The organism is Microbispora oryzae (assembly GCF_017896165.1).
GTDB lineage: Bacteria > Actinomycetota > Actinomycetes > Streptosporangiales > Streptosporangiaceae > Microbispora > Microbispora oryzae.
Genome location: NZ_JAFCNB010000002.1, coordinates 397,745 through 455,415, shown reverse-complemented (window position 1 = coordinate 455,415; position 57,671 = coordinate 397,745). Strand labels below are relative to the sequence as shown.

Here is a 57,671-nt window from a genome sequence, read left to right as displayed (position 1 = left end):
GGGCGTGCTCGTGACGGGCACGGCGCGGGCTCCTCTCACGGGAGAGTGCTCGCGCTGCCTGGATCCGTTGACCTCGCAGGTCGAGGTCGACTTCCAGGAGCTTTACTTCTACTCGGCGGAGGACGCCGGCGAGGACGATCTGCTCCTCGACGGCGAACTGCTCGATCTGGAGCCGGTATTCCGTGACGCGGTGGTGCTCGCGCTGCCGCTGAGCCCGGTGTGTGGTGATGACTGCGCCGGTCTCTGCACGGAGTGCGGGGTCAAGCTGGCGGACGCCGGCCCGGACCACCGGCACGACACGGTCGACGCACGCTGGGCGGCGCTGCAGGGTTTGGTTGTGGACAAGGAAGACGATCAGGAGGGTTGACGTGGCCGTCCCCAAGCGGAAGATGTCGCGGAGCAACACCCGCGCCCGCAGGTCCCAGTGGAAGGCGGCGGCGGTGGCACTCGTGAGCTGCCCGCAGTGCCGCTCGCCCAAGCGCCCGCACATCGCGTGCCCGACGTGTGGCACCTACAACCGCCGTCAGGTCATCCAGCCGTCGGCCTGATCGCGGCGTGCGCAAGTGGCGCCGGCCGGATCGTCAAACGAGCCGGCCGGCGTTACGGTGTTCAACGAGTCTGTTCCACAGGTACGTGCGGCGGCGGCAGCGACGCGACAGACCCACATGCCCGCGGCCGTGGTGGACGCCGGGGCCTCCGACACCGGAGGCCCGGCGTCCACCACGCCTTCGGGCCGGACAGCGATCCGCCCGCCTCCGTGCACGGCCCTGCCATGCGCCGGAGTTTGGGAGGAGATCGATGGGCGTCCCATCGGGAAAGCCGGTGGCCGTCGAGGTCGCCAGAGACGAACTGAGCCAGATGCTCGACGTCGGGTTGAGCACCCCCATCCTGGAGCGGGCGCTGACCCATCGCTCCTACGCGTACGAGAACGGCGGGCTGCCGACCAACGAACGGCTGGAGTTCCTGGGTGACTCCGTGCTGGGCCTGGTGGTCACCGACACGCTGTACCGCAACCACCCCGACCTCCCCGAGGGCCAGCTCGCGAAGCTGCGGGCCGCGGTGGTCAACATGCGCGCGCTCGCGGACGTCGCCAGGACCCTCGACCTCGGCAAATACCTGCGCCTCGGCCGGGGCGAGGAGGGCACGGGCGGACGGGACAAGTCGTCCATCCTGGCCGACACCCTCGAAGCCCTGATCGGCACGGTCTACGTCGACAAGGGCCTCGACGAGGCGTTCCGGGTGGTGCACCTGCTGTTCGATCCGCTGATCACCCGCTCGGCCTCGCTGGGCGCGGGTCTCGACTGGAAGACGTCGCTGCAGGAGCTCACCGCGGCCGAGATGCTCGGCGTCCCCGAGTACCACGTCGACGAGAGCGGGCCCGACCACGCCAAGTCGTTCGTGGCCACGGTGCACGTCGGCGGCAAGGAGTACGGCGAGGGCGCCGGCCGCAGCAAGAAGGAGGCCGAGCAGCAGGCCGCGGAGGCCGCCTGGACCGCGATCCGGGCCCTGCGCGACGCCCGCGAGGGCGCCGGCCCGGTGCCCGCCTAGGAGTTTCGCCGTGCCCGAACTGCCCGAGGTGGAGGTCGTCCGGCGGGGCCTTGAACGCTGGGTCGCCGGGCGCACGGTCGCGTCGGCGGAGGTGCTGCACCCGAGGGCCGTCCGCCGCGACCCCGGCGACCTGCCGGCCGTGCTCAAGGGCAGAACGCTGCGTTCGGCCGAGCGCCGGGGCAAATACCTGTGGATGCCGCTCGGCGACGGACCCGGCGACGAGGAGCCCGCGGACGCCCTGCTCGCCCACCTCGGCATGAGCGGGCAGCTTCTCGTCGTCGACCCCGCGGCGCCGGAGGAGAAGCACCTGCGGGTGCGGATCCGCTTCGCCGACGACGGTCCCGAGCTGCGCTTCGTCGACCAGCGGACGTTCGGTCACCTGCTGGTCGCACCGCTGGACCCCCGGCCGGCCCGGCCGGTGCCCCAGCCGATCACGCACATCGCGCCCGATCCGCTGGAGGAGGCGTTCGACGACGAGGAGTTCGCCGTACGGGTACGGCTGCGCCGTACCGGGATCAAGCGGGCGCTCCTCGACCAGTCGCTGATCAGCGGGGTCGGAAACATCTACGCGGACGAGGCGCTGTGGCGCGCCCGGTTGCACTGGGCCCGGCCCACAGAGACGCTCACCCAGCCGAAGATCGCCGAGCTGCTCGCGGCGGTCCGCGCGGTCATGACCGAGGCGCTCGGTCAGGGCGGCACCTCGTTCGACAGCCTGTACGTCAACGTGAACGGCGAGAGCGGCTACTTCGACCGGTCGCTCGCCGTGTACGGCCGCCGCGACGAGCCCTGCCGCCGTTGCGGGACGCCTATCCGGCGCGAGGCGTTCATGAACCGCTCCTCCTACAGCTGCCCGAAGTGCCAGCCCGTCCCGAAGAACGCCCGGCCCTAGGCGTGTCCGACGGTCCGAACCCGGGCTTCGCGTTTGGTCACGACTACAGTTCGTGAGTTGCGGATCAGGCTGCTTGGGCCACCCCCCGCCGGTGGTCCGTCGCGCCGATCTGGATACTTGAAGGCGTGATTCGCATGACGGCGTGGGTCCGCGGGCGCGTGCAGGGTGTGGGATTCCGGTGGTGGACCCGCGCCCGGGCGCTGGAGCTGGGCCTGACCGGCTGGGCGGCCAACCTTCGCGACGGCAGGGTTGAGGTCGTGGCCGAAGGTCCACGGGAATCATGCGAGAAGCTGCTCGCGGCGCTGCGTGGGGGCGACACCCCCGGTGAGGTTGAGGGGGTGGTGGAACGCTGGAGCGACGCTAAGAGAAGTATGGTGGGGTTTGTAGAGAAGTAGGGCTTCCCACTAACCCCTCAAATCCGGTATATTTACCTGGCGAGAGTGCCCACCGGACATCTGTGCGGAGCGTTCAACTTGACCGACTCCATTGCCGGTGCGACTCTTGAGAGGAACCACGCGCACCCCTCCCGCGGCATGAAGTGCGCGAACCAGTCTGGTCACTCAGCGTGGAGGACCCTTTACTATGGCGAAGGCTCTACTCGGCCACGTCGGCGGTCCTGACCCTCGTATGGTCTCGGAAATGCGCCGTCTCCAGCAGCGCATCCGGGATCTGGAGGCAGAACTCAACCGGCTCCAGGCACAGAACGACGCCCTTGCGGCGCAGACTCGTGATGAGGCCCTGGTCCGGCTTCAGGATCGCGAGCCGGCTCTCACCTGAGACCGGCGAGCACGAAGAGATTGTAGGGACGCCCCCCAAAGGCGTCCCTTGCCATTTCCGCACCGTTGTTGAGCCGTTCATTCGTCGTCCATCCAGCTGTATGTCGCTTTATCGTAGAGTTGGATCAATCACCCCGGCTTCACTATTTGCTGCGGTGATGTACGGCCTTTTCGGTTCTCCCGGCGCGGGGCGATCCGCCGGACGGGCCGCGTCCCACCGGATCCCCGGCCCATCCCGGTGTTGTCCTATCCGGCGACCTGGCTCTTCGTGGACCGGTAGTCTTCCCCAAAGTGCCGATGGCGGGAGGGGGCCGACGTGTATCTGAAGACGCTCACCCTGCGCGGCTTCAAGTCCTTCGCCTCCGCGACCACGCTGCGGTTCGAGCCCGGCATCACCGCCGTCGTCGGCCCCAACGGCTCCGGCAAGTCCAACGTCGTCGACGCCCTGGCCTGGGTGATGGGCGAGCACAGCGCCAAGTCGCTGCGCGGCGGCAAGATGGAGGACGTCATCTTCGCGGGGACGTCGAGCCGCCCGCCGCTGGGGCGCGCCGAGGTCACCCTCACCATCGACAACGCCGACGGCGCGCTGCCGATCGACTACACCGAGGTGACGATCAGCCGCCTGATGTTCCGGTCCGGGCAGAGCGAGTACGCCATCAACGGCGACACCTGCCGCCTGCTCGACATCCAGGAACTGCTGTCCGACTCCGGCATCGGCCGGGAGATGCACGTCATCGTCGGGCAGGGACAGCTCGACCAGGTGCTGCACGCGGGGCCGGAGGAGCGCAGGGCGTTCATCGAGGAGGCCGCGGGCGTACTCAAGCATCGCAAGCGCAAGGAGAAGGCCCTCCGCAAGCTGGACGCGATGCAGGCCAACCTCAACCGTGTCCAGGACCTGGTGGCCGAGTTGCGGCGCCAGCTCAAGCCGCTGGGCCGCCAGGCGGAGATCGCCCGCAAGGCCGCCGTCATCCAGGCGGACCTGCGCGACGCCCGGCTGCGCCTGCTCGCCGACGACGTCGTGACGTTGCGTGACACGCTGCAGCGTGAGGAGGCCGACGAGGCGGCCGTGCAGACTCGCAGGGCCCAGGTCGAGGCGGAGCTGGCCGAGGGCCAGCGGCGCGAGGCCGAGCTGGAGACCGCGGAGAACCAGGCGCAGCCGCGGCTCAAGGCGGCGCAGGAGACGTTCTACGGCCTGTCCTCGCTGCGTGAGCGGCTGCGCGGCCTGGAGGGCCTGGCGGCGGAACGGCAGCGGCACGCCGCCGACGCGGCCGCCGTCGAGCGCAGGGGCCGCGACCCGGAGGACCTCGAACGGGAGGCCGCCGAGGTCAGGGAGCAGGAGCGGCTGCTGTCGGAGGAGCTTGACGAGGCGCGCGATCGGCTGGAGGCGGCCGTCGAGATCCGGGCGGAGGCGGAGGAGACCCTGGCCGCGGAGGAGCGCCGCCTCGCCGCCGCCGCGCGGGCCGCCGCCGACCGCCGGGAGGCCCTCGCCCGCCTGCGGGGGCAGGTGGAGTCGGCGCGCAGCCGTGCCCGCGCGGCCGGGGACGAGATCGGGCGTCTCACCAAAGCCGTGGCCGACGCCCGGCAGCGGGCCGAGAACGCCCAGGCCGACCTCGACACGCAGGAGCTCGACGAGCCGGCCGCCGATCCTGAGCTGGCCGCCGAGCTGGAGGCCGCGCAGGAGGGCGTCGTCATCGCCAGGGCCGCGGTGGAGGAGGCCCGGGCCCGGGCCGAGCAGGCCGAGGCGGTCGTGGCTGAGGCGAGGGCCGCGCTCGCGCCGCCGCGGGAGGCCCTGGCCGCGGCGAAGGCCGCCGTGGGCGTCGCCCGGGCCGCCGACCAGGAGTCGCAGCGGGCCGTGGCCGCGCTGCAGGCGAGGTGTGAGGCCCTGGAGATGACGCTCACGGGCGGCGCCGACGGCGCGGCGGCCGTGCTCGGCGCCGGGCTGCCCGGAGTCCTCGGCCCGATCGCCACGCTGCTGACCGTCACTCCGGGGGCCGAGGCCGCCGTCGCCGCCGTGCTGTCCGTCGACGGCGTCGCGGTCGACTCGCTCAACGCCGCGGTCGGCTCGCTTGAGCACTTGAGGGAGGCGGACGGGGGCCGCACGGCCCTGCTGATCGGCGCGGACGGCCCGGCCGCCGCCGGGCGGCCGGACATCGCGGTCACCGAGGCCGAGTGGGCCCCCGAGCTGGTGGCCGCGCCGGAGGCGCTCCGCCCCGCCGTGCACGCCCTGCTCGCGGACGTGGTCGTGGTCCCCGACCTGCTGACCGCCCGGAAGGTGGTCGACGCGAACCCGGGGCTGCGCGCGGTGACCCGGGCCGGAGACCTGCTCGGCGTCCATGCGGCCCACGGCGGTGGCGGCGGGGCGACGTCCCTGCTGCAGATGCGCACCGCCCTCGACGAGGCGGCGGCCGACCTGGCGGAGGCGCGGGCGCGGGCGGAGCTGCACACCGAGGGCCTGGACGAGGCCGTCGCGGCCGAGCGGGAGCGCCAGGCCGCCCTCGACGACGCCCAGGGCCGGGTCGGTGAGGCGCAGAGCGGCGTCACGGCGGCCCAGAACGGCGTGAACGAGGCGCAGAACGGGGTGAACGCCGCCCAGGCCGTGCTCGACCGGTTACGCTCCCGGCAGCGCGACGCCGATCAGCGGGCCGCCGCGGCGGCCAAGCAGCTCGCCCGCCTGGAGGCGGCCGTCAAGGCCGCCCAGGACGAGGCGGCCCGTCTCGCGGGCGCCGTACGCGACGCGGAGGAGGCCCGCGACGCGGCCCAGGCCGGGGCGCTTGAGCTGGAGGAGCAGCTCGCCGAGGCGGAGTACGCCGCGGAGCTGGAGGCCGAGCCCACCACGGACACCCGCGACGAGCTGGCCGCGGCCTGCGGGGTGACGCGGCAGGCCGAGATGGAGGCGCGGCTGACCGTCCGCACCGCCGAGGAGCGGGTGCGCGGGATCGCCGGCCGGGCCGACGGCCTGCTCCGGGCCGCCCGGCGCGAACGGGAGGACCGGGCGCTGGCGGCGGCCCTGCGGGAGCGGCGCCGCAGGCAGGCGGAGGTCGCCGCGGCGACGGCGCAGGGGGCGCGCGTCGCCTCACTGGCGCTCGAACGGTCGCTGGCCCTCGCCGCCGAGGAGCGCGACGAGGCGGAGCGGGCGCGCGGCGAGATCGACGCGGAGCTCAAGCGGGTGCGGCTGCGGGTCCGTGAGCTCAGCCAGGAGCTGGACGCCCTGGTCAACCGGGTGCACGGCAGCGAGATGGCCAGGACCGAACGGCGGCTGCGGCTGGAGCAGCTGGAGCAGCGGGCGCTTGAGGAGTATGGCGTCGAGCTGGAGCCGTTGATCTCCGAGTACGGTCCCGACGCCGCCGTTCCCGGCGATCCGCCGGTGCCGTACATGCGGGAGGAGCAGGAGAAGCGGGCCAGGACGGCCGAGCGGCAGATGACCCAGCTCGGGAAGGTCAACCCGCTGGCGCTTGAGGAGTTCGCCGCGCTGGAGGAACGGCACGCCTTCCTCACCTCCCAGCTGGAGGACCTGAAGAAGACCCGCCGTGATCTGCTGCTCGTGGTCAAGGAGGTCGACGACCGGGTCGAGCAGGTGTTCTCGGCGGCGTACGAGGACGTTGCGCGGGAGTTCGGCCAGATCTTCCAGCGGGTGTTCCCCGGCGGGGAGGGGCGTCTGCTGCTCACCGACCCGGAGGACATGCTGACGACCGGGGTGGAGGTCGAGGCCCGGCCGCCGGGCAAGAAGGTCAAGCGCCTCTCGCTGCTGTCCGGCGGCGAGCGGTCGCTCACCGCGGTGGCCTTCCTGATCTCCATCTTCAAGGCGCGCCCCTCGCCGTTCTACGTGATGGACGAGGTCGAGGCGGCCCTGGACGACACCAACACGCAGCGGCTGCTCACCCTGTTCGAGGAGTTGCGGCAGAGCTCCCAGCTCATCGTGATCACACACCAGAAGCGGACGATGGAGATCGCGGACGCGCTGTACGGCGTGTCCATGCGGGGTGACGGCGTCACCCAGGTGGTCAGCCAGCGCCTGCGCGAGCACGCCTGACCGAACGCCGTTCCGGCGCGGCCGCGGGTCCACACACGGGACGGGGCGAACGCATCACACCGGGACGTCTGGGAAACTGCATGGTGTGGACGGTTACATCGGCATCATCGTGATCGTGGCCCTCGCCGCCGTGCTGGCGGTGGGAGGCCTCTTCCTGCTGTTCCGGCCCAAGGCCAAGGACCTGCCGCCCGTCGAGACGCCGCCGGAACCCCCGGCGCCGGTCATCACGGAGCCCCGCCCGGTCGGCCAGGGAGAACGGGACGGCGGCGGGGCGACCACGCTGCCGCCTCCCGCGGAGGAACTGCTCCGGCCTCCGCCGGTCGAGGTGCCCCCGCCGTCCGCCGGCCGGATGGTCCGGCTGCGCGACCGCCTGGCCCGTTCGCAGAACGTGCTCGGCCGGGGGCTGCTCGAACTGCTGTCGCGTGACCGGCTCGACGACGACGTCTGGGACGAGATCGAGGAGATCCTGATCACGGCCGATGTCGGCGTGGCGCCGACCCGGGTCATGGTGGACGACCTGCGCACCAAGGTGAAGGTGCTCGGCAGCCGGACGCCCGACGAGGTCCGCAAGCTCCTGCGGGAGGAGCTGCTCGGCCAGGTGGGGACCGACCTCGACCGCACGCTGCACACCTCGGCTCCGGGGGACCGCCCGGCCGTCGTCCTGGTGGTCGGCGTCAACGGCACCGGCAAGACGACGACGTCGGGCAAGCTCGCGCGCGTGCTCGTCGGGGACGGCGCGAAGGTCGTGCTCGGCGCGGCCGACACCTTCCGCGCCGCCGCGACCGACCAGCTGCAGACCTGGGGCGACCGGGTCGGCGCGGCCGTCGTACGCGGGCCTGAGGGGGGCGACCCCGCCTCGGTGGCGTTCGACGCGGTGGCCAAGGGCATCGAGGAGAAGGCCGACACGGTCATCGTCGACACGGCCGGCCGCCTGCACACCAAGACCGGCCTGATGGACGAGCTGGGCAAGGTCAAGCGGGTCATCGAGAAGAAGGCCGAGGTCGACGAGGTGCTGCTGGTCCTCGACGCCACGACCGGGCAGAACGGCATGCGCCAGGCGCAGGTCTTCGCCGAGGTGGTCAACGTGACCGGCATCGCCCTCACGAAACTCGACGGCACCGCCAAGGGCGGCATCGTGATCTCGGTGCAGCGTGAGCTGGGGGTGCCGGTCAAGCTCGTGGGCCTGGGGGAGGGCCCCGACGATCTGGCCCCGTTCGACCCCGAGGTGTTCGTCGACGCGCTGATCGGCGACTGAGCGTACGTCCCAGGTGGCGGGCCTGACCGGCCCGCCACCTCACCGGGCACGGGGGAGTGCCCGAGACCGGTTCCGCGATCGACGGCGATTCTCCACCCTGGCGGACGCGTTGATCGGCAAGCCCCTTATAGGGTGACGTACGCCACACTTTGCCCAACATTGGGGCTGTGGTGTTACGATATTGAGATCTGTTCGGCCTTCGCGTGACGTGCCCGCGAACGCTCTTGCCGTGTGCATCTGACTGACCAGGGGAAACGCTAACGCCGTGCTTACGCCCCAAGCGGCACGGTGGTCTTGGCCCAACAATGACCAGATGTCCTCGCATGGGTTCCGGCCGGACGGGTAACGGGGGAGAAGTCCGTAGGGGGATGAGATGATCTCGACTGACGAGCAGCGACAAGTGTGGTTCGAGCGTGAGGTCGTGCCGGTTTCCAACCAGCTCTACGCGTCGGCGATGCGCCTCACTCGCAACCCCGCCGACGCCGAGGACCTTGTCCAGGAGACCGTCGCGAAGGCGTACACGTCCTACCACCAGTTCCGCGAGGGCACGAACCTGAAGGCGTGGCTCCACCGGATCCTGACGAACAACTTCATCAACGACTACCGCAAGAAGCAGCGGTCGCCGAAGCTGTCGGCCGCGGAGGACATCGAGGACTGGCAGCTCGCCGCCGCCGAGTCCCACACGTCGACCGGTCTGCGGTCGGCGGAGAACGAGGCGCTCGACCGGCTTCCCGACAGCGTCGTGATGGACGCGCTCCGGGCCCTCCCCGAGGAGTTCCGGGTCGCGGTCTTCCTGGCGGATGTCGAGGGGTTCGCCTACAAGGAGATCGCCGACCGCATGGGAACGCCCATCGGCACCGTCATGTCCCGGCTGCACCGCGGCCGGCGGCAGCTGCGCGCCATGCTCGCCGACTACGCCCGCGAGGAGGGCGTCGTACGGGAGACCGAGCCCTGCGCCGCCTGATCACGCCCGACCACACCTGATCACCTTCCACCCCGGCCCCAGGACCCGGCGGCCGCCATCCTCCCGGCGGCCGCCGGCGCCCGCTCAGGATCCGGCGATGAGCGCGATGGCCCCCAGCGCGAACCCCACTCCGGTTATCTGCATCGGGCTCAGCCGTTCGCCCAGCACGTACCTGGCCAGCAGCAGCGTGCTCGCGGGGTAGAGCGAGACCAGCACGGCGACGAGCGTCAGCATGCCGCGCTGCGCGGCGAGCAGGTAGAGGACGTTGGCCGCCATGTCGAGCAGGCCCGCGGCCAGGGTGACCGGCATGCTCCCCGGCGTGGGCCGCAGCGTGCGGCCGGTCGCCAGGGCGAGCGAGGCGACCAGCAGGATCGAGGCGAACCGGGCGGCGAACAGGGACCAGCCACCCGACTCGGCCGGGGCCAGCTTGAGCAGGATGAAGAACCCGCCGAATCCGGCTCCGGAGGCGAGCGCCCCGAGCAGGGGGCCGAGCCTGGGGCCGGCCTTGGCGCCGTTCGGCGACCGGCTGACCAGCACCACCGCGAGCAGTCCGAGCACCACGCCGGCGAGGGCCCCCACCGAGGGTCGTTCGCCGCTGACCAGGCCGTAGATCACCGGTACGGCCATGGCGGTCGTCGCCGTGGTCGGCGCGATGACCGACATCATCCCGGCGGCCAGGCCCCGGTAGAACAGCACGATGGCGACGGCGCCGGTCACCCCGGCCGCCGCGCCCCACAGCAGCGCCCGGGGGTCGGGGGAGCCGCCCAGCACGGGGATGAGCAGGGAGATCAGTAACAGCCCGCCGACCTGCGACAGGGTGACCACGGCCAGCACCCGGGAGCGGCGGGTGGCCACTCCGCCGAGGAAGTCGGCCGTCCCGAAGATCACCGCGCACGCCGCCGCCAGCGCCACCGCTGTCACGAGAGCCCCCAAGGAAAAGCGAAGTTCAACAGATTGTAATAGTAGATCAGTACACTGAACTCGTGCCGGATCCTGCGATGATCAACGCGGCGATCGCCGCGAACGTCCGGGGGCAGCGGGCCCACCGCGGCATGACCCTCGACGAGCTGGCGGCCCGATCGAGCGTGAGCCGGGGAATGCTGGTCCAGATCGAGCAGGGCCGCACCAACCCGAGCGTCAACACGCTCACCCGGATCGCGGACGCCCTCGGTGTGACGGTCGCGCGGCTCGTCGAGGTGGCGGACACGCCGGTGGTCCGGGTCGTCGACGCCGCCGAGGTCGTGACGTTCGCGCATCCGGGGTCGGGCTCGGCCCGGCTGCTCGTGGGCACGGACGCGCCGGCGATCCTGGAGCTGTGGGACTGGCGGCTCGGCCCGGGTGAGCACCACGACGGCGACGCCCACCCCGCCGGCACCCGGGAGATGCTCACCGTCCTCGACGGCGAGCTCACCCTCACCGTGTACGGCCACAGTCACACGATCGGCGTCGGCGGAGCCGTCGTCTTCAGCGCCGACCGGCCGCACAGGTACGCCAACGACGGCGCCGCGCCCCTGCGGTTCGTGATGGTGGTCACCGAGCCGGCCGAGCCGCCGGACGACTGACCGCCGATCGCCAGGCCGTATCGCCAGGCTGTATCGCTCGGCTGTGTCGCTCGGCCGAGCATCACTTGGCCGCGTATCGCTGCGCGGTGACCCTCGGTGGCTTCATGATTACCTCATGCAGTGGCGGGTCCCGGCCCAAGGCCGGGTACATACCTCTTTGCGCGCGACCCCTCCGCGGCGGGCGGTGGCCGGTGAGTGAGTCACGGACCGCCGTCGAGACGCTGCGCGCGGAGCTCGCCGTCCTCGGCGTCCACGAGGCGTACGAGATCGGCGACGATGTCACCCTTTCGGTCTGGATCGGCCTCGTCGTGAGCTTCCGGGAGGGCCTTTACCGTTGGCGCGAGGGTGCCGTCAAATGCCGTCACCTGGGTACTGATCCCGGTGGATGCGCCATCAGGGTGGCCCGCCGGCACGCGGAACTCAAGGCCGACGTACCGCCCTGGTGGGACGAGCTGGCCAGGGTTCTGCGGGGGGAAGCGGCCGAGGAGTATCCGTAGGTGGCGATCCCCCGCCTGCTCCGGGGGGTCGCATGCGGATCGGGTCGGTTCTGCTGGCACTGCTGGTGCTCGCGGGATGCGGGCAGGTGAGGGCGTCCGACCCGGACGCCGCGGCGCAGGCGCCCATGCCCGAGGCCATGCGGCAGGCCCGCGCCGCGCGGTTCGACCCGGGCGTCCTCCGGCTGCGCCTCGTGGGGGCGCAGCCCGGCTGGCCGGGGCCGCGCCTGCCGGTCGCGCCGCCGCCGCGCCGGATCGACTGCACGCACGCCCGCTGCGTGGCGCTCACCTTCGACGACGGGCCGGGCGAGAACACGGGCCGGCTGCTCGACATCCTGGCCGCGCATCACGCGCGGGCGACGTTCTTCCTGCTCGGGCAGATGGTCACGAAGGAGACCCAGGGGTTCGTCCGGCGGATGGTCGCGGAGGGACACGAGGTCGGCAACCACTCGTGGGACCACGCGTCGCTGACGGGCCTGTCCGGTGAGGCGCTCGCCCGTGAGCTGGAACGGACGCAGGCCGTCGTGCGGCAGGTCGCCGGTGTGCGGATGCGCCTGATGCGCCCGCCGTACGGCGCCACCGATCACAAGGTGGAGGAGGCCACCCGGCGGGAGGGGCTCTCCCAGATCATGTGGGCGCTGGACACGCTCGACTGGCGCGACCGGAACGCCGGGATCGTGGCCGGCCGCTGCGGAGCCGCCAAGCCGGGGGACATCGTCCTGATGCACGACATCCACCCGACGACCGTCGAGGCCGTGCCGCGGCTGCTCGACGAGCTCGACCGGAAGGGATACACCTACGTGACCGTCTCAGAACTGCTCGGCAGCCCCGTCCCCGGCAAGCAGTACTTCAACCGGTGAAGGGGTACGACGTCGAGGGCCCTGCGCTCGACCTGGGGGCCCTCGTCCGGGACGACACGGCCGACCCGCATGAGGAGATCAAGATCCCGCTGCGGATGATGAACCGGCACGGCCTGGTGGCGGGCGCGACCGGGACCGGGAAGACCCGGACGCTGCAGTTGCTCGCGGAGCAGCTGTCCGCCCAGGGGGTGCCGGTCTTCCTCGCCGACATGAAGGGCGACCTGTCCGGCCTGGCCTCGCCGGGAACGCCCTCGGAACGGGTGACCCGGCGGGCCGCCGAGGTGGGCCAGGAGTGGGCGCCCGTCTCCTGCCCCACCGAGTTCTTCTCCCTGGGCGGGGTCGGTGAGGGAGTGCCGCTCCGCGCCACCATGAGCGCCTTCGGCCCGACACTCCTGTCGCGGGTCCTCGGCCTGAACGAGACGCAGGAGTCGTCCCTCGGGCTGATCTTCTACTTCGCCGACCGGAACGGCCTGCCGCTGCTCGACCTCAAGGACCTGGTCGCGGTGATCCGCTACCTGATCGACACGCCGGAGGCCCTCAGCGGCATCGGCGGGCTGTCGTCCGCGACGGCCGGGGTGATCCTCCGGGCGCTGGTGAACTTCCAGGCGCAGGGCGCGGAGGCGTTCTTCGGCGAGCCCGAGTTCGACGTGCACGACCTGCTGCGGACCACGCCGGACGGGCGGGGTGTGGTCTCCATCCTGGAGCTGCCGGGCGTCCAGGACCGCCCGCAGCTCTTCTCCACCTTCCTGATGTGGCTGCTCGCCGACCTCTTCGAGGTGCTGCCGGAGGTGGGCGACCCGGACCGGCCCGCGCTGGTGTTCTTCTTCGACGAGGCGCACCTGCTGTTCGAGGACGCCTCCCGGGCGTTCCTCAAGGCGATCGTGCAGACCGTGCGGCTGATCCGCTCGAAGGGCGTCGGGGTCTTCTTCGTCACCCAGACGCCCAAGGACCTGCCGGCCGACGTGCTCGCCCAGCTCGGCGCGCGGGTGCAGCACGCCCTGCGCGCCTTCACGCCTCAGGACGCCAAGGCCCTGAAGGCCACCGTCTCGACGTTTCCCAGCTCCGGCTACGACCTGGAACGGCTGCTGACGGAGCTGGGCATCGGCGACGCCGTCGTGACGGTCCTGTCCGAGTCGGGGGCGCCGACGCCGGTCGCCTGGACGAGGCTGCGGGCACCGGGGACGCTCATGACGCCGTCCGGCGCCGCGGTGATCCAGGGGGTGATGGCGGCCTCGTCGCTCCCCGCCAAGTACGGCAGGGCCATCGACCGCGAGTCGGCCTACGAGATCCTCGCCGCCCGTCTGGCCCAGCAGGAGCCCGCCGCCCCGGAGCGGCCCGAACCGTCGCGGCGGCCTGCCGGGAAGCGGGCGGAGGAGCGGCCGGCCGAGCGGGGCCGCCGGGAGCCCGAGTCCGTGATCGAAGGCGTGCTCGGCTCGAAGGAGTTCCGGTCGTTCGCCCGGTCGGCCGCCTCCGCCCTGGGGCGGGAGATCACCCGGTCGATCTTCGGCACCGCGCGGCGCAGGCGGGGCTGAGAGCGGGCACCGGGGGATGGGTCAGCCCGCGAGGTGGATGATCCCGCACCCGACCCGGCGGCCGGCGTCGCCGGTCTTCAGCGTCGCGACGTCGGGGCCGCTCGTGCCGGTCGCGTCCTTGGGGTGGCGGTAGCGGCTGGGGATGTTGGCGAAGTTGTCCGGCCCGGCGTGCACGATCACGGCGCTGCCGTCGGCGTCGGCCAGCCTGGCCGCCGTGAACCGGTCGGTGCGGAAACCGGCGGAGGCCACGCCGTCGCGGGCGGCCAGCAGCGACGGGAGATTGCCCGAGGCGTCCGCGCCGTGACCGGCGTCCAGATGCCCGCCCGCGCTGCTGAACGGGGAGCCGGTGGCCGGGTCGGTCGAGGCGGCGTCGCACACGCCTGCGGAATGGATGTGGAAGCCGTGGAAGCCCGGCGTCAGCCCCCGCACCCGTACGGTGACCCACGACGACGCGGCGGTGTCGCGGTCGATCTGGAACCAGCCGATCGCCCTTCCCTTGGCGTCCTTGATCGTGGCGCTGGCCAGGACCGGCCGTTCCTGCCCCTGCGGCGACGTCCGCGCGCCGCTCGGATTTCCGGTCAGAGCCTGCGTTCCGGGCAGGGCCGAGACGCAGGTCCAGATCCCCAGGGCGAGATTGGCGGCCAGGACGGCGTGACTCTTGCGAAGCATGGGACGGGCTCCTCCGTAGGCGCTGATGCCTGCCACAGGAGAGCACATCGCGCCCCGCGCGGGTGGGCCGGTCGACGCTGTCCGGGCCGGCCCTTTACCTCGTGTTGCCTGATCTCCCCGGCTCTTCCGATCAGCACGCCGCCGGGACGGCCTCGACGGTGTCCTCCCAGTCGATGCTGTGCAGGTGAACGGGGGCGAACATCTGCTCCGGCGTCGGCATGGCGGGCCGGTCTGCGGCCTGACCGGCTTTGGCGCGGTTCGTCGCCGCGGCCGCTCCGCCGATCGCCTCCACCCGCGAGCGGCGTAGCCCTTCGTACGCCTCGAACGCCGCCGGGATCGGCAGATCGCGCAGGCAGCGGGCGAGCTCGATCGCGCTCTCGACCGCCAGGGACGCGCCCTGCCCCGAGCTGGACGAGGGAGCGTGGACGGCGTCGCCGACCAGGACCATGCGGCCGCGGTGCCAGCGCGGCACGGACGGCATGCGCTCCATCGGGCCCACGGCCATCAGATCCCCGGGGTCCGTGTGGGCCAGCAGCGTCTCGCCCGGCACGTGCCCCGCGTAGAGGTCGCGCAGGCGGGCCAGCCACTCGGCGGCGGGGACGCGGGCGACCTCGGCCGCCGTGAGCGGCTCGGTGCGGGGAAGGCTCGCGAACCAGCAGACGCGGTCGTCCGGCAGCCGCCAGAAACCGATGAAGGTGCGGCCGAAGGCGAAGTGCATGGCGCCCGGCTCCACCGCCACGTCGCAACGGCTGTAGCCGCCGAAACTGAGGACCCCGCCGTACTCCGGCCCCGGAGCGGCCGGGTCGATGAGGCCGCGGACCGTGGAGCGGATGCCGTCCGCGCCGATCAGCACGTCGGCGGTGGCGGTGGTCCCGTCGGAGAAGGTCGCGGTGACACCGTCCGGGGTCTCGTCGGCGGACACCAGGCGCCTGCCGTACTCGATCCGCACCCCCGCGGCCGTCGCGTGGTCGGCCAGCGCCCGGAACAGGTCCGAGCGGGGCATCGCGAGGGTGGGCGGCAGCCCGGGGAAGCCACCGAACTCCGCCAGCCGGTTTCCGGCGCCGTCGGCCATCACGACCCGCGGAACCTGCTGGCCGATGCCGATCACGGCCTCGTCCGCGCCGACGATCCGCAGCGCCGCCAGACCGTTGGGCGCCAGGCTGAGCATCGCCCCGACGCCGTCGGCGGCGGCCGGATGCGCCTCGTGGACGGTCGCCCGGATGCCCGCCTTCGCCAGGGCCAGAGCGGTGACCGGCCCGGCCACACCGCCGCCGATCACCAGTGCGGTCCTCACCATGCTCATGCTCACTCCTCAGCTCGCTTCCGATAGAGCGATAGTCACATTGAAACTAGTTGCATGTCAACTAGTCCGGATGTGGTTAGTATCGGAGGCATGAGCACTTCCGTACGCAGCTCGCCTCTCGCCCTGACCGTGCTCGCGCTGCTGCACGACCGGCCCCTCCATCCGTACGCCGTGCAGCGATTGATCAAGCAGTGGGGCAAGGACCAGGTCGTCAACGTGAGCCAGCGCGCCGGTCTCTACCGGACCATCGATCGCCTGCACGCAGAGGGGCTGATCGCGGTGCGGGAGACCAGCCGCGATCCCGCCTATCCGGAGCGCACGGTGTACGAACTCACGGCAGAGGGGCGGGAGGTGGCCCGGGAGTGGATGGACCAGATGCTGGGCACCCCCAAGCAGGAGTTCCCGCAGTTCCCCGCCGCTCTGTCGTACCTGTTGATGATCACACCGGAGGAGGCGCTGCGGGCGCTGGAACGGCGGGCCGGGCACCTGGCGGAGGCGCGGGCCGGGATCGAGGCGAATCTCGCCGGCCAGCCGGAGGAGTTCCCGCGGGTGGCGGGTATCGAGAGCGAATACCTCCTCGCCGTCACGGTGGCGGAGGAGCAGTGGATCAAGTCGATCGTCGACGACCTGCGCGCGGGGCGGCTGACCTGGGCCGCCCCGGCGGAGCGGCGCTGACGGGGGAGCCGGCGGGTGGCGGAACGCCGGAAACGACGGAGCCCCCGGCGATCGGCCGGGGGCTCCTGACGGGTTCGGTCAGTTGGCGCGCTTGGCGCGGGCGGCGGCGCGGCCGCGGCTGGCGCCGTCGAGCACGACCTTGCGCAGGCGCACGGTCTCCGGAGTGATCTCCACGCACTCGTCGTCGCGGATGAACTCCAGCGCCTGCTCCAGGGACAGCACCCGCGGCGGGATCAGCTTCTCCGTCTCCTCGCTGGTGGAGGAGCGCATGTTGGTGAGCTTCTTCTCCTTCGTGATGTTCACGTCCATGTCGTCGGAGCGGGAGTTCTCCCCGACGATCATGCCCTCGTACACCTCGGTGGTGGGGGAGACGAACATGGTGCCGCGCTCCTGCAGGTTGAGCATGGCGAACGCGGTGACCGCGCCGGCCCGGTCGGCCACCAGGGAGCCGTTGTTGCGGGTGCGCAGGTCGCCGAACCACGGCTCATACGTCTCGAAGACGTGGTGCACCAGGCCGGTGCCGCGCGTCTCGGTGAGGAACTCGGTGCGGAAGCCGATCAGGCCGCGCGACGGCACCAGGAACTCCATCCGGATCCAGCCGGTGCCGTGGTTGGTCATGTGCTCCATGCGGCCCTTGCGGACGGCCAGGAGCTGGGTCACCGCGCCGAGGTACTCCTCGGGGCAGTCGACGGTGAGCCGCTCGACCGGCTCGTGGACCTTGCCGTCGACGATCTTGGTGACCACCTTGGGCTTGCCGACCGTCAGCTCGTAGCCCTCGCGGCGCATCTGCTCGACCAGGATGGCCAGCGCCAGCTCGCCGCGGCCCTGGACCTCCCAGGCGTCCGGGGTCTCCGTCGGCAGCACGCGCAGTGACACGTTGCCGACGAGCTCCTTCTCGAGCCGGTCCTTGACCAGGCGCGCGGTGACCTTGGCGCCCTTGACCTTGCCGACCAGCGGGCTGGTGTTGGTGCCGATCGTCATGGAGATGGCCGGCTCGTCCACCGTGATCAGCGGCAGCGGGCGCGGGTCCTCGGGGTCGGCCAGCGTCTCGCCGATCATGATGTCGGGGATGCCGGCGATCGCGATGATGTCGCCGGGGCCCGCCTCCTCGGCCGGCTTGCGCTCCAGGGCCTCCGTCATCAGCAACTCGGAGATCTTCACCCGCTGCACGGTGCCGTCCGTACGGCACCAGGCGACCTGCTGGCCCTTCTTGATCGTGCCCTGGTGGACCCGGCACAGGGCGATGCGGCCCAGGTAGCTGGAGGCGTCGAGGTTGGTCACGTGCGCCTGCAGCGGGGCGGACGGGTCGTAGACCGGCGCGGAGATCGTCTTCTTGATCGTCTCAAACAGCGGTTCGAGGTCGTCGGAGTCGGGCATGCCGCCGTCCGCCGGGCGGTTCAGGGAGGCCCGGCCCGCCTTGGCCGAGGCGTACACGATGGGGAAGTCGATCTGCTCCTCGGTCGCGTCGAGGTCGATGAACAGCTCGTAGACCTCGTCGACGACCTCGGAGATGCGGGCGTCGGGACGGTCGACCTTGTTGATGCACAAGATCACCGGCATCTTGGCCGACAGCGCCTTGCGCAGGACGAAGCGGGTCTGGGGGAGCGGGCCCTCGGAGGCGTCCACCAGCAGGACGACACCGTCGACCATGGACAGCCCGCGCTCGACCTCGCCGCCGAAGTCGGCGTGGCCGGGGGTGTCGATGATGTTCAGCGTCATGCCACCATGCCGTACGGCGGTGTTCTTCGCGAGGATGGTGATGCCCTTCTCGCGCTCCAGGTCGTTGGAGTCCATGACGCGCTCATCGACGTCCTGGTTGGCGCGGAAGGCCCCGGACTGCCACAGCATGGCGTCCACCAGGGTGGTCTTGCCGTGGTCGACGTGCGCGATGATCGCGATGTTCCGCAGGTCGTCGCGGCTGTTGAGAGGCATAGTGAGGCTCGTTCCGGATCGTCGGGGTGTCGTCCGCGTCCCGGGACTGAAAGCGAGACGCCAGCTGCCGTGTCCACACGGCCTTACCATTTTAGGCGATCCCCGTCGCCGCCACGCGCCGCCCGGTCGCCTGCGGTGCGACCGCGGGTAGGAAAAGGTCACAGGGAATGCCGCAGGAAACGCCGCGTCGTGGGAAAAGGGTCGACCTCGGGAGGGGTGAGCGTGCGGGGGCCGAACGCTCGGGCGAACAGGGCCGGGGGCAAGGTGGGGGACAAAGTGGGGGAAAGGTCCGGGGACGCGGGTCTGGCTCCCTCGTTCGCCGCGATGCTGCGGACGTCCGACGGCGTCCGGATCGACGCCGCGCACACCCCCAACAGCTCGCTTGATCTCGGGATCGTGGTGGCGCACGGCTTCACCGGCTCCTGGCGCGACCGCCACTCCCGGCGCATCGTGCACGTGCTGTCCGGATTCGGGGGCGTGGTGTCGTTCGACTTCCGGGGGCACGGCCGTTCCTCCGGCCGGACCACAGTGGGCGACCTCGAGGTGCTCGACGTCGACGCTGCGGTGAAGCACGCCCGGTCGGTCGGCTACCGGCGGATCGTCACGGTCGGCTTCTCGCTGGGCGCCGCGGTGGTCGTCCGGCACGCCGCCCTGTATCGGGGCGTGGACGCCGTGGTGTCCGTGAGCGGTCCCGCCCGCTGGTACTACCGGGGGACCAAGCCCATGCGGCAGGTCCACTGGGCGATCGAGCGCTGGCACGGCCGGCTGGCCGCCCGCGTCGTCAAGGGCACCAGGATCGCCAGCGGGACGTGGGATCCGGTGCCGCTCCCGCCGTACCGCGCCGCGGCCCTGATCACGCCGGTCCCGCTGCTGGTCGTCCACGGCGACGCCGACCCCTTCTTCCCCCTCGAACACGCCCGTCAGCTGTACGACAACGCGGCGGAGCCCAAGGAGCTGTGGATCGAGCCGGGGTACGGCCACGCCGAGACGGCGGCGACTCCCGAACTGATACGGAAAATTGGTCGGTGGATTCGCGAACCGAATCCCGATATCGGTCGTCTATGAGGGATGTGCGGCTCTGCCGTACCGCCGATGGAGGGGATCGGCGCACACCCGGCGGGTGTGGCCCAGCGTCGCGGGGGCGCGCTGGGCGGGCCCGGTCCGGCACGGCGGGAGTCGTGCCGGACCGGGGGCTCCATCTGGATCGGCGCTCCTGGATCGGCCCAGCGGATCACCCCAGCCGGGCGATCGACTTGCACTCCAGGTAGGCCTCCAGGCCCTCGGGCCCCAGCTCCCGGCCGAAGCCGCTCGACTTGACGCCGCCGAACGGCGTGTTCGGGTCCATCGTGTTCATCATGTTGACGCCGTAGGTCCCGGTGCGGACGCGCCGGGCGATCTCGACGCCGTGGTCCGGGTCGGCCGTCCAGACCGAGCCCGACAGGCCGTAGTCGCTGTCGTTCGCGATGCGGATCGCGTCGGCCTCGTCCACGTACGGGATCACGGTCAGGACCGGCCCGAAGATCTCCTCGCGGGCGATCCGCATGTCGTTGGTCGCGTCCGCGAAGACGGTCGGCGCGACGTACCAGCCCCGGCCGAACGGCCGGTCGAGCCCGCCCACCACCGCCTTGGCGCCCTCGTCGATCCCCGCGCGGACGTATCCCTCGACCCGGTCGCGCTGCCGCGCTGCGACCAGCGGGCCGATGCCGGTGGCCGGGTCGGCCGGGTCGCCGACCCGCTGGCCGCGCACCATCTCGGCGACGGCCTCGACCACCTCGTCGTACCGGCTCCGGGAGGCGAGGATCCGCGTCTGGGCCACGCAGGCCTGCCCGTTGTTCATCAGCGTGGCCAGGGACAGGAAGCCCATGGCCGAAGGCAGGTCGCAGTCGTCGAGGACGATCGCGGCGGACTTGCCGCCCAGCTCAAGCGTGCACCGCTTGAGCCGCTCGCCGCAGATCGCCCCGATGCGGCGCCCGGCGGCGGTGGAGCCGGTGAAGGCGACCTTGTCGACGCCGGGGTGGGAGACCAGGTGTTCACCGGCCTCGCGGCCCGCCGCCACGATGTTGACCACGCCCGCGGGAATCCCCGCCTCCTCGATCATCTCCGCGAGCAGGTAGGAGTCGAGCGGCGTCTCGGGGGCGGGCTTGATCACCACTGTGCATCCGGCGACGAGCGCCGGGGCGAGTTTGGTCATGATGACGAACTGCGGGACGTTCCACGGCACGATCGCGGCGACCACCCCGACCGGCTCCCGCCGGACGATCACCGGGCCGAACATGCCGGGCCGCTCCTCCTCGACCGGGAACGTCGCGCCGAGCCCGGCGTAGTAGCGCAACATGCCGAGGGGCTGCGGAGCCTGGGCGAGCTGGGAGAACGTGATCGGCGAACCCATCTCCATCGTGATCGTCTCAGCGATCTCGCCCTGGCGGGCCTCGTAGAGGCCGGCGAGCCGCGCCACGACCGCGGCCCGCTCGGCCATGCTCATCCGGGGCCACGGCCCCCGGTCGAACGCCTCCCGGGCGGCGGCGACCGCGCGGTCCATGTCGGCGGCCGTGCCCTCCGGCACGCGGGCCACGACCTCCTCGGTGTGCGGGGAGATCACCTCGATGGTGCCGGTGCCGGCGGGAGCCACCCACCCGCCCGCGATGAACAGCCTGTCGCGATGCGGCATCCGCCTGCCTTCCGATCGGGCGCGGCCCCGGTGTGGGACCTCCGCGCACAGTGCGACAGAATCATGTTCTGCCGACATCGGCAAGGACCCCGTACGGCTCCCGCCCGCCGGGAGACGGGAGCCGTACGGGCCCGGCTCAGGGCCGCGTCGGCCCGAGCAGGTGGGTCATCGACCGTTTGACCAGGTCGGTGCGCATGGCCTGGGTGGTCGCGCCCTCGGTGCCGAAGCCGAAGTAGACCGTGTCCTTCGTGGTGACCGCGGCCCCGTCGTCGAGCGACTGGTCGCTGCGCGCCCAGTCGTTGAGCGCGGCGTCCGTGCCGGGCGGCGGTCCCGCGACCGTCCACCCGCCGAGGTCGTCCTCGAACGACGTGTCCGCGAGGGTCGCGCCGTCGGCGGTCACCTTCGTGTCGTCGAGCCACACGCCGAGGCCCTGTGTGCCCCAGTCGCTGATGTAGGAGACGGACACCTCGACCTGCTTGCCGGCGTAGGGCGTCAGGTCGATCGACCACTGCTGCCACCCCTTGGACGAGCCGCTCGCCGCGTTCCAGGCGCCCGTCGTTCCGGTGGGAGTGCAGGAGGTGGCCCCGTCGTACGTCTGGTAGTGGGCGGTGAACGGGTGCAGGTCGACCAGGCCGCTGGCGCAGCTGTCACCCGGCTCCTGCGAGGTGTGGCCGTTCGTGTCGGGCAGCGTGGTCCAGTCGTCCTGGCCCACCGTGTGCGCCTCGACCGTCAGGAAGTCCCAGCCGGGCTCGGTGTCGTAGGACGTCCAGAAGGAGAGCGAACCCGAGGTGTGGCCGGTCAGGTCGATCGTCCGGGTGAGGCGCTTGTAGGAGGCGTCCGCCTGGCCGCTCTGCACCGACCACGAGCCGGTGTGGGAGCTGAACGGGGCGCCCCCGCCGTACTGCCACTTGAGCGGCGCCGCACTGGCGAACTGCGGGAACCGGTCGGGCGGCAGGACCGAGGAGGTGGTGACGAAGGCGGAGGTGTGGTCCTGGTTGTCCGCCGAGTCGCCGCCGTTCAGGGTGCCCTGGAAACCGGCGAACGCGCCGCTCACGCCGGTGAGGGGGAGGGTGGCGCCGTCGTCGTTCTGCCCGCCGCCGTCCACGAACGTGTACGCGCCCAGGTAGTACTGCGCGAAGTCGTTGCTGAGGGCGAGGCACGGCGGCTTGCTGAGCGTGGTGCACTCGGGCTGGCTCGGATAGTCGGGCTCATACCAGTACGCGCCGTTGACGTTCTGCGCGTAGAGGGCGTACTTCCCGGTGGCCAGGAGCTTGCCACCCTCGTTGAGGTAGTCGCGGAAGGCGAGTTCGAGCGACTCGGCCAGGTTGGCCGCGGTGCCGGGCGGCTGGTTCGCGGCCCGGGGGATGACGTCGTCGCCGGTCTCCCAGACGACCGCCTTGTAGTGGCTCAGCACGCCGAGGGGGTCGGGGGCCTGGCGGCCGTGCGCGTCCACGTCGTACACGTCGGAGGAGTAACCGGCGGCCGACAGCGCCGCGGCGTAGGAGGCGGCGTACTTCGCCTGGGTCACGCCCTGGGCCGGGCTGGCGCCGGTCACGTCCTCGGCGGCGACGATCAGCACCTTGCCGCCGATGTCGCTCGCCACCTTGTAGGTGAACTCCTCGCTCTTCTTGGTGAGCGAGGTGAACCAGACCTTGACGCTGTCGCCGGGCTTGGCCCCGCGCACCGTGCCCCGCAGCTTGTGGAAGTAGGTGTCGTAGCCGTCGCCGTAACGCTCGCCGCCCTTCCACTCGGTGGTGAGCGCCGTCTTCGCCCTGCCGCCGTTGATCTGGTAGCGCAGCGCCACCGGCCCCAGCTTGCGCTGGGCGTTCACCTGGACCACCTGGTCGGTGCCGTAGCTGGTGTCGAAGTCGTCGACCACGAAGTCGGGCACCGTGTTGCCGAGGTGGCTGACCGGCTCGGTGAAGTCGCGCGCCGACTTGAGCACGTCGAGGGCGAACGGCAGCTGCTTCTCGAACTCCGCCTGCACCTGCGCCTCGTCGTCGGGGAAGACGAACCCGCAGCCCTCACAGCCCTCGTCGAGCTCCGGCGTCCAGGCCAGCGTGCCGTACGCGAAGTGCGCGTGGTCGGTCATCTCGCCGTTCGTCGTGTAGAGCTCTGCGCCGACGCCGGGGTCGAAACCGGGCACGGCCGGCTTCTCGTCGGTGCCGGTCAGCGCGAGGTAGATGGGGTCGTCGGCGGTGGTGGTCTCCACCTGCCAGCCCTCGGGGTAGAGCAGGAGCGGGCCGTACGAGTGGTAGTTGACCTGCGCCTTGGGGCGAAGCCGCCGCAGCAGGCCGTCCATCGCCTTCGTCTCGGGCTCCGAGGAGGGGGCGGTGCCGCGGTAGGTCTCGCTGCTCAGGACGCTGGAGGAGCCCTCCTCGTCGTAGCCCCACTTGGTGGCGAGGTTACGGTTGAGGTCGACGCCGTCGACGCCGGTGATCTTCCCGTCGCGGTCGTTGTCGCGCAGGTTCTTGCGCCACAGGCGGTTGCCCTCGGTGAAGGTGAAGTCGTACCCGTCGGGGTTGGCCACGGGGAGGAACCACACCTCGGTGGTGTCGAGCAGCCGGGAGACGTCCCGGGTGCCCTTGTTGGCGACGAGATACTTCAGCAGCCGCATGTCCACCTCGGTGGCGATCCACTCGCGGGCGTGCTGGGTCCCCGAGTAGAGCACCGAGGGCTTCGCGCCGTCCGGCAGGAGACGGGCCAGCTTCGTGAGCTTGAGCGCGAGGATGTCCTTGCCCTGCACGGTCTTACCGATGGACTCGACCTTGGCGATGTCCTTGTTGGCGTCGGCGATGCTCTTGAGCTGGTCGGCGATGCCGCCCTTCTCCGAGTAGGACCGCCAGACGGTGTAGCCGGCCGTGGCCTGCGCCCGGGCGGCCTGGAGCTGTGTCTGGCCCTGCCCGTTGCGGACGGGTTCCGGCCGGTAGCCGAGGCGCTGGAGCTTCTTGAGCTCGGCGGGCGTGGCGGTCAGCTCGACGTGTTCCTTGCCGCTCTGCGGGCGTTGCTGGACGACGTCGAATCCCTTCTGCGCCAGCGATCCGCCGGTGCCGGGCTCGCCGTCGACCTGGTAGAGCTCGACGCGGTCCGGTGGGGGGAGGGGGTCGCCCGGGGCGGCCTGCGCGCCGGTGGCCGGCACCAGCAGCGCGGCCGCCATGGCACCGGCGGCCAGGACGGGGACGATCACTCGTCGGGACATCGGTAACCCTTCGTGGGGGGTGATGATCTCCCCGAATCTCGCTCGCGTCTTCGTTGTGTGCAAGTGAGTAGAGATGTCGGCTACATCTCGAATGGGTCACGGAGCCTTGCGGGATCTCTGTGACTTCGCGCGATAAAACGCGCCGTTAGCCCGCTTTGATACACGAGTTTGTCCTGTTCCGGTAGCAAGCAAGAAGATCGCCTTCTATAGTTTCGGTCCGAATCCGAGTGGAGGTCGCGTGCGGACGGGACACGGGATCCGGGCGGCGGTCATGGCCGCCGCGCTCCTCGGCGTGCTCGGTGTCCAGGGAGACCTGGCCGGCGTCCACGCCGAGCCCGACCAGCAGGCCAAGCTCCGCAACCTCACCAAGCAGGCCGCCGAGCTGTCCAAGGCGTACCGCGGGGACATCATCAGCCTGGAGGACGCCCAACGGGCGGCGGACAAGGCGTCCAAGCTGGTCGGGAAGCTGAAGGTCGACCTGCGCAAGGCCGAGGGCCAGGTCGCCGCGTTCGCCCAGACGGCCTACATGGGCATGGGCTTCGACACCTCGGACCTCATGGGCATGGCGAGCGACCCCTCGACGCTGTCCACGTTCGCCTACCTGTCCAGCTCCAAGTTGGAGCGTGTCAACGGCGTGCGGACCCTCCTCGACCGGCAGCGGAAGGCGGCGAAGACCGCCGACGTCCAGATCGACAAGCTGCAGAAGCAGATCAAGGAGCTCAAGGACAAGCAGCGCGACGTCGAGAAACTGATGGCCAGGTACGGGTTCCAGGCGCCCGACGCGGGATCGGGCCTGACCGCGCGGATGGTCACGGTGCGCAACACCATCATGCAGAACTTCCCGATGCCGTTCGGGGTCGGCTGCCTGCGCGCGGGCGATCCCGGAGAGCACGGCAAGGGCCGGGCCTGCGACTTCATGATGAGCGGCGGCGGCCGGATGCCCGACGCGACCGCCAAGGAGCGCGGCGACGCCCTCGCCGCGTGGTGCATCGCCCACGCCAGGCAGTACGGGATCATGTACATCATCTGGCAGCAGCGCTTCTACGACATGCGCACCGGCGCGGGCTGGCGCACGATGTCCGACCGCGGCGGCATCACCGCCAACCACTACGACCACGTGCACGTGTCGGTGCTCTGACCCTCGGCGGTAGCTGGTCGGCTCGTCCTTCCAAGCTGTGGGCAGCGCCCGGCGGGCCGGCGATCGGTAGGGTGGGCTTATGAGCGCGCAGCCGGTTCATGATCCTCGATACGACCCGCGGGGGATTCTCCAGGCACTGCCTGAGAAGTGGCGTCCGGTCTTCCTCGCTCAATATCACGAGGCATGGGAAGCGGCGCGCGAACCCGGTGAGTATCACCGTCTTCCCGAGCTTCTCAACCTGTGGTGGCTGAACTCGATCGCGTTCGCCGACCCCGCCTACGACCAACGTGCTGAGGACGCGGCCCGGGGCGTCGGTGAATTCGTCGCTCTGGACGAAGCCGTCCCCGACTGGCAGGAACGTCTTGCCCGGGTCCGACGCACGTCTCGGCCTGATCCACTTTCACGTCAACGAAGAAGCTCAGCTGATCTCGATCTACGAGGTGGTGTGGGCTGACTGAACCTCCGCACCAATGCGGCGTGTGTTGTTGTGGAGCGGACGACGTTCGTGAGTGAGGGTTTTCAGGTGCGGCCGGCGATCCGGTCGCGCAGCCAGTGGTACGACGCCTTGGGCGTGCGCTCCTGGGTCGCGAAGTCGACGTGGACCAGGCCGAACCGCTGGTTGTAGCCCTCCGCCCACTCGAAGTTGTCGAGCAGCGACCAGACGAAGTAGCCCCGCACGTCGACGCCCTCGGCCCGTTCCATCGCCGCGATGTGCCCGTCGAGATAGGCGATCCGCTCCCGGTCGTCGAGCTCCTCGTAGGAGCAGCCGTTCTCGGTGACGTAGACGGGCGGGAGCGCCTCGCCGTACCGGGCTCTGAGGGACTCCAGCAGCTCCCGCAGCCCGTCCGGGACGACCGGCCAGCCGAACGCCGTGGTGGGGTAGCCGGTGATCCCGGCGTCCCGGAACGGGAGTCCCTCATCGTCGGGCCGGGCGATCCGAGTGGGGTTGTAGTAGTTGATCCCCAGGCCGTCGAGCGGCTGGGCGATCGTCTCCAGGTCGCCGGGCTGGACGAACGCCGGTTCCCCGATGCCGTACGCCGACAGGTCCGGGTAGCGGCCGAGCAGAACGGGGTCGTTGAACAGCCGGTTGTGCAGCGTGTCGTACGCGTCGGCCGCGGCGACGTCCTCCGGTGCGGCGGACGCCGGCCAGACCGGGGTGCAGTTGTTGGTGATCAGCACCTGCTCGGCACCGTTCGCCCGCAGGGCCCGCGCGGCCAGGCCATGGCCGAGCAGCTGGTGGTGGGCGACCGGCAGAGCGTCGAGGAAGAGCGCCCGGCCCGGCGCGTGCGTCCCCAGGGCATAGCCGTAGACCATGTGGACGAACGGCTCGTTGAGGGTGATCCACATCCGGACCCGGTCGGACAGCCGCCGTGCCACCACCGCCGCGTAGTCGGCGAAGCGTGCGGCCGTGTCGCGGTCGAGCCAGCCGCCCCCGTCTTCCAGCGCCTGCGGCAGGTCCCAGTGGAAGAGCGTCGGCACGGGGACGATCCCCTCCGCGCAGAGCACGTCCACGAGCCGGTCGTAGAAGTCGAGTCCCGCCTGGTTGACCGCGCCCGTCCCGGCCGGCAGGACGCGCGGCCAGGCGATCGAGAACCGGTACGCGTTGAGCCCGGCGCCCTTGACCAGCGCGATGTCCTCCCGCCAGCGGTGGTAATGGTCGCAGGCCACGTCTCCGGTGTGGCCGTCCCTGACCCGGCCGGGCGTGTGGCAGAAGGTGTCCCAGATCGAGGGGCCCCTGCCGTCTTCGCCGACGGCGCCCTCGATCTGATAGGACGCGGTGGCCGTACCCCAGAGGAACATGTCGAGCCCTTCCGGCACTGTGAGGGGCCCTCATGTTAGTCGCGTGCCGGTCCGCTGTGGAGGCCTGCCCGATTAGGGTGGGAAAACCGACGCTGGGGAGCGTGTGTTGTTGTGGAGCGGACGACGTACGTGAGTGAGGGGACGCTGCGACGCAGGCCGGCTCAGCGCCGCAGCCAGGAGCGGGTCGAGCGGATGCTGGACGAGTCGGCCCGGCTGCTCGACGAGGTGGGCTACGAGGGGCTGACCACCAAGGAGGTGGCCCGGAGGGCGGGCGTGCCCATCGGGACCTTCTACCAGTTCTTCACCGACAAACAGGCGCTGGTCCGGGCGCTCGCCCTGCGGAACCTGGAGGCGTTCCTGGACGTGATGTCGGACCGGCTGACCACCGAGTCGCTGCCGGACTGGACCGCCGCCGTCGATCTCGGCATCGACGAGTTCGTCAGGATGAAGCGGAGCAGGCCGGGCTTCGGAGTGGTCGACTTCGGCGAGGTGCTGGCCGGGCCGGGAGGCCCGGCCCTGCCCGGCACACAGCGGGTGCTCGACGAGGCGCTGGAGAACAACGTCGTGGTGGCCGACCGGCTGCGCGCGCTCACGGTCGAGATGCTCGGCGTGCCGCCCGACGACGGCCTCGCCCGCGCCTTCCTGGTCGCGGTCGAGGCCGCCGACGCCGTGCTCAAGCTCGCCTTCCGCGCCCACCCCGAGGGCGACCCCGGCCTCGTGGCCGAGTGCAAGAGCCTGGTCCGCCGCTACCTGTCGGCGTACCTGAGCTGAGGCGGCGTACCTGAGGCGTATCCGGGGCGAGGCGGGGCACCCGGATCGAGGCCGCCCGTCACGCCGGGGCGTCGAGGCGGGCGATCAGCGCGGGATCGAGGTCGATCTCGGTGAGCAGCTCGTCGAGCTGGGCGATCGAGCTGACGCCCACGAGCGGCACGATGTCCTGGGCCTTCAGCCAGGCCAGCACCACCTGGTTGGGCGTGGCGCCGAGCTCGGCGGCCACCTCCCGTAGCACGGCGAGCCGCCGCGTCGTTCCCGGGTGGTCGTAGTGCTCCGGCAGGGGCTTGTGGGTGTACGCCCCCGCGAGCAGCGACGTGTAGACCCACAGGGTGAGGCCCTCGGACCTCACGTAGTCGAGCGTCTCCTCGCTCACCTGGACGTGGCCGCCCTCAGGCAGCCGCACCCACGGGCGCGGGCGCAGATAGGAGTGGCGCATCTGCACCAGCGTGTACGGCGTGAGGTCGTGGGCGGCGGCCAGCGCGCGGGCGCGCTCCAGCCGCCAGGTCGCGTGGTTGCTCGCGCCGAGTCGCTTGACCTTTCCGGCCGTGACCAGCTCGTCGAACGCGATCAGGGTCTCCAGGAGAGGAACCGACCGGTCCTCGAGGTGCGCCCAGTAGACGTCGACGTGGTCGACGCCGAGCCGCCGCAGACTGCCCTCCACGGCGCCGCGGACGGTTGCGGCGGACAGCCCCTCCGCCGAGTCGAGTGTGCGGTCGCCCGGCACGGTGGGGCGGCCGCCGACCTTGGTGCTGATGACCACCCGGTCGCGGTTGCCGCGCTTGGCGAGCCAGCGGCCGATCGTCGTCTCGCTCTCGTCGCCCGTCGTGCCGTCCTGCCAGAAGGGATAGTTGTCGGCTGTGTCGATGATCGTGCCACCGGAGTCCACGAACCGGTCGAGGATGGCGAATGACGTCGGCTCGTCCACGGTGGTCCCGAACGGGATCGTCCCCAAAGCGATTGCCATGCCCCCCAGCCTGGTCCCTGGAGTGCGCTCCACCTCAAGTCCCCGCTGTGACAGGATCGATGGTGTGACTGTGTACACGCCTGGACAGGTCGCCGAAGAGACGGGATTCAGCCTCGACACGCTGCGTTACTACGAGCGCATCGGCCTGCTGCGGCGGGTCCGCCGCAACGCCGCGGGTCAGCGGAGGTTCACCGAAGACGACGTGAGCTGGCTCGGCATGGTGCGGTGCCTGCGGGACACCGGCATGCCGATCGCGGAGATGCGGCGGTTCGCCGAGCTGGTGTGGCAGGACGAGCCGAACGTCAAGGACCGGATCGCCGTGCTGGAGAGACACGACCGCAAGGTCGAGGAGCAGATCGCCGAGTTGCGGCGCCAGCAGGACGTCATCAAGCGGAAGATCGCCTACTACCGGGGCGTCCTGGCCATCCCGGACGGGGTCACCGCCCAGGACCGCGAGTCGGCCTCCTGAGGTCGCCTGCCCGGTGCCCGCCCGCTACGCGGCGCTCGCCTTGGCCATCCTGAAGTAGAGCTTCGGGTCGCCGGTGCGCTGGAAGCCGTACCAGGCGTCCAGGGCCTCCGGCGTGTACAGCTCCAGCTCGGCGAAGATCTCGCGGGCGAACTCCAGCGAGCCGGTCGCGCCGGCGGTGACGAGCCCCCGGTCCCTGACCGCCGGCTCGTCCCGATAGCGGTCCGTGCCCGTGTAGGCCCGCGTCTTCGTCAGCGAGCTCAGCGCGTTGCTGGTGTGGTCGCGATCGTTGAGCAGGCCCTCGCGGGCGAGCGCGTAGGTGGCGCCGCAGATCGCGGCCACCGGCACGCCGGCGGACAGGAAGCTCCGCGCGGCGCGGGCGAACACGGCGTTGCCGCGCTGCCACTCCCCGGCGCCCGGCATGATCAGCATGGCGCTGTCCGCCGGGTCGAGGTCGTCCACGGTCAGGTCGGGCGTGACCCGCAGCCCGCCCAGGGTCGTGATGGGCGCCGCGGTCCCGGCGACCGTGCGGACCCGGTACGCCCCCGGCCTGCGCTGGAACCTGGGGTTGTTGATGTGGGCGACGGCGTGGCCGTACTCCCAGTCGGCCAGCGTCTCGTAGACGGCGAGGTGGACGGTCTTCACATCCATGGCCCGCAGTCTGGCACGCCCAGCCGTGTCTGGCAGCGGACTGCGGGGAAACGGCCGGTGCCGTAACCAGCGGCTAACTCGCGCTTCCTACCGTCCTGACGCACCCGGGTGCGCCCCGCGTGCCCGGATCTCGAGTCCGAGACAGGGATGGGAGCAAACGTGACCACGGTGCGTGCCCAGGAGGAGTCGCTCGACCGGGTCGCCGAGGCGGCCTCGAGGACTCCGGACGCCGTCGCGGTGCGCGACGGCGACAGGCGACTGACGTTCGCCGAACTCGACGCCACGGCCGACCGGCTGGCCCGCAGGCTGGCCGCGATCGGCGTCACCCCGGACAGCCGGATCGCCGTGCTGCTCGAACGGTCGGCCGACCACATGGTGGCGGTGCTGGCCGCGCTGCGGGCGGGCGCCGTCACGGCGCCGCTCGACCCGGCCGGCACACCGGAGACCACCGCCGCGAAGCTGGCCCGCGCCTCCGCGCGCACCGTGGTGACCCGCTCGGGTCTCGCCGGGATGCTGCCCGCCGGGCTGACCACGCTCCTGGTCGACGAGGACGGCCCCGAGGCGGAGGCCGAGCCGGCCAGGGGATCCCTGTTGCTCTTCACCGCGGGCTCGACCGCCGAGCCCGCGCCCGTCCTCGGCACCGCCGGGGCCCTCGACGCGATGATCGCCGGAGTCCGGGAGGCGTACGGCGTCACGGCGGGCGACCGGGCCGCGTGGCTGGCCACCCCCGGTTCTGCCGCGGGTCCCGCCGAGTGGCTGCCGTTCCTCGCCGCCGGAGCCGAGGTCGTGGTCGCGGGACCGGCGGCCGCCGCGTCGCCCGCCCGGCTGCGCGACTGGCTGCTCGCGGCGAAGGCCACCCACGCCGCCCTGGACGCCGAGCGGGCCGAGCGGCTGACCGCGCTGCGCTGGCCCGCGTCGGCCCCGCTGCGCACGCTGGCCGTCCGCGGCCGGCTCCGCCGGGCCGACGCAGTGCCGTCCTCCGCGTCGTCCTCTGCGTCGTCCTCCGTGCCCTTCTCCGTGGTCGCCGAGTACGGAACGGCGGAGACGACGGGGCCGGTCCTGATCGGCGGGCGGCCGATCCCGGGCGTCCGGGCGCACGTGCTCGACGAGGAGATGCGCCCCGCCGAGACCGGGGAGCTCTACGTCGCCGGGCCGGTGCTCGCCACCGTGTACGCCGGAGACCCGGCGCGCACCGCCGCCGCCTTCGTGCGCCACTCGCTGCCCGGCGAGCCCGCCCGGCTGCTGCACCGCACCGGCGACGTCGCCCGCCGGGCCGCGGACGGCACGGTCGAGGTGCTGGGCCGCGCGATCGACCGGCCGCTCGATCACCCCGGCCTGGAGGCCGACGTGCTGGGACAGCCCGGCGTGCGGGAGGTCGCGGTCGCCGGCGGTGTCTGCTTCGTGGTGGCCCAGAGCACCCCCCGGGTTCCTGAGGGGGTGCCGGTCGTGGAACTGCCCGAGCTGCCGAGACTGGCCGACGGCAGGCCCGACCGGCGCGCGCTGCTGGCGCTGGCGCCGAAGCCCGCCCCGGCCGGTCTTGTCGCCCACCCCGGGGACGCGCACCTGCCGTTCCCCCTCACCGACACCCAGCAGGCGTACTGGATCGGCCGGAGCGACGCCGTCGAGTTCGGCAACGTCGGCTGCCACGGCTACTGGGAGTGGGAGAGCGAGGGCCTCGACGTCGAGCGGTTCCGCCGGGCGTGGGCCGCCGTCGTGCGGCGGCACGACATGCTCCGGGCGGTCATCCTCCCGGACGGCACCCAGCGCGTGCTGACCGACCTGCCCGAGCACGAGATCCCGGTGCTCGACCTCAGGTCGCTGGCGCCGGAGGCGGCCGAGGAGGAGGCCGCGCGGCTGCGCGAGGAGCTCTCCCACAAGGTGCTGCCCGCCGACCAGTGGCCGCTGTGGGACGTGCGGCTGACCCTGCTGCCGGACGGCCGGGTGCGGCTGCACCTCGGCCTCGACCTGCTGATCATCGACGCGTGGAGCTACTTCCACATCCTGGTGCCCGACCTGGTCACCGCGTACGACGCCGACAGACCGGACGCCCTGGCCCCGCTCGACGTGACCTTCCGCGACTACGTGCTGGCCACCTCGGGTGACGCGCTGGAGGCGTCGGAGGACTACCAGCGGTCCAGGGCGTACTGGATGAAGCGGCTCGACGCGGGCCTGCCGTCCGCGCCGGACCTGCCGCGGGCGCCGGCCGGCACCGCGTCCACCGGACGGTTCACCCGCCGCCAGCACCGGCTGTCGGCCGAGGACTGGTCGCGGCTGCAGGCGCGCGGCACCGCCGCCTCCCTCACGCCGTCGGGCATCGTGGTGGCCGTCTTCGCCGAGGTGCTGCGCACCTGGAGCCGCAACGACACCTTCACGATCAACTTCCCGCTGTTCAACCGGCTGCCGCTGCACCCGGCGATCAACGATCTGATCGGCGACTTCACCACCACCTCCCTGCTCGCGGTGGAGAAGACCGACGGGACGTTCGAGGAGCGGGCCCGGTCGATCCAGGCGCAGCTGTGGACCGACCTGGAGCACCGCCACTTCGGCGGCGTGCGGGTGATGCGGGAGCTCGCCAGGCGCAGCGGCGGCGTCGTCCGGGCCGCGTTCCCCGTGGTGGTGACGAGCCTGCTCGGCCAGCCCGCGCGGCGTTTCCACACGTCGCTCGGCGCGGCCGTGCACACGAGCACCCAGACACCCCAGGTGACGATCGACTTCCAGGTGTCGGAGGTGGAGGGCCGGCTGGAGTTCAGCTGGGACAGTCTCGACGAGGTGTTCCCGCCCGGTATGGTCGAGGACATGTTCGGCTCCTACTGCGGGCTGCTCGAACGGCTGGCCGCCGACCCGTCCGCCTGGCGCGAGGAGTGGTTCAACCTGGTGCCGCGGCACCAGCTCGAACAGCGCGAGCGGGTCAACCGGACCGAGGCGGACATGCCGGAACTGCTGCTGCACACGCCCGTGGCGCGGCACGCGGCCATCCGCCCGGACGCCGTCGCCGTCGTGTCCGGAGACCGCAGGCTGACCTACGCCGAGCTGGACCGCCGGGTCAACCAGGTCGGCCGGGTGCTGCGCGAGGCCGGGGCGCGGCCCAACCGGCTGGTCGCCGTCGTGATGGAGAAAGGCTGGGAGCAGATCGTCGCGGCGCACGGCGTGCTGGCCGCGGGCGCGGCGTACCTGCCGATCGATCCGGGCGTCCCCTCGGGCAGGCTCCACGCGCTGCTGGAGGACGGCGAGGTCGAGCTGGTGCTCACCCAGAGCCGCGTCGACGGCCGCCTCGACTGGCCGGCCGGTCCGCGCCGCCTGCTCGTGGACCGCGACTTCGACACCGCGGACGGCTCCCCGCTCGACCCGGTGCAGCGGCCCACCGACCTGGCCTACGTCATCTACACCTCGGGCTCGACCGGCAAGCCCAAGGGCGTGATGGTCGACCACAAGGGCGCCGCCAACACCATCCTCGACATCAACGAGCGCTTCGACGTCGGCCCCGACGACCGCTGCATCGCCCTGTCGGGACTGCACTTCGACCTGTCGGTCTACGACACGTTCGGGATGGTGCACGCGGGCGGGACCGTCGTCATGCCGGAGCCGTACGACGTGCCCGACCCGGCCGCCTGGGCGGCCCTGGCGCGCGACGAGGGCGTCACCTTCTGGAACTCGGTGCCGGCGCTGATCGAGGTGCTGGTGAACCACCTGGAGGGCCTGCCGGACGCCGCGGACGTGCTGACGTCGCTGCGGCTGGCGATCCTCGCGGGCGACTGGATCCCGGTCACGCTGCCCGACCGCCTGCGGGCGCTGGCGCGGAACGTGCGCGTCATCGGCTCGGGCGGGCCCACCGAGACGTGTGTCTGGTCGGTCATCTATCCCATCGGGGAGGTCGACCCCGACTGGGCGAGCATCCCCTACGGCAGGCCGATGAGCAACCAGCGCTACCACGTGCTGGACGACAAGCTGCGGCCGCGGCCGGTGTGGGTGCCGGGGCAGATCCACATCGGCAGCCCGGTCGGGCTGGCCCACGGATACTGGCGCGACCCCGAGCGCACCGCGGCCAAGTTCTTCCCGATGCCCGGCACCGGCGAGCGGGTGTACGCGTCCGGCGACATGGGTCGTTACCTGCCGGACGGGAACATCGAGATCCTCGGCCGCGAGGACTTCCAGGTGAAGATCCAGGGCTACCGGATCGAGCTGGGCGAGATCGAGGCGGTGCTGGCCGATCACCCGTCGGTCGACCGGGCCGTCGTGGTCGCGGCGGGCGCCGTACGGCACTCGCGCCGCCTGGTCGCGTTCGTCACGGCGGCAGGCGGGGAAACACCCGACCCCGAGGAGCTCCAGCGGTTCGCCGCGGAGACGCTGCCCGCCTACATGGTGCCCGGCACCGTCGTGACGCTCGACGCGATGCCGCTCACCGGCAACGGGAAGGTCGACCGGCTGGCGCTCTCCGCCATGGCGGACGACGCGGGCAGCACCAAGACGACGGAGTTCGTGCCGCCGAGCACGCCGCTGGAGCACGCCGTGGCGTGGCTGTGGAGTGACCTGCTCGGCGTCGCCCAGATCGGCCGGGATGATCACTTCTTCCAGCTCGGCGGCGACTCGGTGAAGGCCACCGCGCTGGTCGGACGAGTGCGCGAGCTGTTCGGCGCCGAGCTGGGGCTGCGGACCGTCTTCGCCGCGCCGACGCTGGCGCAGATCTGCGCGGCGCTCGCGGACGACCCGGAGACCGGAGAGCAGACCCTCGCCGTGGCCGAGGCGCTGCAGGGCCTGACCGAGGACGACCTGGCCGTTCTCGCCGAACAGTAGAGACGAACAGCAGAGACGAACAGGAGGGGACGAGCTGCAGGGACCGGCTGCAGGGACGGACAGAAGGGAGAGCGGGCGAAGCACGAGCAGGCCCCCGCGCCCAGCCGGGCGCGGGGGCCTGCCGCGACGATCAGCGGTTCGTCATCGAGCTGGAATCGTCATCGAGGCGGAATCGTCATCCGGCCAGGTCGAAGCGGTCGAGCTCCATCACCTTGACCCACGCGGCGACGAAGTCGCGCACGAACTTCTCCTTGGCGTCGTCGCTCGCGTAGACCTCCGCGAGGGCGCGCAGCTCGGAGTGGGAGCCGAAGACGAGGTCGGCCCGGCTGCCGGTCCACTTGACCTCACCCGTGGCGGCGTCGCGGCCCTCGAAGGTGTTCGCGTCGCCGGAGGCCGACTTCCACGTCGTGCCCAGGTCGAGCAGGTTGACGAAGAAGTCGTTGGTCAGCGTTCCGGGGGTCGTGGTGAAGACGCCCAGGGGGGACCCCTGGTGGTTCGCACCGAGGACGCGCAGGCCGCCGACGAGGACCGTCATCTCGGGGGCGCTCAGGGTCAGCAGGTTCGCCCGGTCGAGCAGCAGATACTCGGCCGGCAGCCGGTTGCCCTTGCCGAGGTAGTTGCGGAACCCGTCGGCCGACGGCTCCAGCGCCGCGAACGACTCGACGTCGGTCTGGTCCTGCGAGGCGTCCACGCGGCCCGCGGTGAAGGGCACCTCGACGGCGAAACCGGCGTCCTTGGCGGCCTTCTCGACGGCCGCGGACCCGGCGAGCACGATCAGGTCGGCCAGCGAGACCTGCTTGCCGCCGGTCTGGGCGGCGTTGAACGCCTCCTGGATGCCCTCAAGGGTGCGCAGCACCGTCGCGAGCTGGTCGGGGTCGTTGACCTCCCACCCGCTCTGCGGCTCCAGGCGGACGCGGGCGCCGTTGGCGCCGCCGCGCTTGTCACTGCCGCGGAACGTCGAGGCCGACGCCCACGCCGTGGACACGAGCTGGGAGACCGACAGGCCCGAAGCGAGGATCCGCTCCTTCAGAGCGGCGACGTCGCCGGCGTCGACGAGCTCGTGCGTCACCGCGGGCAGCGGGTCCTGCCACAGCAGCGTCTCGGACGGGACCTCCGGGCCGAGGTAGCGGACGACCGGGCCCATGTCGCGGTGGGTCAGCTTGAACCACGCGCGGGCGAACGCGTCGGCGAACTCGTCGGGGTTCTCCAGGAAGCGCCGCGAGATCTGCTCGTAGACCGGGTCGACGCGGAGAGCCAGGTCGGTCGTCAGCATCGTCGGGGCGTGGCGCTTCGACGGGTCGTGGGCGTCGGGGACGGTGCCCTCGCCCGCACCGTCCTTCGGCTTCCACTGGTTGGCGCCCGCCGGGCTCTTGGTGAGCTCCCACTCGTAGGCGAAGAGGTTCTCGAAGAAGCCGTTGCCCCACTTGGTCGGGGTGGACGTCCAGATGCCCTCGAGACCACTGGTGATGGCGTCGGCTCCCTTGCCGGTGCCGAAGGTGTTCCGCCAGCCGAGGCCCTGCTCCTCGATGGTGGCGGCCTCGGGGGCGGGGCCGACGTTGTCCGCCGGGCCGGCGCCGTGGGTCTTGCCGAAGGTGTGGCCGCCCGCGATGAGGGCGACGGTCTCCTCGTCGTTCATCGCCATCCGGCCGAACGTCTCACGGATGTCGCGGGCCGCGGCGAGCGGGTCGGGGTTGCCGTTCGGGCCCTCGGGGTTGACGTAGATGAGGCCCATCTGGACCGCGGCGAGCGGGTTTTCGAGGTCGCGGTCGCCGGTGTAGCGCTCGTCGCCGAGCCAGGTGGACTCGGGGCCCCAGTAGACGTCCTCCTCGGCCTCCCAGACGTCGGCGCGGCCACCGGCGTAGCCGAACGTCGTGAAGCCCATCGTCTCCAGGGCGACGTTGCCGGCGAGGATCAGGAGGTCGGCCCAGGAGAGACTCTGGCCGTACTTCTTCTTGACCGGCCACAGCAGGCGGCGGGCCTTGTCGAGGTTTCCGTTGTCCGGCCAGCTGTTGAGCGGGGCGAACCGCTGCTGGCCGGCGCCGGCGCCGCCGCGGCCGTCACTGATGCGGTAGGTGCCCGCGCTGTGCCACGCCATCCGGATGATGAACGGGCCATAGTGGCCGAAGTCGGCCGGCCACCAGTCCTGCGAGGTGGTGAGCACCTCGGCGATGTCCCGCTTCACGGCCGGCAGGTCGAGGCTCTTGAACGCCTCGGCATAGTCGAAGTCCTCGCCGAGGGGGTTGGCCACGGCGGGGTTCTTGGCCAGGATCTTCAAGTTGAGCCGCTCCGGCCACCACTGGCGGTTGCCGCCGCCCTGGGTCGGGTGCGGGGCACGCCCGTGCGCGACCGGGCAGCCGGTCTCGCCCTCCGTCTTCGCGTCTACGACGATCGCGTCATTGTTCTCAGACATGGGATTCCTTCTGAAGTAGGCGGATCACGGGGGATTCATGAACTGCGCGCGGTGGAACAGGCGGGGCACAGGCCCCAGTAGATGACGTCGGCCTCCTCGATCGAGAAGCCGTGGTCGTCGGACGCGGTCAGGCAAGGAGCCTCACCCACCGCGCAGTCGACGTCGGCGACGACACCGCACGACCGGCACACGACGTGGTGGTGATTGTCCCCGACACGTCCCTCGAACCGGGCCGGGCTGCCGGCCGGTTCGATCCGGCGTACGAGCCCCGCCATGGTGAGCGCGTGGAGGGCCTCGTAGACGGCTTGGAGAGAGATGTGGCCAACCCGGTCGCGGACGCCGGCGGCCAGCGTCTCGACGTCGAGATGGTCGCCGTTCCTGACGGTTTCGAGCAGTGCGACGCGGGCGGCCGTCACCCGCAGGCCGGCACCGCGTAGTTCCTCGGCGGTGGTCGGGGTCGGGGAGGGGGTCATGCCGCCAAACCTACCGCCAAAAACACGACTAATCCAAGGGATTGAACGATACAAGTTTGGGTGCCATCTCATGCCTCCCCGGCATGGCGGCGCCCCGTCGATCCACGACACCCGGCGCGCCGGACCCGCCACCGACAGGCGGGTTACGGGGAAGGGTCGGCACGGCGAACGTCCGGAACGGCGAGGGCCCCCGGCCGGAGGTCGTGGTCTGTCGCCACGTCCGCCGCCGGGGGCCCTCGCCCGGAAGGCTCGTCGGCCTCACGTCGAATGAGGCCGGAGTGAGCGCGTCCTACATCTCGCCCCTCCGGTATCCCTCGCGGGTGACCAGATCGGCGAGCGCGGCCAGCTCCGCCGCGGGGGCGGGCGCGAGATCCGCCTCGGCCAGGCACCGCAGCGCCTGCTCGCGCTGCCAGCGGACGGCCTGCTCGGCCCAGCGGGGTCCGCCCGCCTTCTCGACCAGCCGGGCCGCCTCGGCCTTCTCCTCGGGGCTCAGCCGCTCGGGCCGGCCGAAGAGCTCGCCGAGCCGCCGGCCCGCGCGGGTGCAACTGCTCAGCGCGGCGGCCACCACCAGAGAACGCTTCCGCAGCGACCTCGCGCCCGACTCCCGCATGGCCCGCAGGTCGTCGACGAACTGGGCGGCGAGCCCGATGCGCCGCCCGAACTGCCGCAGCGCGGCGGTGGTGGCGGGATCGGCCCCGGCCGAAACCGCGCCGAGGGCGCACGCGCCGCCGTACAGCGCCCCGACCTTCCCCGACGACGCAGTCAGGCGCTCCTCGACCTCCGAGCCGCACGGCTGGAGGTCGAACCGTTCGTCGAACGCCAGGTCGGAGCCCTGCCAGGAGATCAGGTCGAGCATCGCCGCGCTGATCTCCGCGATGTGCGTGTGGCCGGTCAGCGATCCCATGCCGAGGACGAGCAGCGCGTCCCCGGCCAGGATCGCCTGAGACCGGCCGAACACGGCCCAGGTGGCCTGCCGGCCCCGCCGGGTGAGAGCGCACTCCATGACGTCGTCGTGGAGCAGCCAGGAATTGTGAACGAGGTCGATCGCGGCGGCCGGCGCGAGCGCCGACCGCGGGTCCGCTCCGAGGGCCTCGGCGCAGGTGAGCACGAGCGTGGAGCACATGTCTCCGCCCGTGTCCGCCATGACGGGCTCGCCGGTGGGTCCCCACCAGCCGAAGTGGAAGCCCGCCACCGTGCGCACCGGGTCGTCGAGCCGTTGTACGGCCTTGCGGAGCTCCGGTCCAACCAGCAGCCGAGCGCGGCGAAGCGCTTTTTCCGCTGCTTGTGCCACGTCTGCCACGTCCTTCGCGTCCGAGGTGGTCACCGCGTTCGCGACGTTCACTGCGGGAGTTCCGAGATCGACTGCGGATTCATCGATGATTGTCACTTCGACTACCCCCTTCTCACATCCGGCGTTGACGGTTGGGAAGTTCAGCCAGCCTGCTGGGCCCGCGGGCCCGGAACACCTCTCAACAAGAACAGGACCGCGACGGATCCGGCCAGTAGCGTCAGGGATCCGACTTCGAACGCGAGTGTGTAGCCCGACACGGCCGCCTCGGCGCCGCTCACGCCGGCGGCCGCCGACGAGGCCTGCTCCCGCAGCGCGATCGGCACGAAGACGGCGAGCCCCAGGGCGCCGCTGAGCTGCAGCAGCGTCGTGAGCACGCCGGACCCGAGGCCGGCGTCCGCCTGGGACACGTCGTGCATCGACGCCTGCTGCATGGCGGGGTTCGTCATGCCGAAGCCGACGGCGACGAGGACGGTCGCGGGCAGCAGATTCGCCCAGAATGAACCGTTCACGGGGAGCTGGGACAACAGGAACAGCCCGCCGGAGGCGACCAGCAGCCCGAGCGACATCGCGGGCCGCGGGCCGAACCGCATGATGATCTGCATCGAACCGAACAGGCCGCCCATGAAGGCCAGGCAGAACGGCACCCAGGCGACACCGCTCTCCAGCGGCGTGTAGCCCAGCACGTCCTGGACGTACAGGACGGTCATGAAGAACACCGCCGCCGAGACGCCGCCGATGACGGCCGTGACGCCGTTGGCGGTCAGGCGGACCCGGTTGCGGAAGAACCGCAGCGGCAGCAGCGGCTCGGCGACGCTCGACTCGACGATCAGCGCCACGGCCAGGGCGACCAGGCCGGCGGCCAGCGGGCCCCACACGCCCGCCGCGCTCCACGGCTGGTGGACGGCGGAGAGGAGGCCGTAGATGACGGCGAACAGGCCGCCGGTGATGAGCACCGCGCCGGCCCAGTCGATCCGCCGGCCGGTCGAGGGAGCCCGGCTCTCGTCGATGATCCTCGGCAGGGTCAGCAGCGGGATCACCGCCAGCGGAATGTTGATCAGGAAGATGAGACGCCAGGTCAGCAGGCCGGTGAACACGCCGGACAGCAGGACGCCCGCGCAGGCGCCGAGGCCCGACAGGCCCGCCCAGATGCCGAACGCCTTCGCCCGCTCCTTGTGGTCCTCGAACAGCAGGGCGACCATGGCGAGGCCGGCGGGGGCGGCCAGCGCCTCGGCCACGCCCTGGATCACGCGCCCGGTCAGCAGCATGCCGGGGCTCACCGAGAGGCCCGCGATGAGCGAGGCGACGGCGAAGGCGGCCGATCCGAGGCAGAAGACGCGGCGCCGCCCGATCCGGTCGGCCAGCCGCCCGCCGAGCAGCAGCAGGCCGCCCGCGGCGATCAGGTAGCAGTTGACGACCCAGATCAGCCCGTCGGCCGTGAAGCCGAGGTCCTTGCGGATCGACGGCAGGGCGACGTTAACGATGGTCGCGTCGACGTAAATGATGAACTGCACGAGTGCGAGGACGGCGAGGGCCTTCCAGCGGAGTGGATTGGCCCCGGTGCTCTCCGGCGCTCGGGTCTCTTTCGAGATGGTCATGAGGGTCACCTCCATCGGATGATGCGGGGTGGGAAACGGCGGCGGCCGTGAAACATACGGCGGCGGCCGTGCACCATTGCATCCGCCGACCTGGGCCCCGGTCCAACAACCCGGTTCCCTGATTGACAACGCATGGTTGTGGATCGGACGATTGGCGGCATGGACCTCGACATGGCGCTGGTCCGCGCGTTCGTCCTCTGCGCGGAGGAGCTCCATTTCGGGCACGCCGCCGAGCGGCTGTCCATCACCCAGCAGGCGCTGTCGAAGCGGATAACCAAGCTGGAGTCCGATCTCGGCCTCACCCTGTTCGACCGCTCGACCCGCAGCGTCGCCCTCACCGAATCGGGACAGCGTTTCCTGCCGCCCGCGCGGGAGGCGCTCGCCGCGGCCGACGCCGCCGTGGCCGCCGTCCAGGGCACCCCGCGGACCCTCCGCGTCGACGTCCTGCACGAACGCCTCGCGCCCGCGGTCATGGCGCGCAGGCTGGTGGAGAAGGATTCGGCGATAGCGGTCGAGCTCAGCTCCCGCCGCACGCTCACGCACGCGGTGCCCGCGCTGCTCCGCGGGGAGATCGACCTGACCTTCGGCCGGATCCACGGCCAGCAGCCCCGCGCGCTCACCCACCGGATCATCCGCCTGGAGCCGCTGCTGGTCGCCGTGGACGCCGACCACCCGCTCGCGGCGCTCGACGCCGTACGGCCCGCCGACCTCGCCGACTACGGACTGTGGACGCCGACGCCCGGCAGCGCGTCGGAGTGGAGCGGATTCGTCAGCCGCCTCGCGCAGACCTTCGGCTGTGTCCTGCGCTTCCCCAACGTGGACAACGTCACCGCCGAGGAGATCGTCGCCCGGTCGCGCGGCGCGGGCCCCGCCTTTCTCACCGGCACCGACGTGCAGAACCCGGTCGACCCGCGGGTGCGGGTGCTCGACCTGGTCGACCCGATGCCGGTCTACCCGTGGTCACTGGTCTGGCGGACCGCCGAACGGCATCCGCTGGTGGCCCACGCCGTCTCCGTGCTGACCGACCTGAGCGTCGCCGACGGCTGGTGCGACGCGCTGCGCCACCCGCACTGGCCGGAGGGTCTCGCCGCGTAACCGGTGTCCAACCCGGCCTCCCTACAGTCGCCGACCATGGCGACAGGTAGGCCCGCGCGCGTGCGCGAGCGGTGGCCGGAAGGAGATGGCTCCAGCATGGCGATTACCACCCCCGCCGAGAAGCTCGGCCCGCCCACCTCGGCGGGTCAGCGCCGGATGTGGCTGCTTCATCAGCTGGAGGCGGGGCGCACCGTGTACAACGTGGTGCTGCCCATCCGCCTGTGCGGCGAGCTCGACCGCTCGGCGCTGGCGGGTAGCCTCACCGACCTGGTGGCGCGGCACGAGATCCTGCGCACCACGTACAGGACGGCGAACGGCGAGCCGTTCGCCGTCGTCCGCACCCCGGAACCGGTCGCCCTCCCCGTGGCCGACCTGACCGGGCTCGACCGCTTCGCGCGGGCCCAGGCCGTGGAAGAGGCCTGCGCGGACCAGGAGAACGAGCCGTTCGACCTGGAGACCGGGCCGATCATCCGGGCCGAGCTGCTGCGGCTCGCCCACGACGAGCACGTCCTGCTGATCTGCGTGCACCACATCGCGATGGACGCGGCCTCGCGGCCCGTGCTGCTCGGAGAGCTCGCCGCCGGTTACAACGCGCGCCGCGCGGGCGGGGCCGCCGAGCTGCCCGGCCTGCCGGCGCAGTACGCGGACTACGCGGCGCGGCAGGTCGCCGAGCTGAGCGGCCCACGGCGGGACGAGCAGCTCGGCTACTGGCGGCGGCAGCTCGACCGGCTGCCGACGCTCGACCTGCCGACGGACCGGACCGCCCCCGAGGTGCCCTCCGGAGACGGCGGCTTCACCCGGGTGGACCTGGAGGACCACCTGCTGGAGTCGATGCGGGGCCTCGCCCGCGACGAGGGAGCGGAACCGGTGTCGGTGCTGGTGGCGGCCGTGCAGGCGCTGCTCTACCGCTACACCGGCCAAGAGGACTTCGCGGTCGGCACCACGCTCGACGGCCGCGACCGGCCCGAGCTGCGCGATCTGATCGGCTACTTCGCGAACACCGTGGTGCTGCGGGCCGACGTGTCCGGTGCGCCGACCTTCCGGGAGATGGTGCGCCGCGCCGACCGCACGCTGCGCGACGCCGTGACCAACTCCGGCATTCCCTTCGACACCCTGGTGCAGGAGCTGGCCCCGGAGCGCACCGCCGGCGGGCGGTCGCCGTTCTTCCGCGTCTACACCGGCGCCTACGACAGCTCGGAGGAGGCGCTGCGCTTCGACGGGCTGGAGGCCCGCGCCCTGCCGTCGGAGTTCTCCACGGCCCGGTTCGACCTGGGCCTGGTCCTCGACACCACCGCCGACGGCACGACCCTCGACTGCTCCTTCGACCTCGACCTGTTCGACGACGCGACCGCCGAGCGGCTGCTCGGCCACCTCCTGACGCTGCTGGAGTCGGGCCTGGAGCGGCCCGACGCCGCCGTGACCGGCCTGCGCATGCTCACCGGGCCGGAGCTGCACGACGTGCTGGTCACCTGGAACGACACGGCGGAGCCGTTCGACGAGGTCGTCTGCCTGCACCAGCTCTTCGAGGGCAACGCCCGCGCCCGGGGCGACCTCGTGGCGGTGGCGTGCGGCGCGGAGAGCCTGACGTACGCCGAGCTGGACGCCCGCGCGAACCGGCTGGCCCACCGGCTGCGGGCCCTCGGCGTCGGCCGCGACGTCCTGGTGGGCGTGTGCATGCCGCGCTCGGTCTGGCAGGCCGTCGCGGTGCTCGGCGTGCTCAAGGCGGGCGGCGCGTTCCTGCCCGTCGACCCCGACTACCCGGCCGACCGCGTCGAGTTCATGCTGAGCGACTCGGGCGCCTGGGGCGTGATCACGAGCACCCGGACGGAGACCGGGATCGACGCCCCCAACGTCCTGGTGGTCGACTCCGGCGACCTGGACGCCGAGCCCGCCGAGCCGGTGGAGACCGACGTCACCTCCGACGACCTGGCCTTCGTCATGTACACCTCGGGCTCGACCGGGCGGCCGAAGGGCATCGCGCTGCGCCACCAGGGGGCGGTGAACAACTACACCGACTTCAACCGCCGCTTCGAGGTCGGCCCCGGCGACAGCGTGCTCGGCGTCTCCTCCCCGAGCTTCGACATGTCGGTGTACGACATGCTGGGGCTGCTCGCCGCGGGCGGCACGCTCGTGCTGCCCGAGCCGGAGGCCGTCAAGGAGCCGGCCCGATGGGCCGAGCTCATGCACGAGCACCGCATCACGATCTGGCACTCGGCCCCGGCACTGCTGGAGCTGCTGGTCGAGAAGCTGGTCTCCGACGGCGCCACGCTGCCCCACCTGCGGCTGGCCCTGCTCAGCGGCGACTGGATCGCCGTGGGGCTGCCCGACCGCGTCCGCGCGCTCGCGCCCGTCCAGGTGATCGCGCTCGGCGGCGCCACCGAGGCGTCCATGGACTCGGTCATCTTCCCCATCGGCGAGGTCGACCCCGAGTGGAAGAGCATCCCGTACGGGGCTCCCATGGCCAACCAGACGACGTACGTGCTGGACCCGCACGGCTGGCCGCAGCCCGTCGGCATCCCCGGCGAGCTGTACATCGGCGGCGTCGGCCTGGCCCGCGGCTACGTCAACCGCCCGGAGCTGACCGCCGAGCGGTTCGTGACGCACACCTTCCCCGACGGCACCGCCGCACGGCTCTACCGCACCGGCGACCTGGCCAGATACCGCCCGGACGGCGTGGTCGAACTGCTCGGCCGGATGGACTTCCAGGTCAAGGTGCACGGCCTGCGGATCGAGCTGGGCGAGATCGAGGCGGCGCTGCGCAAGCACCCGGCGGTCACCGAGGCCGTCGTGGTCGCGCAGGGGGAGCGGGGCAACCACACGCTCGCCGGTTTCGTCACCGCCGAGCCGGGCGCCGACCGCGAGACGCTGGTGGGTGACCTGCGCGAGCACCTGCTCGCGGTGCTGCCCTCGCACATGGTCCCGGCCGTGCTCGAGGTCCTGGACGCCCTGCCGACCACGCCGAACGGCAAGGTGGACCGCAAGGCGCTGTCCGCCCGCGAGGTGGCCGGCGGCGGGGGCGGGCAGGGCCCGCGCAACCCCCTGGAGGCCCGCATCGCGTCCGTGTGGCGCGGTGTGCTCGGCACCGACGACATCGGCATCGACGACGACTTCTTCCGCATCGGCGGCGACTCGTTCGCGGCGGTGCGGGCGATGCTCGCCATCGACTCGTCCGTCCCGGTGATCGAGCTGTTCAAGAACCCGACGATCCGGGCGCTCGCCGTCCGGCTGCGTACGGCGGACACCGAGCCCCAGCGGCTGTTGCACGAGCTCACCCCGCGCGGCAGGCAGGCCCGCATCACCCTGGTCTGTCTCCCGTACGGCGGAGGGAACGCCATCGCGTACCAGCCGCTGGCCGACGCGCTGCCCGGCGACATGGCGCTGTGGGCGCTGAGCCAGCCGGGGTACGACCCGTCAGGCTCGTCCCGTGAGTTCCGGCCGTTCGAGGAGATCGTGCGTGGGGTGGCCGACGAGGTCGCCCAGCGGATCGAGGGGCCCGTACTGGTCTACGGCCACTGCGCGGGCACCGCGATGGCCGCGGCCCTGGCGCCGGAACTGGAGGCACGCGGGGTCGACCTGCGGGCGCTCTACCTGGCGGCGTCGCTGCCGGAGGCCGACCCGGCCGCGGCGCTGGCGATCGAACGGGCGACCGGCAACGAGGCGTGGGCGGAGCACCTGCGCAGCCTCGGCGGCCTGGACGGCGCCCTGGAGTGGGCGACGATCGACCACGTCATGGTGGCCGGCCGGCACGACCACGAGGGCGCCATGGAGTTCCACCTGCGCAGCCTGGAGCACCGGCCGGAGCCGATCCGTGCGCCGATCCGGTGCGTGTTCGGCGACGCCGACCCGGCGACGGAGGGCTGGGAACGGCGGTACACCGACTGGTCCAGGTTTGGCGAGGTGGAGTCCGCCGACGTCATCGAGGGCGGCCGGCACTACTTCGTCCGCGACCACGCCCCCCGGCTGGCCGAGCTCATCGCGGAGCGGCACGCTCCGGTGGAGGCGGCCAGGTGACGGCCCCCGCCCAGGTGGCCGGACAGCGAACCACGGTATGACGGGAGTCGTTACGATGCGCGTGCACAGGTGCTTCTCCGAGTGAGCGACCGGACCGAGGAGTGACATCCGTGGGAGCCCCCCGCACGCTGAGTCAGCGCGAGCTGACCGCCTCCCTGTTCACCCGGCAGCTGCTGCACCGCGACCAGGCCCTCACGGCCGAGGACGCGGTGCGGCGGCTCGCCGCACTTCAGGCGCAGTATTCGCCGTCGCCGCACATCGCGCTGCACGTACGCCTGCCCGAGTTCGACAAGAAGGACCTGGAGCGCGCGCTGGTCGACGGCGGCGTCGTCAAGTCGACCCTGATGCGCGGCACGCTCCACATCGTCGCGGCGGACGACTATCCCCACTTCGCCGCCGCCTGGCGGCGGCAGTGGCTGACCGAGATCCGCGGGCGGCACAAGAACGCGGGCGTGGACGAGGACGCCCTGCTGGGCAGCCTGGAGAAGTTCACCGCGGAGCCCCGTTCCGCGCAGGACCTCCGCGACCACGTGCACGACGTGACGGGCGGCGCGGTGCGCAAGGGCGACCTGGTGCACTACGCCCGCGCCCTGGTGCCGCTGGTGCACGTCGCCCCGTCGGGCCACTGGCGGGCGCACGGCAAGCCGTCCATGGTGCTCTGGCAGGGCGAGCTGGAGCCCGAGCCCGCGGCGACCGCCCGGCTGGTGAGCCGTTACCTCGCCGCCTTCGGCCCGGCCAGCCGCGCCGACATCGCCCAGTTCACCTACCTGCGGTACCGGCAGATCGATCCGGCCCTCGACGAGCTGGACACCGTCCGCTACACCGCCGAGGACGGCCGGGAGCTGGTCGACCTGGCGGACGCGCCGCTGCCGCCGCCGGACCTGCCGCTGCCCGTACGGTTCCTGCCCAAGTGGGACGCGGCGCTGCTGTCCCATGCCGACCGGACGAGGATCCTGCCGGAGGCCATCCACAAGGAGGTCTACAAGGCGATCAACGGCGAGTGCCTCGCGACGTACCTGATCGACGGGGTGGTCGCCGGCATCTGGGACCACAGCCGTACACGTGACGTGGCCACCCTGACCCTGCGCCCGCTGCGCCCGGCGGACGGCGGGGACGCCCTGATGGAGGAGGGTGAGCGCCTGCTGGCGTTCCTGGAGCCGGACGCGACGACACGGAAGGTCGAGATCGCCTCCTGACTCACGCGCGTCCCCTCGCCCGGGGCGCCTGGAAAATCGGATGCGAGGCGATCAGGCATGGGGTAGCTTCGGCGCCCATGGCCCCTCCTCGCATCCGTCCGCCCTTCGTGGCCGACGAACGCACCCAGCTCGTCGGCTGGCTCGACATGCAGCGCGCGATCGTCCACTGGAAATGCGAGGGGCTGTCCGACGAGGACGCGCATCGGCCGGTCCTGCCGTCCTCGCCTCTCATGACGATGGCGGGTGTCGTATCCCACCTCCGCTGGACCGAGAGCACATGGTTCGAGGTGCTCTTCTCCGGCCGCCCGGCTGACGGGCCCCAGTTCAGGGACGACCTCGAGGACGCCGACATGATGGTCGAAGGCGTCCCGCTGGCCCGGCTCCTCGACGAGTACGAACAGCAGTGCGCGGTGTCAAACAAGATCATCGCAGCCCATTCGCTCGACGAGGTGGGCCGGCACCCCGAGTTCCGTTCCGCGGCCGCCACTCTCCGCTGGATGGTGATCCACATGATCGAGGAGACCGCGCGCCACGCCGGTCACCTCGACGCCGTACGAGAGCTCCTCGACGGCCAGAAGGGCTATTACTGACCCGCGGTCCTTCCGTCCGCGGTCAGAGCAGCTCCGCCCACATGCGGCTGCGGCGCGCCCGGCGGGCAGCGACCGGCCTGGCCGGCGCGGGCTCCCGAGGCGGCGGGCCGGGCAGGTCCGCCACGCGCACGCCGGGATCGGCCGCGACCGCGGCGAGCAGCCGCTGGAACCCGTCCACCAGGCCGGCGGCCGTATCCGGATCGTAGAGCGCGGTGGCGTACTCCAGCCGCCCGCCGAGCCCGCCCGCGCCCGACTCCATGGTGAGCTCGGCGTCCATCCGGACCGTGCCGTTCGGGTGGGCGTCCGGGCGTAGCCGCAGATCGGGCGTCAGGTCGACGCCGTCGGCGCCCTGCGGCAGGTTGCCCAGGTTGAACAGCACTTGGAACAGCGGGTTGCGGCTCGGGTCGCGCCCCTCCGCCAGTTGCTCCACCATGCGGGCGAACGGCACGTCCTGGTCCTCCAGTGCGTCCAGCACCGACCCGTGCACGCGCGCCAGGACGTCCGCGAACGTCGCGTCCAAAGGCAGGTCCGCCCGTACGGGCAGGGTGTTCGCCAGCGGTCCCATGACGCCGTTCAGCTCGGGACGGCCGCGGCCGGCCAGCGGGACGCCCACGACGACCGACGGCGCGCCGCTCCACCGGGCGAGCAGCGCCTGGTAGGCCGCGAGCAGCACGCTGAAGAGCGTGACGCCGGAGCGGTCGGCCAGGGCGGTGAGGGCGGCGGCGACATCGTCAGGCACGGTGAAGTCCACCTGGGCGCCGGCGAAGGTCTGCGCGGCGGGCCGGGGCCGGTCGGTGGGGAAGGTGACGGACGGCGCGCCCTCCAGCCGTGTCCGCCAGCGGGCCAGCGGGGCGGCGTACTCGCCGGCGGCGAGCCGTTCGCGCTGCCAGGCCGCGACGTCGGCGTACCGGAGCTCCGGCGCCGGCCGCGTCTCGCCCTGATACCCGGCGCGCAGTTCGTCCAGGATCAGGCCGAACGACCAGCCGTCGAGGATGCAGTGGTGCGCCACCCAGACCAGCAGGTGCTCGACGGGGGAGAGCCGCAGCAGCGCGATCCGCGTCAGCGGGCCGGCGCCCAGGTCGAACGGCTCGCGGGCCAGCCGCAGCACGCGCTCCCGCACGGCCGCCTCATCCGGCAGATCCACGATCTCGACAGGCGGGAGCTCGACGTCGGGCACCTGGGTCAGCGCGCCGTCGCGCAGCACGAGCCGGGCGCGCAGCACGTCGTGGCGTGCGACGATCCCGTCGATCACGGACAGCAGCCGGGCCTCGTCGAGCGGCCCGCTCAGCCGGAACGAGAACGACACGTTGTACGACGGCTGGGCGGGGGCGAGCTGGTGCAGGAACCAGAGCTGCTCCTGGACGAACGACGCCGCCGCGGGGCCTCCGCCGCCGCGGGGCTCAAGTCGGGCGGCCGCGTCGGCGACCCCGGCGTTCCGCCGGAGTCTGCCCAGCAGACGCGCCCGTTCCGCGCCGGACAACCCGGCGAGCTTACGCAGGACCTCGGGGTCCACGGGATCGACCTCCTCACGGTGGCGCACCGGCAACACGCCGGCCATGCACCGGCACGACCGGCACCGCGACGTTAGGGAGACGCGGTTAGCGCCCGGTTACCCGGCTCCGCGGCCGGGTCCCGCGTTCACGACGGCGCGTACGGCCGTCCGCGACATGCCGGCCTTCCACTCAGGCGAGGCGCAGCGCGTGAACATCATGAATGCGCCTCGCTCAATCTTGGAGCCAGGCGCATCGACGCGGCTCTAAGCCAGAACCAGGTCCGTGCCGATGTCGACGAGTTGCACGGTGGACTCCTGGCGGGAGATGTGGATGGTCATCGTCCTCCCGTGCAGCTCCATGAGATCAAGGAGTAGTCCCAGGTGAGAGCTGTCGGTGACCCTGCAGTCATCCTCGTCCAGGGACACCGGGTCCTTCGTCGCCGCTCCCTGCCGGATCTGAGCGATCGCTATCTGCCACGGTCCGCCGACGGTATCCATGGTGGGCACGATGACGTGTACGGCGCCACCGAGCCGCGCTACCTTCGCCAGCACTTGCTGGAGCGTGTCGTCGCGGAACGCCACCAGGACCGGCGACTCCGCCTCAGGCGGGAAGGAAGCCGGAGTTCCCCAAAGAATGCCGTCGTCGGCGGCGATCTGGGCTGACTGGTACTTGTCCATGTACGGTTCGGAACCCCAAGCGGCGCCGGAGGATCAGGGGCGGCCAACGCGTAGTGGCGGCTGAGCAGGGCTATAGGGTAACCGCCGATGACCTGGGATGTTGGTGGTTTCGGCGGCCCTGATGTGCTAAGTCTCCGGCAGGTCGACATGGGATGCGATGCCGGTCCAAGGACGCCGTTTTCTGATAAGCAATCAAATTCGCTTAAATCGCGGTGCAGGGCCTGTCGTCGCCGGTCGCGACGGCGCGTAACCCGTCTTAAACCCACCGCATAACCCGTCCTGAACTCGGCGCTCCTAGCCTCCGGCACACTGACGCACGCCGATCTCTGGAGCGACCGATGGCAGTTACGGCGACATGCTCGCCCACCGACGCGCGCCGTTTCCGGTCGGACTACACGTCCTTCCGGGACCGCTACTTCTCCGGCGCGCTGACCGAGGCAGACTGGACGGACTGGTACGCGGAGAGACTGCCCGCGGTGCTGCGGCACGTCACCGAGCGGTCTCCGTTCTACCGGCGGCACCTGGCCGGCGTGGACGTCGCCGCGGTGACGCCGGCCGGTCTGGCCGAGCTCCCGTTCACCACCAAGGCCGACCTGCGGCGCGAGATGCACGCGGTCCTCAGCGGCACCCCGGCCGAGGCGGCGGTCTACTACGAGACGACCGGGACGACCGGGCCGTCGACCCCCTGCCCGCGCGGCCCCCTGGACATGTTCGCCAGCGACGCCCACGTGGAGGAGTCGTGGCGGCGGCTGTTCCGCGCCCGCTTCGGCGACCGCATGCCCGTCATCGGCCTCATGGGGCCGTGCGAGCTCTACGCGTTCGGCGACACCTTCGGCGACGCGGCGCGCAGGCTCGACGCGTGCCACGTGAAGATCTGGCCGGAGTCGCCGCGGGTCGGGTTCGCGAAGGCGCTGCGGCTCATGCGCGACCTGGACGTCGAGGTCGTCGTGTGCGCGCCCGCGCTGTGCCTGAGCCTCGCGAAGGCCGCGCGCTTCCACGGGTACGACATCGAGCGCGACCTCAAGGTCAAGCTCTTCCTCGTCCTCGGCGAGATCTGCACCCCGGCGTTCGCGGCGAACGTCCGGTCGATCTGGGACGCCGACGCCCTGCCCACCCTGTACGGCTCGCAGGAGGCGATGGCCATCGCCACCGGCTGCACGTACGGCAACCTGCACCTGTCCCGGCCCAACTACATCGCCGAGGTGCTCGACCCGGCCACGGGGGAGGTGCTCGGCGACCGCGGCGAGGGCGAGCTCTGCCTCACCATGCTGGTCCCCGGCATCAAGCCGCTCATCCGCTACCGGACCGGCGACATGGTGTCCCTCGACCGGCGCGGCTGCCCCTGCGGTCACCCCGGACCCGTGATCGACGTGGTGGGCCGGGTCGCCGACCAGGTCGTCATCGGGGGCGCCGGCTTCCGCGCCGACGACATCGAGATCGCCGTGCTCGACGGCGTCCGCGGCGCCCTGGGCTACCAGGTCGTCGTCGACGACGGGCCCGACGGCCGCGAGCGCCTCACCGTCCACCTCGACCTGCTGACCGACATCGCCGGCGACTCGGCCGCGGTGGCGCGCGGCGTGGCCGCCCGGGTGCGGGAGCGCTTCGGCGTCGAGGCGGACGTACGGATCACCGACGAGCTCGACCCGATCACCAACACCGGGTCGTTCGTCAGCTGGAAGGCCGCCCGGATGCTGGACAACCGGGCCGGCGCGGACAACGCCCACCGGGCCGCCGCGCGGGAAGCCGCCGGGCGGCAGGTGATCACGAGTTGAGCCGGGGGACGACGATGACGCACACCGCCGTCCGGACGTCGCTGCGCGTCCGGACCCGCACCTGGCCGGCCGGCCCGGCCGACCCGCTGACGATCTACACCGCGCTGGCCGACCGGTTCGGCCCGAGCGACGTCTACCTGCTGGAGTCGGTGACGGGACCCGAGGTGGACACCCGGGAGTCGTACGTCGGTTTCCGCGAGCTGCTGTCCGTCTCCGTGACGCGGGGCGTCGTGCGCGTCACCGGCCTGCCCGCGCTGGTGTCCGAGGTGCGCCGCCGCACGGACGGCCTGCTCGACGGCACGGGCGGCGAGCTCACCCTGCCCGACCCGCGCGGGCTGTGGGACGTGCTGCGGGCCGTCCACGCCTGCTTCGACGCCCCGGGATCGCGGTCGACGTTCCGCTTCGGCTTCCTCGCGTTCTTCGGGTACGACACCGCCCGCTACATCGAGGACCTGCCGTTCCTCATCGAGCAGGAGGCCGATCTCCCCGACGTCGCCCTGGTGCTCCACCAGGGGCACGTCCGCATCGGGGCGGGCGGGGACGCCGAACTCGTGCTGCACGAGTGCGACGCGTGGCCGGCGCTGGACGCCGCAGACCTGCTGCCGCTGCCCGCCCCGGCGCCCGCGCCGGGGGAGCAGGTGCCGGCGAGCCGGGCGACGGACGTCTCCGACAGCACCACCCCGGATCTCTACCACGACAGTGTCGGGCGGTGCCTTGAGCACATCGCGGCCGGCGACATCTACCAGGTCCAGATCGGCCACGAGTTCGCCATGCGCAGCGCGGCCGGCCCGGTCGACGTCTATCGCAGGCTGCGGGCGCGCAACCCGTCGCCGTACATGTATCTGGCTCCGCTGGCCGGGCACACGGTGGTCGGCGCGAGCCCCGAGCTGTTCGCCAGGGTGGAGGACGGGCTGGTCACGATGCGCCCGATCGCGGGGACGCTGCCCTGCGGGCCGGGTGACGAGCCGGACCCGGCCGCCGTGCGCAGGCTCCGGCAGGACCCCAAGGAGATCGCCGAGCACGTCATGCTCGTCGACCTGTGCCGCAACGACATCGGCCGGATCTGCGCGCCGGGGACGCTCGACGTGCCGCACATGCTCGTCGTCGAGCGGTACGCGCGGCTGCTCCACCTGGTCTCCACGGTGACCGGACGGCTCGACGCGGGCCTGGACGGCTACGACGTCGTCGCCGCGCTGTTCCCGTCCGGCACCATGACCGGCGCCCCGAAGGTCCGGGCCATGGAGATCATCGAGTCCGTCGAGAGCAGTCGCCGCGGCATCTACGCGGGGGCCCTCGGCCTGGTCGACGTCGGCGGCTTCGTCAACCTCGCCCTGTGCATCCGCACCCTCGTGCACGGCGACGGCGTCTACCGCGCCCGGGCGTCCGCGGGGGTCGTGGCCGACTCGACGCCGCAACGCGAGTGGAACGAGACCATCGCCAAGCTGGGCGCGGCCCACTGGGCGGTCACCGGAGAGGAGCCCCGCGCGTGAGAGTTCTCATCGTCGACGCGTTCGACAGCTTCGTGCACATCATCCGGCAGTACATGCACAGCGCCGGCGCGGACCCGATCGTGGTGCGCTCGAACGAGCTGAGCCACGCCGACGTGGTCGCGATGGACCCGGACGCGCTGGTGCTCGGCCCCGGCCCCGGTCACCCCCTGGTCTCCGGGCACGTCGAGCTGGTCCACGAGTTCGGCCATCGGCTGCCCATGCTGGGCGTGTGCCTCGGCCACCAGGCGATCGGCGCCGCGTTCGGCGGCCGCGTGGTCCGCGCGGACCACCTGATGCACGGCAAGACCAGCAAGGTGCTGCACGACGGCGAGGGACTCTTCGCGGGCATGCCGGAGCCGTTCGAGGCCACCCGCTACCACTCCCTGGTCGTGGCCGAGGACAGCGTGCCGGCCGACCTCGTCGTGACGGCCCGCTCGGCCGACGACGGGTACGTGATGGGGCTGCGGCACCGGACGCTGCCGATCGAGTCGGTGCAGTTCCATCCCGAGAGCATCTGCACCGTCGACGGACTGCGGCTGTTCTCCAACTTCGTGGGCATCGCCGCCCGCAAACCGATGACCATCCGCTGAGGCACACTGAGGGGAACATCGCCGTGAACGACACGTGGGCCGGCGGCCACTTCCACGAGCTCGTCGCCGACATGGCGCGGCGCCGGCCGGACGCGACGGCCGTCGTCCGCCGGGGCGAGAGCATCACCTACGGCGCGCTCGACGAGGCCGCGAACCGCCTCGCCCAGCACCTGATCCGGCTGGGCGGCGGGCCCGGCCGGCGGATCGGCGTCTGCCTGGAGCGCTCGATCGAGAGCGTCCTCGCCCAGCTCGCCGTCTTCAAGACCGGCGGGGCCGCGGTGCTGCTCGACCCCGAGTATCCGCGGCAGCGCCTGCGTTTCATGCTGACCGACGCCGGGGCCGCCGCGGTCGTCACCAGGGACGACCTGCGCGACCACGTCGAGGGCTGCTGCCCGATCGTCGAGGTCGGCGACCCGGCGTGGCGGTCCGCCCCCGCCGAGGACCCGGGTGTGCCGGTGGCCGACGAGACCGTCTGCCACATCGCCTACACGTCCGGCTCCACCGGTACGCCGAAGGCGGTGCTGCTGCGGCACGGGCCGATGCGCAACACCGTGAACGTGCTGCGGGAGCAGTGCGGGATCGACGAGGAGACCCGGGGAAGCTGGCTGTGCTCGCCCGGCTTCGGCCTGGTGGAGGTCGACCCCTTCCCGATCCTGGCCGCGGGCGGCACCGTCCTCATCCCGGAGCCGGACGTGGCGCAGAGCGCGGCGCAGCTGCGCGACTGGCTGGTCGAGGAACGGATCACGCAGTCGCTCGTGCTGACCGCCATGGCGGAACGGATCTGGAACCTCGACTGGCCGGACGGCACCGCCCTGCGGGTCATGCGCATCGCGGGCGAGCGGGTCCGCACCTGGCCCAGGGACGGCCTGCCCTACCGCGTGCTGAACGTGTACGGCTCGGCGGAGGCCAACGTCGTCGCCACCTGCGACCTCACCGAGATGGCCGCCGGCGTTCCCGCCGAGCGCAGGGGCGAGGTCCTGCCGCCCGTCGGCCGTCCGGTCGCCAACGTCCGCATGTACGTGCTGGACGAGAAGATGGCCGAGGTGCCGCCCGGGGTGACCGGCGAGCTCTACATCTCGGGGGCCAGCCTGTCGCAGGGCTACCTCAACCGGCCGGACGTCAACGGCGCGAAGTTCCTGCCCAACCCGCTGCCCGGGGATCCGTACCCGGTGCTCTACCGCAGCGGCGACTTCGCGCAGATGTGGGCCGACGGCACGGTGGAGATCATCGGCCGGACCGACGACCAGGTGAAGATCCGCGGCTACCTGGTGCACCTGGGCGAGGTGGAGAGCGTGCTCGCCGCCCAGCCCGGCGTCATGCAGTGCGCCGTCCTCGCCCGGGAGGACATCCCCGGCGAGCGCCGGCTCGTCGGCTACGTGGAGCCCACCCCCGGCGGAACCGTGGCGGTGTTCGCGCTGCGGCGCGCCATGTCGGAGCGGCTGCCCGCGCACATGGTCCCCGCCGCGTTCGTCGTGGGCGACCTGCCGACCACGGTGAACGGCAAGATCGACCGGGCCAAGCTGCCGCCGCCGTCGCGGGAGCGGCCCGACCTCGGCGTGCCGTTCGTCGCCCCGCGCACCGAGCTGGAACAGGTGCTCGCGGTGATCTGGGCCGACGTGCTCGACCTGGACGAGATCGGCGTCGACGACAGCTTCTTCGAGCTCGGCGGCGACTCGCTGCGCGCCACGCGGCTGCTGGCCGGGATGCGCGCGGAGCTGGACGCGGGACTCGACACGGGGATCGGCATGGCCGACCTGCTCAAGGCGCCCACGGTCGCCGGGATCGCCGCGCTGTGCGGCGAGCGGGCGTCGGCGCCGGAGGCCGTGCCGCCCGCGCTCACCCCCGATCCGGCCAGCCGGTTTGAGCCCTTCCCGCCCACCGACGGCCAGCGGGCGCAGTTCGCCGCCCCCGGCGGGCACGACCACCTCGAATGGCACCGCGACTGGCTCGACGTGGACGCGTTCAGGGAGGCGTGGGCGGCTCTGCGAACCCGGCACGACGCCCTGCGGACCGTGCGGCACGACGACGACTCCCTGGTCGTGCTCCCGCCGGAAGGTGTGGCCGGCGACGTGGTGGTGCGCGACCTGCGCGACCTGCGGCCTGAGGAGGCGGAGCGGTCGGCGGCCGCCCTGCGCGAGCGCTGGACGGCCACGCCGGTGCCCACCCCCGGGGCGCCGCTGCACGAGCTGACGGTCGTGCTGCTGCCCGGAGACGCCGTACGCGTCCTGCTGTCGGTGCACCGCGCGGTCGCGGACGCCCGGAGCGTCCACCATGTGCTCCTCCCGGAGCTGTCCGAGCTGTACGAAGACCCGGACGCCGCGCCGGCCGCGCTGCCCAGGCTGGAGGTGACCTTCCGCGACTGCGCCGGCCACGTCCAGCCCGGCAGGACGGTCCAGGGCACCGCGATCCCGGAAGCGGGTGACTCAGGCGCCAGGGAGCACCGGACGCACACCGGCGAGGCCTGGCAGTGGACCGCCCTGGCCACCCGTGCCGAGCAGACGGGCGCCACCCCCGCGGCGACGGTGCTCGCCGCGGTCGCCGAGACCGTGGCGGCACACGAGGGCTTCTCGCTGTTCGCCAACGAGCTCGGCCGTCCCCCCGTCCATCCGGGGGTGTCCGGGGTGGTGGGCGACTTCAGCCGCCGCACCCGGGTGCTGTCGGAGGGAGACGTGCCGGTGGTCGTGACGAACCTGCTCGCGCACCGTCCCGTCGCCTCCGGCGGCGCGTTCGCCGTGGAGGACCGCGGCGTGTTCGGCGCGCCGGGTGCGGCGGTCCACCTGCTGGTCCGGGAGACGGACGGCAGGCTCAGGCTCGACTGGGACCTGCCGGACGATCCCGCGGCCCGGCGGCTCGCGGCCGACTGCGAAGCGGCCGTCGCGCGCCTTTCCGTATCCGCCCAGCTAGTAGAGACAGGTAGGTAAGAGCGTGACGGTCGTCATCGTTATCGACGAAAGAGCGGATCAGGACCAACTGGACCGCGTCATCGACCTGGCCGCGTCCGCGGGGTCGGATCTGCGGGTGCACAACCGCGCGGTCCTGTCGGCGTCGGGAGACCGCGACGCCGTCGCGGCGGCGCTGGCCGCCGAGCCCGCGGTGCTGAGTGTGACCCGGATCCCCGCGCCCCACGTGCTGGCGTCCAGCGAGGCCAAGCTGGGCGCGCTCAGCACGGTCGCGCTGGGGGAGTGTCACATCGGGCCCGCCGGGTTCACCGTCATCGCCGGGCCCTGCTCGGTGGAGAGCGGCGAGCAGCTGCTGGAGATCGCGGCCGCGGTGCGCGACGCGGGCTGCCACGCCCTGCGCGGCGGCGCCTTCAAGCCGCGCAGCTCGCCGTACGCCTTCCAGGGGCTCGGCCGCGAGGGGCTGGAGCTGCTCGCCGAGGCCAGGGCGATGACCGGGCTGCCCGTGGTCACCGAGATCCTCGACGTGCGCGACATCGAGGACGTCGCGGATTCGGCGGACATGCTCCAGGTCGGCGCCCGCAACATGCAGAACTTCACGCTGCTGCGCGAGCTCGGCAGGCTGCGCAGGCCGGTGCTGCTCAAGCGGGGCCTGTCGGCGACCGTCGAGGAGACCCTGCTCGCCGCCGAGTACGTCCTGGAGGGCGGCAACGAGCAGCTCGTGCTGTGCGAGCGCGGCATCCGCACCTTCGAGAACAGCTACCGGTTCACGCTCGACGTGGGGGCGGTGGCCGTGCTGAAGGAGCGCACCCATCTGCCCGTGATCGTCGACCCGAGTCACGCCGCCGGCACGACCAGCCTGGTGATCCCGCTGGCCCTCGCGGCGGCGGCGGCCGGCGCGGACGGCGTCATCGTGGAGTCGCACCACGACCCGGCCACCGCGATGTGCGACGGCAAGCAGGCGCTTCCCGTTACCCGGCTGCCCGAGCTGATGAGCAGGCTGAGCCTGGCCACCGGCGCGGCCGGCCGCACGATGCACCCGAGTGTCGCGGGCCGGCGGAAGGTGCGCATGCTCAGGGGCGAGCCCGTCGGTGCCTTCCCGGTCGCCGCGGCCCGGTTCGTCGAGAATTAGTGGGATGTGGCCGGGGGCG

Annotated in this window: 44 protein-coding genes (1 of these 44 cut by a window edge); 29 read left to right on the top strand and 15 right to left on the bottom strand. The window is 71.9% G+C overall.

All coding sequences use genetic code 11. The features are described 5' to 3' along the window. The 9 genes from JOL79_RS05575 to JOL79_RS05535 all read left to right on the top strand — a co-directional run. Window positions 1-367 carry the 3' portion of a YceD family protein gene (locus JOL79_RS05575; RefSeq protein ID WP_210154551.1) on the top strand. The gene continues 188 nt to the left of window position 1, outside the view, so 367 of the gene's 555 nt are visible here — the last part of the coding sequence; its start codon lies beyond the left edge, outside the window; the stop codon is at window positions 365-367. Between the two features lies 1 nt (window position 368). After that, window positions 369-548, top strand: coding sequence for a 50S ribosomal protein L32 (gene rpmF, locus JOL79_RS05570; protein WP_210154550.1), 180 nt, complete (start codon window positions 369-371; stop codon window positions 546-548). A 310-nt stretch (window positions 549-858) separates the two neighbouring features. Further along, a complete protein-coding gene (gene rnc / locus JOL79_RS05565) occupies window positions 859-1,548 on the top strand; it encodes a ribonuclease III (protein WP_230984348.1) in 690 nt (229 codons plus the stop codon). 10 nt (window positions 1,549-1,558) lie between these two features. Beyond that, window positions 1,559-2,437: a bifunctional DNA-formamidopyrimidine glycosylase/DNA-(apurinic or apyrimidinic site) lyase gene (mutM, locus tag JOL79_RS05560; protein WP_210154548.1), complete on the top strand. Its 879-nt coding sequence runs from the start codon at window positions 1,559-1,561 to the stop codon at window positions 2,435-2,437. A gap of 134 nt (window positions 2,438-2,571) precedes the next feature. After that, window positions 2,572-2,832 (top strand): acylphosphatase, encoded by a 261-nt coding sequence (locus JOL79_RS05555; protein WP_210154743.1) that lies wholly within the window; start codon window positions 2,572-2,574, stop codon window positions 2,830-2,832. Window positions 2,833-3,019: 187 nt separating this feature from the next. After that, a complete protein-coding gene (locus tag JOL79_RS05550; protein WP_210154547.1) occupies window positions 3,020-3,214 on the top strand; it encodes a hypothetical protein in 195 nt (64 codons plus the stop codon). Window positions 3,215-3,529: 315 nt separating this feature from the next. Next, complete coding sequence (locus JOL79_RS05545; RefSeq protein ID WP_210154546.1) at window positions 3,530-7,243, top strand: AAA family ATPase; 3,714 nt, start codon at window positions 3,530-3,532, stop codon at window positions 7,241-7,243. An 85-nt stretch (window positions 7,244-7,328) separates the two neighbouring features. Continuing rightward, window positions 7,329-8,498 (top strand): signal recognition particle-docking protein FtsY, encoded by a 1,170-nt coding sequence (gene ftsY / locus JOL79_RS05540; RefSeq protein WP_210154545.1) that lies wholly within the window; start codon window positions 7,329-7,331, stop codon window positions 8,496-8,498. A 373-nt stretch (window positions 8,499-8,871) separates the two neighbouring features. After that, window positions 8,872-9,462, top strand: coding sequence for a sigma-70 family RNA polymerase sigma factor (locus JOL79_RS05535; RefSeq protein ID WP_210154544.1), 591 nt, complete (start codon window positions 8,872-8,874; stop codon window positions 9,460-9,462). An 84-nt stretch (window positions 9,463-9,546) separates the two neighbouring features. On the opposite strand, the gene JOL79_RS05530 is transcribed toward JOL79_RS05535, so the two are convergent. Next, window positions 9,547-10,383, bottom strand: coding sequence for an EamA family transporter (locus tag JOL79_RS05530; protein ID WP_210154543.1), 837 nt, complete (start codon window positions 10,381-10,383; stop codon window positions 9,547-9,549). Between the two features lie 62 nt (window positions 10,384-10,445). Between JOL79_RS05530 and JOL79_RS05525 the strand changes: the two genes are divergently transcribed. The 4 genes from JOL79_RS05525 to JOL79_RS05510 all read left to right on the top strand — a co-directional run bounded on the left by JOL79_RS05525 (window position 10,446) and on the right by JOL79_RS05510 (window position 13,910). Next, entirely contained in the window at window positions 10,446-11,024 is a 579-nt protein-coding gene (locus JOL79_RS05525) for a helix-turn-helix domain-containing protein (protein WP_210154542.1), read from the top strand. 191 nt (window positions 11,025-11,215) lie between these two features. Beyond that, window positions 11,216-11,521, top strand: coding sequence for a hypothetical protein (locus tag JOL79_RS05520; protein WP_210154541.1), 306 nt, complete (start codon window positions 11,216-11,218; stop codon window positions 11,519-11,521). Between the two features lie 32 nt (window positions 11,522-11,553). Continuing rightward, window positions 11,554-12,378, top strand: coding sequence for a polysaccharide deacetylase family protein (locus JOL79_RS05515; RefSeq protein WP_210154540.1), 825 nt, complete (start codon window positions 11,554-11,556; stop codon window positions 12,376-12,378). Continuing rightward, window positions 12,375-13,910, top strand: a complete 1,536-nt coding sequence (locus JOL79_RS05510; protein WP_210154539.1) for a helicase HerA-like domain-containing protein — start codon at window positions 12,375-12,377, stop codon at window positions 13,908-13,910. Before JOL79_RS05515 ends, JOL79_RS05510 begins: the two co-directional genes overlap by 4 nt. Window positions 13,911-13,931: 21 nt before the next feature. Here the strand turns inward: JOL79_RS05510 and JOL79_RS05505 are convergent, their stop codons facing one another. After that, entirely contained in the window at window positions 13,932-14,579 is a 648-nt protein-coding gene (locus JOL79_RS05505) for a superoxide dismutase family protein (RefSeq protein WP_210154538.1), read from the bottom strand. A 130-nt stretch (window positions 14,580-14,709) separates the two neighbouring features. Further along, entirely contained in the window at window positions 14,710-15,882 is a 1,173-nt protein-coding gene (locus tag JOL79_RS05500; protein WP_210154537.1) for an FAD-dependent monooxygenase, read from the bottom strand. A gap of 90 nt (window positions 15,883-15,972) precedes the next feature. On the opposite strand from JOL79_RS05500, the gene JOL79_RS05495 reads away from it, so the two are divergent. Further along, window positions 15,973-16,557 (top strand): PadR family transcriptional regulator, encoded by a 585-nt coding sequence (locus JOL79_RS05495; RefSeq protein ID WP_230984240.1) that lies wholly within the window; start codon window positions 15,973-15,975, stop codon window positions 16,555-16,557. 78 nt (window positions 16,558-16,635) lie between these two features. Here JOL79_RS05495 and typA read toward each other — a convergent pair whose 3' ends face one another. After that, a complete protein-coding gene (typA, locus tag JOL79_RS05490; protein ID WP_210154536.1) occupies window positions 16,636-18,489 on the bottom strand; it encodes a translational GTPase TypA in 1,854 nt (617 codons plus the stop codon). 324 nt (window positions 18,490-18,813) lie between these two features. Between typA and JOL79_RS05485 the strand changes: the two genes are divergently transcribed. Then, window positions 18,814-19,554, top strand: coding sequence for an alpha/beta hydrolase (locus tag JOL79_RS05485; protein WP_210154741.1), 741 nt, complete (start codon window positions 18,814-18,816; stop codon window positions 19,552-19,554). A gap of 166 nt (window positions 19,555-19,720) precedes the next feature. Here JOL79_RS05485 and JOL79_RS05480 read toward each other — a convergent pair whose 3' ends face one another. Beyond that, a complete protein-coding gene (locus JOL79_RS05480; RefSeq protein ID WP_210154535.1) occupies window positions 19,721-21,157 on the bottom strand; it encodes an aldehyde dehydrogenase in 1,437 nt (478 codons plus the stop codon). Between the two features lie 136 nt (window positions 21,158-21,293). Continuing rightward, window positions 21,294-24,356 carry a M14 family metallopeptidase gene (locus JOL79_RS05475; RefSeq protein ID WP_230984239.1) on the bottom strand — a complete coding sequence of 1,021 codons (3,063 nt, stop codon included), beginning with the start codon at window positions 24,354-24,356 and terminating at the stop codon, window positions 21,294-21,296. Window positions 24,357-24,594: 238 nt separating this feature from the next. Here JOL79_RS05475 and JOL79_RS05470 point away from each other — a divergent pair, with 238 nt between their 5' ends. Then, entirely contained in the window at window positions 24,595-25,494 is a 900-nt protein-coding gene (locus JOL79_RS05470; protein WP_210154534.1) for a coiled-coil domain-containing protein, read from the top strand. Between the two features lie 79 nt (window positions 25,495-25,573). Next, a complete protein-coding gene (locus JOL79_RS05465; protein WP_210154533.1) occupies window positions 25,574-25,948 on the top strand; it encodes a DUF6247 family protein in 375 nt (124 codons plus the stop codon). A gap of 65 nt (window positions 25,949-26,013) precedes the next feature. Here the strand turns inward: JOL79_RS05465 and JOL79_RS05460 are convergent, their stop codons facing one another. Continuing rightward, entirely contained in the window at window positions 26,014-27,294 is a 1,281-nt protein-coding gene (locus JOL79_RS05460; protein ID WP_210154739.1) for a GH1 family beta-glucosidase, read from the bottom strand. 111 nt (window positions 27,295-27,405) lie between these two features. Between JOL79_RS05460 and JOL79_RS05455 the strand changes: the two genes are divergently transcribed. Further along, a complete protein-coding gene (locus JOL79_RS05455) occupies window positions 27,406-28,065 on the top strand; it encodes a TetR/AcrR family transcriptional regulator (RefSeq protein ID WP_307848333.1) in 660 nt (219 codons plus the stop codon). Between the two features lie 58 nt (window positions 28,066-28,123). On the opposite strand, the gene JOL79_RS05450 is transcribed toward JOL79_RS05455, so the two are convergent. After that, window positions 28,124-29,032 (bottom strand): aldo/keto reductase, encoded by a 909-nt coding sequence (locus JOL79_RS05450; protein ID WP_210154532.1) that lies wholly within the window; start codon window positions 29,030-29,032, stop codon window positions 28,124-28,126. 64 nt (window positions 29,033-29,096) lie between these two features. Between JOL79_RS05450 and JOL79_RS05445 the strand changes: the two genes are divergently transcribed. Continuing rightward, on the top strand, window positions 29,097-29,501 hold the full coding sequence (locus JOL79_RS05445) for a MerR family transcriptional regulator (protein WP_307848332.1): 405 nt from the start codon (window positions 29,097-29,099) through the stop codon (window positions 29,499-29,501). A gap of 24 nt (window positions 29,502-29,525) precedes the next feature. Here JOL79_RS05445 and JOL79_RS05440 read toward each other — a convergent pair whose 3' ends face one another. After that, complete coding sequence (locus JOL79_RS05440) at window positions 29,526-30,149, bottom strand: DJ-1/PfpI family protein (protein WP_210154530.1); 624 nt, start codon at window positions 30,147-30,149, stop codon at window positions 29,526-29,528. Window positions 30,150-30,308: 159 nt separating this feature from the next. Here JOL79_RS05440 and JOL79_RS05435 point away from each other — a divergent pair, with 159 nt between their 5' ends. Then, window positions 30,309-34,940 carry a non-ribosomal peptide synthetase gene (locus tag JOL79_RS05435; protein ID WP_210154529.1) on the top strand — a complete coding sequence of 1,544 codons (4,632 nt, stop codon included), beginning with the start codon at window positions 30,309-30,311 and terminating at the stop codon, window positions 34,938-34,940. Window positions 34,941-35,115: 175 nt separating this feature from the next. Here the strand turns inward: JOL79_RS05435 and katG are convergent, their stop codons facing one another. The 4 genes from katG to JOL79_RS05415 form a co-directional block, all read right to left on the bottom strand. Then, a complete protein-coding gene (gene katG, locus JOL79_RS05430; RefSeq protein ID WP_210154528.1) occupies window positions 35,116-37,350 on the bottom strand; it encodes a catalase/peroxidase HPI in 2,235 nt (744 codons plus the stop codon). A 35-nt stretch (window positions 37,351-37,385) separates the two neighbouring features. Continuing rightward, window positions 37,386-37,823 (bottom strand): Fur family transcriptional regulator, encoded by a 438-nt coding sequence (locus tag JOL79_RS05425; RefSeq protein ID WP_210154527.1) that lies wholly within the window; start codon window positions 37,821-37,823, stop codon window positions 37,386-37,388. A 289-nt stretch (window positions 37,824-38,112) separates the two neighbouring features. Then, complete coding sequence (locus tag JOL79_RS33780; protein ID WP_210154526.1) at window positions 38,113-39,165, bottom strand: polyprenyl synthetase family protein; 1,053 nt, start codon at window positions 39,163-39,165, stop codon at window positions 38,113-38,115. An 89-nt stretch (window positions 39,166-39,254) separates the two neighbouring features. After that, window positions 39,255-40,709: an MFS transporter gene (locus JOL79_RS05415; protein ID WP_210154525.1), complete on the bottom strand. Its 1,455-nt coding sequence runs from the start codon at window positions 40,707-40,709 to the stop codon at window positions 39,255-39,257. 159 nt (window positions 40,710-40,868) lie between these two features. On the opposite strand from JOL79_RS05415, the gene JOL79_RS05410 reads away from it, so the two are divergent. From JOL79_RS05410 to JOL79_RS05395, 4 genes are all read left to right on the top strand, one after another. Continuing rightward, on the top strand, window positions 40,869-41,804 hold the full coding sequence (locus JOL79_RS05410) for a LysR family transcriptional regulator (RefSeq protein ID WP_210154524.1): 936 nt from the start codon (window positions 40,869-40,871) through the stop codon (window positions 41,802-41,804). A gap of 96 nt (window positions 41,805-41,900) precedes the next feature. Beyond that, the gene (locus JOL79_RS05405; RefSeq protein ID WP_210154523.1) at window positions 41,901-45,815 is read left to right on the top strand and encodes a non-ribosomal peptide synthetase; all 3,915 of its coding nucleotides are present in this window, start codon (window positions 41,901-41,903) and stop codon (window positions 45,813-45,815) included. 110 nt (window positions 45,816-45,925) lie between these two features. Beyond that, window positions 45,926-47,011: a winged helix DNA-binding domain-containing protein gene (locus tag JOL79_RS05400; RefSeq protein WP_210154522.1), complete on the top strand. Its 1,086-nt coding sequence runs from the start codon at window positions 45,926-45,928 to the stop codon at window positions 47,009-47,011. 77 nt (window positions 47,012-47,088) lie between these two features. Continuing rightward, entirely contained in the window at window positions 47,089-47,601 is a 513-nt protein-coding gene (locus JOL79_RS05395; protein ID WP_210154521.1) for a DinB family protein, read from the top strand. A 22-nt stretch (window positions 47,602-47,623) separates the two neighbouring features. On the opposite strand, the gene JOL79_RS05390 is transcribed toward JOL79_RS05395, so the two are convergent. Further along, window positions 47,624-49,114, bottom strand: coding sequence for a condensation domain-containing protein (locus JOL79_RS05390; RefSeq protein ID WP_210154520.1), 1,491 nt, complete (start codon window positions 49,112-49,114; stop codon window positions 47,624-47,626). A gap of 243 nt (window positions 49,115-49,357) precedes the next feature. After that, window positions 49,358-49,771 (bottom strand): hypothetical protein, encoded by a 414-nt coding sequence (locus tag JOL79_RS05385; RefSeq protein ID WP_210154519.1) that lies wholly within the window; start codon window positions 49,769-49,771, stop codon window positions 49,358-49,360. A gap of 338 nt (window positions 49,772-50,109) precedes the next feature. On the opposite strand from JOL79_RS05385, the gene JOL79_RS05380 reads away from it, so the two are divergent. Genes JOL79_RS05380 through aroF form a run of 5 tightly spaced genes read left to right on the top strand, consistent with a single transcriptional unit; the run spans window position 50,110 to window position 57,652 of the window. Continuing rightward, window positions 50,110-51,543 carry a phenylacetate--CoA ligase family protein gene (locus tag JOL79_RS05380; protein WP_210154518.1) on the top strand — a complete coding sequence of 478 codons (1,434 nt, stop codon included), beginning with the start codon at window positions 50,110-50,112 and terminating at the stop codon, window positions 51,541-51,543. Between the two features lie 14 nt (window positions 51,544-51,557). Then, entirely contained in the window at window positions 51,558-53,033 is a 1,476-nt protein-coding gene (locus tag JOL79_RS05375) for an anthranilate synthase component I family protein (protein ID WP_210154517.1), read from the top strand. Then, window positions 53,030-53,623, top strand: a complete 594-nt coding sequence (locus tag JOL79_RS05370; protein ID WP_210154516.1) for an anthranilate synthase component II — start codon at window positions 53,030-53,032, stop codon at window positions 53,621-53,623. The genes JOL79_RS05375 and JOL79_RS05370 overlap by 4 nt, the downstream gene beginning before the upstream one ends. Before the next feature lie 23 nt (window positions 53,624-53,646). Beyond that, window positions 53,647-56,544, top strand: a complete 2,898-nt coding sequence (locus JOL79_RS05365; protein ID WP_210154515.1) for an amino acid adenylation domain-containing protein — start codon at window positions 53,647-53,649, stop codon at window positions 56,542-56,544. A gap of 4 nt (window positions 56,545-56,548) precedes the next feature. Continuing rightward, a complete protein-coding gene (aroF, locus tag JOL79_RS05360) occupies window positions 56,549-57,652 on the top strand; it encodes a 3-deoxy-7-phosphoheptulonate synthase (RefSeq protein WP_210154514.1) in 1,104 nt (367 codons plus the stop codon). The last annotated feature ends 19 nt before the right edge of the window (window positions 57,653-57,671 follow it).

Bases quoted from the DNA above. Each gene is read 5' to 3' on its own strand.
- rnc (WP_230984348.1), top strand. From the start codon at position 859: ATGCTCGACGTCGGGTTGAGCACCCCCATCCTGGAGCGGGCGCTGACC.
- JOL79_RS05555 (WP_210154743.1), top strand. From the start codon at position 2,572: ATGACGGCGTGGGTCCGCGGGCGCGTGCAGGGTGTGGGATTCCGGTGG.
- JOL79_RS05550 (WP_210154547.1), top strand. From the start codon at position 3,020: ATGGCGAAGGCTCTACTCGGCCACGTCGGCGGTCCTGACCCTCGTATG.
- JOL79_RS05535 (WP_210154544.1), top strand. From the start codon at position 8,872: ATGATCTCGACTGACGAGCAGCGACAAGTGTGGTTCGAGCGTGAGGTC.
- JOL79_RS05515 (WP_210154540.1), top strand. From the start codon at position 11,554: ATGCGGATCGGGTCGGTTCTGCTGGCACTGCTGGTGCTCGCGGGATGC.
- JOL79_RS05505 (WP_210154538.1), bottom strand. From the start codon at position 14,579: ATGCTTCGCAAGAGTCACGCCGTCCTGGCCGCCAATCTCGCCCTGGGG.
- JOL79_RS05500 (WP_210154537.1), bottom strand. From the start codon at position 15,882: ATGAGCATGGTGAGGACCGCACTGGTGATCGGCGGCGGTGTGGCCGGG.
- JOL79_RS05495 (WP_230984240.1), top strand. From the start codon at position 15,973: ATGAGCACTTCCGTACGCAGCTCGCCTCTCGCCCTGACCGTGCTCGCG.
- typA (WP_210154536.1), bottom strand. From the start codon at position 18,489: ATGCCTCTCAACAGCCGCGACGACCTGCGGAACATCGCGATCATCGCG.
- JOL79_RS05485 (WP_210154741.1), top strand. From the start codon at position 18,814: ATGCTGCGGACGTCCGACGGCGTCCGGATCGACGCCGCGCACACCCCC.
- JOL79_RS05480 (WP_210154535.1), bottom strand. From the start codon at position 21,157: ATGCCGCATCGCGACAGGCTGTTCATCGCGGGCGGGTGGGTGGCTCCC.
- JOL79_RS05475 (WP_230984239.1), bottom strand. From the start codon at position 24,356: ATGTCCCGACGAGTGATCGTCCCCGTCCTGGCCGCCGGTGCCATGGCG.
- JOL79_RS05465 (WP_210154533.1), top strand. From the start codon at position 25,574: ATGAGCGCGCAGCCGGTTCATGATCCTCGATACGACCCGCGGGGGATT.
- JOL79_RS05460 (WP_210154739.1), bottom strand. From the start codon at position 27,294: ATGTTCCTCTGGGGTACGGCCACCGCGTCCTATCAGATCGAGGGCGCC.
- JOL79_RS05450 (WP_210154532.1), bottom strand. From the start codon at position 29,032: ATGGCAATCGCTTTGGGGACGATCCCGTTCGGGACCACCGTGGACGAG.
- JOL79_RS05440 (WP_210154530.1), bottom strand. From the start codon at position 30,149: ATGGATGTGAAGACCGTCCACCTCGCCGTCTACGAGACGCTGGCCGAC.
- katG (WP_210154528.1), bottom strand. From the start codon at position 37,350: ATGTCTGAGAACAATGACGCGATCGTCGTAGACGCGAAGACGGAGGGC.
- JOL79_RS05425 (WP_210154527.1), bottom strand. From the start codon at position 37,823: ATGACCCCCTCCCCGACCCCGACCACCGCCGAGGAACTACGCGGTGCC.
- JOL79_RS05415 (WP_210154525.1), bottom strand. From the start codon at position 40,709: ATGACCATCTCGAAAGAGACCCGAGCGCCGGAGAGCACCGGGGCCAAT.
- JOL79_RS05410 (WP_210154524.1), top strand. From the start codon at position 40,869: ATGGACCTCGACATGGCGCTGGTCCGCGCGTTCGTCCTCTGCGCGGAG.
- JOL79_RS05405 (WP_210154523.1), top strand. From the start codon at position 41,901: ATGGCGATTACCACCCCCGCCGAGAAGCTCGGCCCGCCCACCTCGGCG.
- JOL79_RS05395 (WP_210154521.1), top strand. From the start codon at position 47,089: ATGGCCCCTCCTCGCATCCGTCCGCCCTTCGTGGCCGACGAACGCACC.
- JOL79_RS05385 (WP_210154519.1), bottom strand. From the start codon at position 49,771: ATGGACAAGTACCAGTCAGCCCAGATCGCCGCCGACGACGGCATTCTT.
- JOL79_RS05380 (WP_210154518.1), top strand. From the start codon at position 50,110: ATGGCAGTTACGGCGACATGCTCGCCCACCGACGCGCGCCGTTTCCGG.
- JOL79_RS05375 (WP_210154517.1), top strand. From the start codon at position 51,558: ATGACGCACACCGCCGTCCGGACGTCGCTGCGCGTCCGGACCCGCACC.